The organism is Streptomyces sp. NPDC032472 (genome assembly GCF_040636955.1).
Classification (GTDB): domain Bacteria; phylum Actinomycetota; class Actinomycetes; order Streptomycetales; family Streptomycetaceae; genus Streptomyces.
In genome coordinates, this window is record NZ_JBEZVK010000026.1 from 1 (window position 1) to 53946 (window position 53946).

The following is a 53946-nucleotide window of genomic DNA, read 5'->3' on the forward strand; positions in this document are numbered from 1 at the left end:
TGCAGGGGGGACCCTGTGGGAGAGTAGGACGCCGCCGAACAATCATTGTGGGAAAGCCCCGCACCAGCTCTGGTGCGGGGCTTTTCTGCGTTTACGGCTCAACCGGCCCACCCGGCCCTACCAGTCGGCGGGGTAGCTCTTCAGGCTGTCGGTTTCGAGGGACCAGCGGCCGGCGGGGACGGTGTCACCGAAGGCGTAGGGCACCTCCTTGCGGTAGCGCACGCCGTCGGGCCCCTGCGAAGGATCGCTGTGCACCGTGACGGTCTTCTTGTCCCTGCGCGGGTCCACCACGACGTACACCGGGATTCCCATCCGTGGGTAGTCGTGCAGCTTGTCGCGGATGTCGGTGAGGGAGTTCGTGCGGGAGACGACCTCCACCACCATCAGGACATCGCGGGAGTTGACGACCTTGGCGGTGTCGTCGACGTCGTCCTCCGCGATGACCATGAGGTCGGGGACCTTCGTCAGGCCGGTCTCAGGGTCACCCATGTTCGTGTCATTGAGGGCGATCACCTCAGGGGTCTGCCCCTCGATCTGGCGCCGCAGGCGCACCACGTTGAGGCCGTGGGGGGCCGTCGGGCTCATCATCGTGAGGAAGATCTGACCGTCGGTGGTCTGCACCTTCCACTGGTCTTCCTGATGCTCGGCCAGCTCCGCGAGCTGTTCAGCGAAATCGTGCAGTCGGCGCATTTGCTCGGGGGTGAGGTCGGCCATGGTGTCCTCCTGGTAGGTGCGCTGACCAGCGTATCCAGAGGGTCTGGCGGAGGCTTAGGTTTGCGACATGGGATACGAGCTGGTCATCTTCGACAACGACGGCGTCCTCGTGGACAGTGAGCCGATATCCAACGCCATCCTGGCCGAGTACCTGACCGAGCTGGGGCACCCCACCACCTACGAGGAGTCCGTGCGGGACTACATGGGGGCCGCGCTGCACCGGGTGCACGACACCGTGTTGGAGCGGAGTGGGCGGCGGTTGCCCGCCGGCTTCGACCGGGCCTTCCAGGCACGGGTGTTCGCCGCCTTCGAGCGGGAGCTGCAGCCGGTCAGTGGGGCCCGGGAGGTGTTGGAGGGGCTGCAGGGCCGGGGTGTGCCGTACTGCGTGGCCTCGTCCGGGAGTCATGAGCGGATCCGTGTCGGGCATCGGGTGGCCGGCCTGGACGCCTTCTTCGGCGACACCACCATCTTCAGTGCCGAGGACGTCCAGAAGGGGAAGCCTGCCCCGGATCTGTTTCACCACGCGGGCCGGGTGATGGCGGCTCCGCCCGAGCGGTGTGTCGTCATCGAGGACAGCGGCCTCGGGGTGCAGGCCGCGCTCGCCGCCGGGATGACCGTGCTCGGGTACACCGGGATGACGCCGGCCGAGCGGCTGGCCGGGGCCACGGCGCTGTTCGACGACATGAAGGAACTTCCCGGGCTGCTCGCCGAATTGGGTCTGTGATCCATCTACCCACCGGTAGAGCCCGGGCCTACGCTGTGCCGCCATGACAGACGATCTGCGGCTGCGGCGCGGGCGGGGCGCCCTGGGGTTCAGCTTCTTCGTGCAGGGCGTGACCTTCGCGCTCCTCGTGACGCGGATCCCCGCCATCCAGGACCGGTACGGGATATCCGACGGGCTGCTGCCCGCCTTCCTCGCGGCCGTGCCGGTCCTGGCGGGGGCGGCCAGTGTCGCCACCGAGCACCTCGTCAAGCGGGTCTCGCCCGCGGTCGTCCTGCGGTGGGCGCAGCCGGTGGTGCTGCTCGCGCTGCTCGGCGTGGGCGCCGGGAGCCGGATGTGGCACGTGGCGGTGGCCCTGGGGGTGTTCGGGCTGGCCGTGGGGGCGCTGGACGCGTCCATGAACATGCTCGGCGTGAGCCTGCAGCGGGCGTACGGGCGGTCCATCATGCTGGGCTTCCACGCCGCGTACAGCCTCGGTGGGATCGTCGGGGCCTCCGCGGCCTGGGCCGGGGCCCACTGGCACCTGGACCTGTTCGTCTCCTATCTGCCCGCCGTGGTCCTCTTGCTGCCGTTGGCTTTCGTAGGGAGCCGGTTCTACGTCTCCTCGCAGGGGGAGGAGGGGGCCTCCGGCGACACCCCCGGGCTCGGCGCCGGCGGGTTCCGGATGTTGTTGCCGCTGTGCCTGGTGATGGCGTGTGCGTACATCGGGGACTCGACCGTCTCCAACTGGAGCGCCAAGTACCTCCAGGACGTCCTCGGCAGTTCCGAGCAGCTGGCGACCGTCCCCTACAACGTGTACATGGTGACGACCCTGGTCGGTCGGGCCGTGGGCGACCTCGGCGTGCGGCGCTTCGGGGCCGTGGCCGTCGTACGGGCCGGGACGGTCGTCGCGGCCGGCGGGTTCGGGGTCGTCGCCGCCGCGCCGGGGGCATGGGCGGGCATGGCCGGGTTCACCCTGCTCGGGCTCGGGCTGTGCGTGATCGTGCCGCAGACCTTCGCGGCCGCGGGCCGACTGTTCCCCGGATCCTCCGACACGGCCGTCGCCCGGCTCAACATCTTCAACTACGTCGGCTTCCTGGTCGGTTCGCCGCTCGTCGGCGCGCTCGGCGACGCCTGGAGCTACCGCGGGGCCATGCTCGTGCCGATGGCGCTGGTCCTGGTGACCTTGCTGCACGCCCGTTCGTTCGGGCCAGACGGGGCCCGCTACCGTGTGCGGCATGAGCCGCCGCGCGTTGTTGATGTGGGACGAGGCAGTAACGGGCTATGACTTCGGACCGAGTCACCCCATGGACCCGGTGCGCCTGGCGCTCACCATGGGCCTGGTGCGGGCCCTCGGGCTGGACCGGGAGGTCGAGCTGCGGGCGGCCCCGCCGGCCGGGGACTCCACGCTGCGGCTCGTCCACCGGGAGGACTACGTGGCCGCGGTCCGCGAGGTGTCCGCGGACCCCGGGACCGCCGACGGCTCGTACGGGCTCGGGACCATGGACGATCCGGCGTTCCACGGCATGCACGAGGCGTCCGCGCTGATCGCCGGGCAGTCGGTGGCGGCCGCCGAGGCGATCTGGCGCGGCGAGGCGGAGCACGCGGTGAACTTCGCGGGCGGCCTGCACCACGCGATGCCGGGCGGGGCCTCCGGGTTCTGCGTGTACAACGACGCCGCGCTCGCGGTGGCCCGGCTGCTGGAGCTGGGCGCCGAGCGGGTCGCGTACGTGGACGTGGACGTGCACCACGGCGACGGGGTGCAGGCGGCGTTCTGGGACGACCCGCGGGTGCTGACGGTCTCCCTGCACGAGCACCCCAGCACCCTGTTCCCGCAGACCGGCTGGCCGCAGGAGACCGGCGGCCCGTCCGCCGAGGGCTCGGCGGTGAACCTGGCGCTGCCCGCCGGGACCGGCGACGCGGGCTGGCTGCGCGCGTTCCACGCGACGGTGCCCGAACTGCTGGAGGAGTTCCGGCCGCAGGTCCTGGTGACCCAGCACGGGGCCGACACGCATTTCGAGGACCCGCTCGCGCACCTGGCGGTGTCGCTGGACGCGCAGCGGGCCGTACAGGAGTCCTGCCACCGCCTCGCCCACGAGTACGCGGACGGCAGGTGGCTGGCGCTGGGCGGCGGCGGGTACGCGGTCGTGGACGTGGTCCCGCGGTCCTGGAGCCACCTGGTCGGCATCGCCGCGCACCGGCCCGTCGACCCGGAGTCCGCGGTGCCGGCGTCGTGGCGGGACGAGGTGTACGCGCGGACGCGGCAGTTGGCGCCGGCCCGGATGACGGACGGCCGGGAGGTCTCCTGGCGGGAGTGGGAGGCGGGCTACGACCCGGCCGACCGGATCGACCAGGCCGTGCTCGCGACGCGGCGGGCGGTGTTCCCGCTGCGCGGCATGCTCACCTAGGCGGTACCCCGATACCCCGATACCCCGGTACGCCGGCCCGGAGCGGCCTTGCGGGCGCGGTGCAGCATCGTTACGCCAACGGTGGGGCCGTTCCCCGTAATCCGTGATCCGGCAGCAGCGGTGCGGCAGCATCGGGTGCGTGTTGAGCACCGGCGCGCTGCGTGCGCATCTGCTGGCCGCCCGCCTCGCCGGGCCGATCGCGACGACCCGGGAGGAGAGCCTGCGCAGCTACCGGCTGTTCGCGGCGCGCGACCCGCGGGTGCTGCTGGGGCTCGACCCGGAAAGGGACTGGGACGAGGGCGCCCTGCTGGGGCTGATGGCGGACAAGTGCGGTGTCTCGGCGGACCCGGCGCAGGTCAGTGGCCCGGACGTGATCGATCCGGAGCGGACGGTGGCCGCCCTGGAGGCGTTCGCGCAGCGGCTGCGGGCGGCGGCCGGGGCGCGCTCGCCCGTGTTGTTCGGCACGGGGCATCCCCACCGTCTCCTGCAGTTCTACGCCAGTTTGGCCCGGGCGCTGTCGGCGGCCGGCTGTGTTGTCCTCACCCCCGCGCAGGGGGCAAGAGTCGACATGGCGACCCGGTTCGGGGTACGCACGCACTGCCTCGATTACGTACGGGGGGTCGCGCTGGTGCGGGAACCCGGCGCGCGGCTCCCCGGGAGTGCCACCGGCGCGCACACCCATTCACCGCTGCCGGTTCGCATCGCGCTCGGGGCGCTCGCGGACGCCGGAGGCCCGTTGCCGGAATTGGTGGTGGGCGACCACGGTTGGGTCTGCGGCGCAGGTCAGCTCGGTGTGGAGGCGATCGGCCTCGCGGATACGGACGACCCTGCGCTGTTCGTCGGAGAGGCCGAAGGGAGAATCGCGGTCGCCGTTCCGCTTGATGATGCGGTGTCCGAGGACTACTACCGACCGCTCACGCGGTATGTACTCGACAGGGCGAGCCTGCCGGGCGCGCAGGAGTGGCCGTAGCTCCTCTTCCCCACTCGTATCACACGCCCCTACTCTGGGCAGTGAGCGTGCGACGACGAGGAGTAACCGGAGGGGAAGCCGGTGCCCGTCATGCACGGAAGGTCAAGGTGTGTCATGGCTGCTGGCGAGAGGCCTCTCAGTGAGGTTCAGTTCCTGACCGTGGCGGAGGTTGCCTCGGTGATGCGAGTGTCGAAGATGACCGTGTACCGCCTGGTGCACAACGGTCATCTGCCCGCAATCCGGGTGGGCCGGTCCTTCCGGGTCCCCGAGAACGCGGTACACGAGTACCTCCGAGAGTCGTATGTGGGGGTGGAGTCGGCCTGAGACTGAAGCCCGCGACACCTTTGGGTCACGTTCGATCCACTCGGATTACAAGCTCAGAGCTCGGGCGGGTAGGCTAGGCCGACGTAGGTCGTGTGGGCCCAGACGCCCCGCACCGATCCCCGCTGGCGCGGGGATGTTCCGAGAAGTGAGCGAGGGTAGTCGTGGGCTCTGTTATCAAGAAGCGGCGCAAGCGGATGGCTAAGAAGAAGCACCGCAAGCTGCTCAAGCGCACCCGCGTCCAGCGTCGTAACAAGAAGTAAACGGCAGCTGTACGTGTTCTCCGCAGCCCCTCCACCATCTTGGTGGAGGGGCTGCGGTGTAGCCGGACCAGGCGGGGGACGACGAGGAAGGCGCTGAGCTCGTGGGGAAGGTCGTGCTCGTGACCGGGGCAGCCCGGCAGCTGGGGGGCCGCTTCGTGCGGCGGGTGCAGCGGGACCCCGACGTCGAACGGGTGATTGCGGTGGACGCGGTGGAGCCCACGCGCCCCCTCGGCTCCGCCGAGTTCGTCCGTACGGACATCAGACAGGTCTCCATCGCCCGCGTGCTCGCCGAGCACGCCGTGGACACCGTCGTCCATCTCGCCGTCACCGGCGGCAGCGCCGGGACGGGAGGCATGGGCAGCGCGGTCAAGGAGACCAACGTCATCGGGACGATGCAGCTCCTCGGCGCCTGCCAGAAGTCGCCCACGGTGCAGCGTCTGGTGGTGAAGTCCAGCACCAGCGTCTACGGGGGCGCCCCGCGGGATCCGGCCGTCTTCTCGGAGACCACCCAGCCGAAGTCCCTGCCGCCGGGCGGCTTCGCCAAGGACGCCGCCGAGGTCGAGTCGTACGTACGGGGCTTCGCCCGCAGGCGGCCCGACGTGGCCGTGTGCGTGCTGCGCTTCGCCAACATCCTGGGCCCGTACGCGGACTCCGCGCTCGCCGAGTACTTCTCGATGCCCGTCCTGCCGACGGTGATCGGCTTCGACCCGCGGCTGCAGTTCGTCCACGAGGAGGACGTGCTGGACGTGCTGCGGCTGGCCGCGCAGGAGCCGCGCCGCGGCACCCTCAACAGCGGCACCTTCAACATCGCCGGGGACGGCGTGCTGCTGCTCTCGCAGTGCGCGCGCCGCCTGGGCCGGCCGACGGTGCCGCTGGTCCTGCCCGCGGTGACGTGGGTGGGGGCGGCGCTGCGGGCCGTGGGCGTCACCGAGTTCTCACCCGAGCAGATCAGACTTCTCACGCACGGGCGGGTCGTGGAGACCACGCAGATGCGGGAAGTGCTGGGATTCAAGCCCGTGTACACCACGGCGGAGACCTTCGCCGATTTCGCGCGCGGCCGGGGCGGCGGGCTGCTGCCGCCGGAGCGGGCGGCGCGGGCCGTGGACCGGGTCGCGGGCATGTTGAACGTCGGGGTTGCCGGAGCCGAAGAGGGAGCGCAGCGATAGTGGCGGACGCCAAGGTCATTCCGTTCGACGAGGACCGGCCGCGCCGGCGGGGCACCGGGGTGCGCAGGGTCCGGGCCGTGCCCGCACCCGCACCGGCCCCGGACGTCCTCGAGTCGACCCCCGGGGCGGACCCGGAAGCGGCCGGGGACGGCGCGGCGGGCGAGGCGCCCGCCCGGGCCGCGGGCGGTGACAGGCCGGTCTGGGACCGGCGGATCGCGGGCGGGCTGGCGTTCCTGCGGCGCCGTATCACCGGGGACTACGAGGTCGACGAGTTCGGGTACGACAAGGAGCTCACCGACCAGGTCCTGATGTCCTTGATGCGACCGCTGTTCGACAAGTACTTCCGGGTCGAGGTCAAGGGCATCGAGAACATCCCGGCCGAGGGCGGGGCGCTGATCGTGGCGAACCACTCCGGGACGCTGCCGCTGGACGGGCTGATGATGCAGGTGGCGGTGCACGACCACCACCCGGCGCAGCGGCACCTGCGGCTGCTGGCGGCGGATCTGGTGTTCATGCTGCCGGTGGTGAACGAGCTGGCCCGCAAGGCCGGCCACACCCTGGCCTGTTCGGAGGACGCGCAGCGGCTGCTGGAGGCGGGCGAGCTGGTCGGGGTCATGCCGGAGGGCTTCAAGGGGATAGGGAAGCCGTTCGGGGACCGGTACAAGCTCCAGCGGTTCGGGCGCGGCGGGTTCGTGTCGACGGCGCTGCGGGCGGGCACGCCGATCGTGCCGTGCTCGATCGTCGGCGCGGAGGAGATCTACCCGATGGTCGGCAACGCGAAGACGCTCGCGCGGCTGCTGGGCATCCCGTACTTCCCGCTGACGCCGACGTTCCCGTGGCTCGGGCCGCTGGGGGCCGTACCGCTGCCGACGAAGTGGACGATCCAGTTCGGGGAGCCGATCGCGACGGACGGGTATCCGCCGGAGGCCGCGGAGGACCCGATGCTGATGTTCAACCTCACGGACGAGGTCCGCGAGCAGATCCAGCACACCCTCTACAAGCTGCTGGTGCAGCGCAGATCAGTCTTCTTCTGAGCGGCTTGCGATGTGACGAGGTGCTCGGCCCCCGCGGGGACCGAGCACCTCGTCGTACGCCGTGCCCTTACTCGGCGTCCTCCGCCTTGAGGCCCAGCCCCGGGAGGAGGCCCGGGAGCAGGGGCGGCAGGGTGATCTCCGGCTGCGGCAGGGCCGGGGAGGACGACGGCGCCTGGCTGCTCTGGCCCGCGGGCGGGTGCAGGAGGTCGCCGGTGCCGCCGAGGAGGCCGCCCGGGGCCTGCGAGGGCTGGGCGCCGGATGCGGGCGGTGCCGCCGGAGCCGGGCTGCCCGCGGGCGCGGGTGCGCCCTGGCCCGGTGCGGACTGCTGCGTCGCGGCGGGTGCGCTCGGCTTGGCCGGCGTGCCCGATCCGCGGCTCTGCTCCGGGGCCTTGGGGAGCAGGGCCTGCAGGGGCGCCACGTCATCGTCTATGGCCTGGAACACCGACTCCACCTGTCCGCCCACGTCGGTGAGCTGGGCGGGAAGTTTCTGCCGGAGTTGTCCCCACGCGTCGCGGTGCGAGCGGGAGAACGTGGACAGCGTCTGGATCGGGCCGAGCGAGCCGTCCCTCTCGTACGCCGCCTGCAGCAGCCGGTGGCCTTCGGCGGCGTCGTGCCGCATACCGTCCAGGGCCCGGCGGATCGCGGTCAGCGATTCGTGGTCCAGGTGGCCGGTGCGGCCGCGCTCCATCAGCCGGCGCGCCTCGAACAGGCGGTTGGACGCCTGGTCGAGGTAGAGCTCGCCCCGGTCGGCGTCCTCGTCGGCCATGCCGAGCTTGAGGTCCTCCATGCCCCGCTTGACGGGGTAGAGGGTGTCACCGGGCAGGGCGTCCGTGCTGGCAGCGGCCACCCCGCTGAAGGCCCCCGCGGCCACACCCACGGTGAGGCCGCCTGCTGCGATGCCCTTGGACCAGCGGGAGCGGGGCCGCAATTTCCGGAGCGGGGTCGCCCGGTGGGCGCCGCGGCCGGCCCGCTGCTCGGGCACCGGAGGGTCCGAGGCGGCACCGCCTCCGGCCCTCTCCTCCATCACCAGGGCCTCCATGGCGGCCACGAGCTGGGCTCGTTGCACCACTTTGACCTCGGGGTCCAGCGCCGGGCGCGGCAGCTCGCCGAGCACGCTCGCCAGGGCCAACAACCGTTCGTGGTCGGCAGGTTCGGCAGGTGCCTCGGACTGCTCGGCCGCCGGGTCCGGTTCGGAAAGGTCGGATGGGTTCCGATCCTCCAGGGCCTGGGCGAAGGCGTTCGCCCGCCGGTGCGGAGTCACGTTCGCGATCACTGGCGGCACCTCCTCTCGTCATGACGATCGACTCCCCAAGGTGTCCGGAAGGTTGCCCTCCTTGAGCACATCCACCCTTTCGAGTGAGCGGCTTCGGGCAGGGCGTGTCCACAGGGAGCCTGCATTCCGCACAACGAGCGGCGCGGCAGTTGGGTTACGGACGAAGGATGATCGGACCACAGCGTCATCGAGGGGTCACCGGTTGTGTGGATGGTGAGCGGTCGGGAGGGGTGGGGGGAGAGGAGCACCGGGGAGGCGGGAGGAAGGCGGGGCGGGCAGGGGCGGAGGGGCCTGAGGAGTCGGAGGAGTCGGTAGGAGTCGGGAAGTCGGGCGGGGTCAGCGGGCGTCTTCCGGCAGGAGGCGGGCCAGCGTGCGGACCGCCCGGTACTGGAGGGTCTTGATGGCGCCCTCGTTCTTCCCCATCACCCGGGCCGTCTCGGCGACCGACAGTCCCTGAAGGAAGCGCAGGGTCACGCACTCCTGCTGCTGGGGGTTGAGCTTGCGTACGGCTTCCAGCAGGGCCGCGTTGGAGAGCGACTCCAGGACCGAGTCCTCGGGGGACCGTTCCACCTCGTTGGCGTCCAGCATCTCGCCCGTGGTCACCTCCAGGCGGAAGCGGCTGGACTTGAAGTGGTCGGCGACCAGGTTGCGGGCGATCGTCACGAGCCAGGCGCCGAAGTCGCGGCCCTGCCAGGTGAAGGTGGAGATGCGGCGCAGGGCGCGCAGGAAGGTCTCGCTGGTGAGGTCCTCCGCGGTCGCCTTGCCGCCGACGCGGTAGTAGATGTACCGGTAGACCGTGTCGCTGTACTGGTCGTAGAGCCGGCCGAAGGCCTCGGCCTCGCCGGCCTGGGCCCGCTCGACCAGGTCCATCATGCGGGCCTGGTCGCTGTCCGCGGTGGGGCGGCGCGCGGCCGGTGCGCTCGTGCCGGTGGCGGCTGCGCCGCCCGCGCGGGCGCGTCTGCCCACCGTCGCTCCGCCGTCGGTCAGGGCATAGCAAGGACCGGCCGGGCCGAGGCCGGCAGCGGCGAAGGCGGGGACGGCGTACGCGGTGGGGACGAAGCCGCGCAGGTGGTCGAGGACCGTTGCGCGCAGCGTAGCCAGGCCCGAGGCGTCAACCCCGACAGGTGGGTACACGGGACTCCCAGAGGCAGAGCTTCCATCACGTGCAGTGCGAGACCGTTCACCCGTCGTGGCGACAGATGGGCGGCGGCATGCGTCTGAGGAGAATAACGCTTCGTACAGGCGGCACTACACCCAGTTGCTCAAATCATCGATTCCGACACTTCTGTTGCGTCTCGAAGGCATATTCGGTCGCAATTGGTGATCGCTTACTGATCGGTTGGATACGCGGAATGGGCGCTTCCACGATGGCTCGCGACCGAGTCGGGCAGGCGTGCGTGCCCTCCCGCACCCGCGGGTAAGGCTGAGGGAATGTGCGCCCGGCGGCGGGCCGGGAGCGGCGCGCAGTGCGCGGAAGGGCCCCGGCCTGCTCCGATGCAGGCGGGGGCCCGACGGCCTTGCGGCGGTGGCTACTTGCGGCGGCGGTGCAGGGCGATGGCGGCGGCCGCGCCGCCCGCGATCGCGCCGACTCCGGCGGCCGCCGGAACGCCCACCTTCACGGCCTTGCGCCCGGTCCGATAGTCGCGCAGCCGCCAGTCGTGCGCCCGGGCATGCTTGCGCAGTTTTGTGTCGGGATTGATCGCGTACGGATGCCCCACCAGTGACAGCATCGGAATGTCGTTGTGCGAATCGGAGTACGCCGCACAGCGCTCCAGGTCGAGGTTCTCGGCCGCGGCCAGCGCGCGCACCGCCTCCGCCTTCGCGGGGCCGTGCAGCGGCTCGCCGACGAGGCGGCCGGTGTAGATGCCGTCGACGGACTCGGCGACCGTGCCCAGCGCCCCGGTCAGGCCGAGCCGGCGGGCGATGATCGTGGCCGTCTCCACGGGTGCGGCCGTGACGAGCCAGACCTTCTGGCCGGCGTCGAGGTGGGCCTGGGCCAGGGCGCGGGTGCCCGGCCAGATCCGCTCGGCCATGTACTCGTCGTAGATCTCCTCGCCGATGGCCATCAGCTCGCTGACCTTGTGGCCCTTGACGATGGACAGGGCGCTGTCGCGGGCGTCCTGCATGTGCTCGGGGTCCTCGACCCCGGCGAGCCGGAACCAGGCCTGCTGCCAGGCGAAGCGGGCGAGCTCGCGGCGGCGGAAGAACTCCCGCTTGTACAGGCCGCGGCCGAAGTGGAAGATCGCCGCGCCCTGCATGACGGTGTTGTCGAGGTCGAAGAAGGCGGCCGCGAGGTCGTCGCCGGCGACCGGGAACTCCGGCTCGGCGGGGGCGGAGGGCTCGACGGGCTCGGCGAGTTCCGCGGCGGCGGCCGGTGCGGCTGGCGCGGTCGGCGCATGCAGGGGTGCCGCCTCCGCTTCGAGGCCCTGCGCGGTCTTGCGGGCGGCCTCGGCCGAGGCCTCGCCTGCCAGCACGCTCCGCGCGGTCGCGGAGCGCCTACGGGGGGTGAGCCATCCCAGAGCGGCCATGACGCGAGCATAGCCACTGTGTTCGGGAGTTCCCGAACCGAAGGGATGCCGGGGGCGTGAACTCTTCGGTGCCGGGGTGTTACGGGGCGGCGCGCGAGAATGGGGGCATGAGCCCATTGCTGCGTCGTAAGGAAAAGAAGCTGCCCGGCGAGCGGATGGTCACGCTGGTCGGCAAGCCCGGGTGCCACCTGTGCGAGGACGCCGAGGCGGTGGTGGAGAAGGTCTGCGCCGAGGTCGGGGCGCAGTGGGAGAAGAAGGACATCACCCAGGACGAGGAGCTCCACCGGCGCCACTGGGAGCAGATCCCGGTGGTGCTGATCGACGGCGAGCAGCACACCTTCTGGAGGGTGAACCCGGACCGGCTGCGGCGCGCGTTGGAGGGCTGACCGCCGACCGGTTAGCATCATGGGCGTTTTGTGGGGTCTCGGGGGCGTATTGATGAGGAGTGTGTACCGTTTTGCGCCCCGCGGGATTTGAACGGGTTCGGCGTGTTGTGCGTTCCCGCCCCACGCGCCCGGGGTGCGTGACCCCCATCACTTTGCGCGGACAAAGCGGACACAATCTTTGTGCACGCGTTCACAAAGACATAGCCTGCTGTCGACGGGGCGGTCCAGGGACAAGTGGCCGCCCACAGCCCCGCTCATCCCGCAGGAGCATCGTGGCAACTGGCCGAACTCACCGACCGGCGACCCGCAGCCGAGGTATCCCCGAGGCCACCGTCGCCAGGCTTCCGCTGTACCTGCGCGCCCTGACCGCGCTCTCCGAGCGCTCGGTCCCCACGGTGTCCTCCGAAGAGCTCGCGGCGGCCGCCGGAGTCAACTCCGCCAAGCTCCGCAAGGACTTCTCCTACCTGGGCTCCTACGGCACCCGCGGCGTCGGCTACGACGTCGAGTACCTCGTCTACCAGATCTCCCGCGAGCTCGGCCTGACCCAGGACTGGCCCGTCGTCATCGTCGGCATCGGCAACCTCGGCGCGGCCCTCGCCAACTACGGCGGCTTCGCCTCCCGCGGCTTCCGCGTCGCGGCCCTCATCGACGCCGACCCGGCCATGGCCGGCAAGCCCGTCGCCGGCATGCCCGTCCAGCACACCGACGACCTCGAGAAGATCATCGAGGAGAACGGCGTCTCCATCGGCGTCATCGCCACCCCGGCCGGCGCCGCCCAGCAGGTCAGCGAGCGGCTGATCGCCGCGGGCGTCACCTCCATCCTGAACTTCGCGCCGACCGTGCTGTCCGTCCCGGACGGCGTCGACGTGCGCAAGGTCGACCTGTCGATCGAGCTGCAGATCCTGGCCTTCCACGAGCAGCGCAAGGCCGGCGAGGACACGGCGGCGCCCGCCGGTTCCGGCGAGACCGCCCCCGCCGAGGGCTCCTCGCCCGGTGCCGCCTCCGGCTCCGGTGCGGGCGCGGGCGCCGGTGCGGCTCCGGCCGCCGCCGTGCTGCCCCCGGCCGCCGGCCCCCGCAAGAACGGCCCCGAGGGCGACGTCCCGGCGGTGATGCCGGCATGAGCCTGCTCGTCGTAGGCCTGAGCCACCGCAGCGCGCCGGTGAGCGTGCTGGAGCGCGCCTCCCTGTCCGCGGACGCCAAGGTCAAGCTGCTGCACGACACCCTCGCCGCCGAGCCGGCGACGGAGGCGGCGGTGCTCGCCACGTGCAACCGCATCGAGCTGTACGCGGACGTGGACAAGTTCCACGCCGGTGTCGCCGAACTCTCCACGCTGCTGGCCCAGCACAGCGGAGTGGCTCTGGAGGAGCTCACTCCCTATCTGTACGTGCACTACGAGGACCGCGCCGTCCACCACCTCTTCTCGGTGGCCTGCGGCCTGGACTCGATGGTCGTCGGCGAGGGCCAGATCCTCGGCCAGATCAAGGACACCCTGGCCCTGGGCCAGGAGCTCCACACCGCCGGCCGGCTGCTCAACGACCTGTTCCAGCAGGCGCTTCGCGTCGGCAAGCGGGCGCACTCCGAGACCGGCATCGACCGGGCCGGGCAGTCGCTCGTCACCTTCGGCCTGGAGCAGCTGACCGCCGGGCGCGAGCCGGTGGAGTCCTGGGCCGCGGGCAAGCGGGCGCTGGTGATCGGAGCCGGCTCCATGTCCTCGCTGGCCGCCGCCACCCTGGCGCGCGTCGGCGTCGCCGAGGTCGTCGTGGCGAACCGGACCGCCGAGCGCGCGGACCGTTTGGTCGAGATTCTGGTTGCCTCAGGCACAGGGGTGGCCGCCCGCGCCGTGCCCATGGCCGGTGTCGCCGACGAGCTGACACGAGTCGACGTCGTCGTCTCCTGTACGGGCGCCACCGGACTGGTGCTGACCGGTGACGAGATCGCCGCGGCCGTGGACGGCGCGGTCGCCGAGGAATCGGCCGCCGCGGCCGCAGCATCCGACGCCGCTGCCGCCGGGCCCGCGCTCGACGGGCTCGACCCCGAGGTCGTCGCACGGCTCGCCGCGGTGGCCGCCGCCGGCGGGCGCCTCGCCGACCTGGGCGGCGCCCGCACCATCAGCGCCACCGTCGCCGCCGGTGACGGCTGCCCCGTGGACGTTCCGGCCCCCGCGACCACCGCCGCCGGCCGCGCCGCGCTCACCGGGGTCGACGCCACCTCCCTGGAACTGCACGGCACCTGGGCCGACCAGGGCGAGGCCGCCGCCCACCGCCAGCCCCGCAAGGACACCGCCGCCGGCACCCGCGGCCGGGCCGACGGCGCGCCCGTACGCCTGGCCCTGCTGGACCTGGCCATGCCGCGCGACATCGACGCCGCCGCGCACCGGATCCCCGGCGTGCGCCTCGTCGACATCGAGTCCCTCGCGGAGGCCTCCGCCGACGCGCCGATGGCCGCCGACGTGGACGCCGTACGCGGGATAGTCGCCGACGAGGTGGCCGCCTTCGGTGCCGCCCAGCGCGCCGCCCACATCACGCCGACCGTCGTCGCCCTGCGCGCGATGGCCGCCGAGGTCGTCGCCATGGAGGTCGCCCGCCTCGACGGCCGCCTGCCCGAACTCGACCAGCGGCAGCGCGCCGAGGTCACCCAGACCGTACGGCGCGTGGTGGACAAGCTGCTCCACGCGCCCACCGTGCGCGTCAAGCAGCTCGCCAGCGAGCCCGGCGGCGCCGGCTATGCCGAAGCGCTGCGCGAACTCTTCGACCTCGACCCGCAGACGGTGGCCTCCGTCAGCCGGGCCGACCAGGATCACGACTCAGGACGGGCCTCATGAATTCACGTTCCGACCAGCCCCTCCGGCTCGGCACGCGGCGCAGCAAGCTGGCGATGTCCCAGTCCGGGCACGTCGCCGACGCGGTCCGCGCCGTCACCGGCCGGCCCGTCGAGCTCGTGGAGATCACCACTTACGGCGACGTCTCCCGCGAGAACCTCGCACAGATCGGCGGCACCGGTGTGTTCGTCACCGCCCTGCGCGAGGCGCTGCTGCGCGGCGAGGTCGACTTCGCCGTGCACTCGCTGAAGGACCTGCCGACCGCGCAGCCCGAAGAGCTCGTGATCGCGGCCATGCCGCTGCGCGAGGACCCGCGCGACGCGCTCGTCGCCCGCGACGGCCTGACCTTCGAGCAGCTGCCCGACGGCGCCCGCATCGGCACCGGTTCGCCGCGCCGCACGGCGCAGCTGCACCACTACGCGCGCGCCCTCGGCAAGCGCATCGAGACCGTCGCCATCCGGGGGAACGTCGACACCCGGATCGGCTACGTGCGCGACGGTGAACTCGACGCCGTCGTGCTCGCCGCCGCCGGACTGAACCGGATCGGCCGCAGCGACGAGGTCACCGACTACCTGTCGGTCGACAACGTGCTGCCCGCTCCCGGTCAGGGCGCCCTGGCCGTCGAGTGCCTCGCCTCCGACGAAGACCTCGTCGCGGCGCTCGGGCAGCTCGACGACCCGCACACCCGGGCCGCCGTGACCGCCGAGCGCTCCCTGCTCGCCGCCCTGGAGGCAGGCTGCAGTGCGCCCGTGGGCGCGCTGGCCGATCTCCTGGCCGACGGCCAGATTGTCAATGAAATGCGCCTGCGCGGCGTCGTCGGAACCCTCGACGGCGCGACGCTCGTGCAGCTGTCCACCACCGGTCCCGTGCCCCAGTCGTACGACGAGGCCATGGCGCTCGGCCGCGAACTCGCGGACGAGATGCTGGCCAAGGGCGCGGCCGGTCTGATGGGGGAGCGATCGCTTTGAACCCCTCACGTCCGACCACCACCTCCGCTCTTCCGGTCGCCGCCACCGGGCACGGGCACGTCACCTTCCTCGGTGCCGGGCCCGGTGACCCGGGTCTGCTGACGCTGCGGGCCGTCGAGGCGCTCGCCGCCGCGGACGTACTGATCGCGGAGCCCGAGGTGCTCGAGGTCGTACGCACGCACACGCGTGCGGGAGTGGACACGCCGCAGCTGACGATCGCTGACGAGGTGTCAGCGGCCGCCGGTGTTCCGGTGATCCGGGATGCGAGCAATCTTGTCATGGAGGCCGCGCGGTCCGGCAGGCGGGTCGTGCGTGCCGTCACCGGCGACCCCGGGCTCGACGGGAACGCCGCGTCCGAGATGCTCGACTGCGCGAACGAGGGCATCCCCTTCGAGGTGGTGCCGGGTGTCGCGACCGCCGTCGGCGTGCCCGCGTACGCGGGTGTGCCGCTGCGCGGCGAGCAGGGCGCGGACGTCCGCTTCGTCGACGCGCGGACCGCTTCGGCGCGGTGCTGGAGCGAGGTCGGTGCGAGCACGGGCGTCGTGGTCGTCTCCGCGACGCTGGAGACCGTGCCGGGCGCGTGCGCGGAGCTGGTCGCCGCCGGGCGCGCCGCCGACACGCCGCTGACCGTGACGGTCGCCGGTACGACGACGCGGCAGCGGACGTGGAACGCCACGCTCGGCACCATCGCCCAGGTCTTCAAGCAGGGCAAGGTCCTGCCCTCGCCCGAGGGCGCCCGCCCCGTGATAGCCGTGGTCGGCGAGCAGGGGGCTGCGGCCGGACGGCGCGAGGAGCTGGCCTGGTTCGAGTCGAAGCCGCTGTTCGGGTGGCGGGTGCTCGTGCCGCGCACCAAGGAGCAGGCCGCCTCGCTCTCCGACCAGCTGCGTTCGTACGGCGCGGTCCCGCACGAGGTGCCGACCATCGCCGTGGAGCCGCCGCGTACGCCGCAGCAGATGGAGCGCGCGGTCAAGGGCCTGGTGACGGGCCGGTACGAGTGGATCGCCTTCACCTCGGTGAACGCGGTCAAGGCGGTCCGCGAGAAGTTCGAGGAGTACGGGCTCGACGCCCGGGCCTTCGCGGGCATCAAGGTGGCCGCGGTGGGCGAGCAGACCGCGGCGGCGCTGGTGGAGTTCGGCGTGAAGCCGGATCTCGTCCCGAGCGGTGAGCAGTCCGCGGCCGGGCTGCTGGAGGACTGGCCGCCGTACGACCCGGTCTTCGACCCGATCGACCGCGTCTTCCTGCCGCGGGCCGACATCGCGACCGAGACGCTGGTCGCGGGCCTGATAGAGCTGGGCTGGGAGGTCGACGACGTCACGGCCTACCGGACCGTACGGGCGTCGCCGCCGCCGGCGGACACGCGCGAGGCGATCAAGGGCGGCGGCTTCGACGCGGTGCTCTTCACGTCGAGCTCGACGGTCCGAAACCTCGTCGGCATCGCGGGCAAGCCGCACAACGTGACGGTGATCGCGTGCATCGGCCCGGCCACGGCGAAGACGGCGGAGGAACACGGCCTCCGCGTGGACGTCCTCTCGCCGGAGCCGAGCGTGAGCAAGCTGGCCGAGGCCCTGGCCGAGTACGGTGCGGCCCGCCGCGAGGCCGCGAAGGAGGCCGGCGAGTCGGTCTCCCGCCCGAGCGAACGCCGCCCGGGCGCCCGCCGCCGCCGCACCACGTAGTCCCGGGGCGCCCGGCGAAGGTGGGGCTCCCCCGGGGAAACCCGGCTCCGCCGGGCACCGGGCTCCGCCCGGACCCGCGCCTCAAGCGCCGGCGGGGCTGGTTTTGCCGGACCCCGGCTTCGAAGGCCCGCCTCTCGCTTTCGCCGCGGGGGGTGGGCATTTTCAGCCCCGCCGGCGTTTGAGGCGCGGGGTTTGGGGCGGCGCCCCAAGGAACTTTTGCCGGACCTCGGCTTCGAAGGCCCGCGGGGTTGGGAATGCCGGACCTCGGCTTCGGAGGGCTGGGTCGTGCGGGGCGTGCCCAGGCGGGAGTTGAGTACCTGGGCGGATGCCCGCGCGCCCACCGCCGCGGTTCAGTGGACCCATGACCGAGAACGCCGCCCCGGGTACGCCGGACAGCCACGACGAGTGGGCCTTCGTGGCGCCGCTGCTCTCCACCCTGCTGACCGTGCCGATGGGCCTCCTGGCGTTCTTCTACGCGGGGATGTCGCCGATGGGCTGCGACTCCTGTGACGAGCAGGAGGCCAGCGCCTTCGACGCGAGCTTCGAGATCGCCTGGCCGCTGTTCCTGGGCGGCCTCGTACTCGCCTTCGTCCTGCTCGCGGCCTGCTGGGTCCTGCCGTGGCGGCGGGGCAACGCCGTCCGCCGTGCCCTGCTCGCCCTTGCCGCTCCGGGGACGGTTGTGCTGAGCACGCTCTTCTTCTCGGCTCTGCTCGACCTGCCGTAGGCCGGCCGTCGGGCCGTGCCCGCCCCCGGTCGGCGCCCGGCCAGGGCCTAGGCTTGGGGGGACTGCTGTCGAAGCTCGAAGAGGCGACCAAAGATGAGCGCGTACGGATCCTTCCCCGGCTCGCGGCCCCGCCGCCTGCGTACCACCCCGGCCATGCGCCGCATGGTCGCGGAGACCCGGCTGCACCCCTCGGACCTGATCCTCCCGGCGTTCGTCCGGGAGGGGATCACCGAGCCGCTGGCGATCTCCGCCATGCCGGGCGTGGTCCAGCACACCCGGGACACGCTCCGCAAGGCCGCCGTCGAGGCCGTCGAGGCGGGCGTGGCGGGGATCATGCTGTTCGGTGTCCCGGCCGACGAGAACAAGGACGCGCTGGGTACGGCGGGCACCGAGCCCGACGGGATCCTCCAGGTCGCCATCCGCGACGTGAAGGCGGAGGTCGGCGACGACCTCGTCATCATGTCCGACCTGTGTCTGGACGAGTACACCGACCACGGCCACTGCGGCGTGCTTGATGCCCAGGGGCGGGTCGACAACGACGCCACCCTCGAGCGGTACGCCGAGATGGCTCAGGTGCAGGCCGATGCGGGGGTACACGTCGTCGGCCCCAGCGGCATGATGGACGGCCAGGTCGGCGTCATCCGCGACGCCCTCGACGAGACCGGGCACGAGGACGTGTCCATCCTCGCCTACACGGCGAAGTATTCGTCCGCGTTCTACGGCCCGTTCCGCGAGGCCGTCGCCTCCAGCCTCCAGGGCGACCGCAAGACGTACCAGCAGGACCCGGCGAACGCCCGCGAGTCGCTGCGCGAGCTCGCGCTCGACCTGGAGGAGGGCGCCGACATGGTGATGGTCAAGCCGGCCGGCCCCTACCTGGACATCCTCTACCGCGTCGCGCAGGCCGTGGACGTGCCGGTGGCGGCGTACCAGATCTCCGGCGAATACGCGATGATCGAGGCGGCCGCCGAGAAGGGCTGGGTGGAGCGGGACCGGGCCATCCTGGAGACCCTGACCGGCATCAAGCGGGCCGGCGCGGACACCATCCTCACGTACTGGGCGACCGAGGTCGCCGGCTGGCTCAACCGGGCCCGGTAGCAGTCCCGTTGGCCGGATCCGGCAGGGTCCGGGAGGGTCTGGCAGGGTTCGCCGCTTTCATGCTGCTCTAGGCTGACCGCATGGCGAAGCAGCAGCGTGGCGAGGCCACCGTGGAACTCCTTCTGGCCGCCGCCTTGCGCGTGTACGCCGAATCCGGCCAACAGGGCTTCACCGTCAATGCGGTTACGGCTTCCAGCGGCGTCAGCCTCGGGAGTCTGTACCACCACTTCGGCAGTTTCGACGGGCTCGCCGCCGCCCTGTACACGCGCTGTATGGGGCGGCTGTTCGCCGACCTGACGGCCGCCGTCACTCGGGCCCGCACCGCCCGTACCGGGGTGAAGGCGCTGGTGGGCGCCTACTTGAAGTTCACCCGGGAGCAGCGGGACGCCGCCCTCTTCCTGCACGCCTCGGCGTACTCCGGCTACCTCGCCGTCCACGCCGAGGAGATCCGCGCGGCGCGCGAGGAGCAACTCGCCGGGATACTCGGGTGGATGGGCTCGCGGATGGCGAAGGGGGAGATCGTCCCGCTGCCCGGGCCGCTGGTCGAGGTCATGGTCATGGGGCCGGTCGCGGAGGCGGCCCGGCGCTGGCTGTCCAGTACGTACGAGCTGGACCTGGACGAGGCGGCGCGGCTTCTGCCCGATGTGATCTGGCGCTCCCTCAGGCCCGAATGATTTTCTAGAAATTCGTTTCAGTTCTGCCCCTTGCGCGCCACAATGGCGGGAGCACATGGGGAAGCCTCCGCCTCCCCCGGGGGAGGGGGCGGAGGCTTCCTGTGTTGCGGCGCTGCCCATGGCTTCGCCGGACGGTGGCGTTGTGCGGCTCGTTCCCGGTGTCCCCGAGGCCGCGGTCGGTGCCGGCGCGGGCGGGGGTGTCGTCGGGCTTGGCTGCGGGGGCTCGGGCTCACCATGCGCCGCCGCCCCTCTGTCTGGCCCTGCTCATCCCTCTCCTTCCGGCGCCGACTGCGCTGCCTGCGCTGTTACGCGAGAGGACTGTGGCACCGGGGCGGGGGCGGCCCGGGGGCGCCGGGGCCGGACATGGGGAAGGGCCGCCCCCGGGTGGGGTGGCGGCCCTGGTCAGGCGGGGTCTGCGCTCAGACGCCGACCCAGCCGGTCAGCCGCGCCCAGCTCGCGGGCGCGAGGGTGAGGGTGGGGCCGTCGGGGACCTTGGAGTCCCGGACGTGGATCTTGTCGGCGTACGGGCAGGCTGCCACCTCTACGCAGTCGCCGCCTTCACTGCCGCTGTGCGACGACTTCCGCCAGGTGATGGCCACTTCCAGGCACTGGCCGCCCTCGCTGCCGCTGTAGCTGGACTTGAACCAATTCAGTGCGGTGCTCATAGCTCTCCTAGCAACCGGTCCAACAGGTCCTTCGTCTCGACGAAGTTGAGGGCCTGTGACCGCAGCATCGCATACTTCTGCGAGAGGATGCTGACCTCGTTCGGGTCACGTACGAGGATGCTGCCGCGCTGGGTCTCCGAGTACGCGAGGAGCTGATGCTCGGGTGTTTCCAGCAAGGTGAACGGGCCATCGAGGCCTGCGTGCGCGGTGATGCCCAGTGGCAGTACCTGGATGGAGATGGCCGGGCGGTCGGCGCAGGCCCGCAGGTGCCGAAGCTGCTCCCGGTACACCTCGTCCCCGCCGATCCGGTCGCGAAGGGCCCCCTCGCAGATCACGAAGCTGAGGGTGGGCGGGATCGGGCGGCGCAGGATCTCCTGGCGCTTCATGCGTCGGGCGGTCTGAAGCTCGATCTTCTCCTCACCGATGAACGGCACACGGCAGCTGAGCACTGCGCGGGCGTACTCCTCCGTCTGAAGCAGTCCGGGTACGGCCAAGGTGTCGAACCAGGAGAGGGCCAGCGCCTCGGCCTCCCGCTCCATGTACTCCTCGGCCCAGGCCGGGATCATGTCGACCTCCGGCAGCCGGTTGGCGGCGACGGTGAGGAGCCCCGGCAGGCCCAGGATCCGGTCCAGGCGCTCGGCGACATCGGGCATCAGGACCCGCCTGCCCTGCTCGATCGAGGCCAGCGTCTCGATGTCCACGATCGCCTTTTCGGCGAGTGCGCGCTGTGTCAGTCCTTTGGCGGTGCGGCCGGTGGCGACTTGGTCACCGACCATCTTCATTGCTGTCGCGTTGGGCCGAGGCCGCTTCCTTGGTGGCATGAATCCGAACTCCCCACCTGAGCACGAGAGATAGCCGTACCAACCCGTACTCAGCGGAGAGTACGAGTGGGTCGACTCCCTCACGTTAATCACGCACCGCGACGATCGTCCCGTGAACGTCGATATTCAACCCGCCCTGCTGCGGGAGCGTTTGTATCCCCGGACTGTCCAAACAGTGGCGGCAGCCAGGGAGTTCACGGCAGTGACACTGCACGCGTGGGGTGTCACATCACGCCTCGACGACATGTCGCTCTGCGTGAGCGAGCTGGCCACCAATGCCCTCCTGCACGGCGTGCCGCCCGGCCGGGGATACCTCCTGCGGCTGCTCCGCTTCGACGGGGCGGTCCGCATCGAGGTGCACGACAGCGGGGGCGGCCGCCCCCGCATCGGGGACCGGGACGCGGACGCGGCCGGCGGGCGGGGTCTGCTACTGGTCGCGGCGGTCGCCGACCGCTGGGGCGTCGGGCTGCGCGTACCGGGAAAGGTGGTGTGGTGCGAGTTCGCCGGATGACCGCCCGAGGGCGAGCACGATGAGCAGCCCGAAGGCAAGGGCGGCGGTGGCGGTGCGGGCGTCGTTGAAGAGTTCCCAGCGGCGCAGGACCTCCTCGTAGCCGGGCGGCGGTGCGGTGGCGGCCCACTGCTTGATGCGGCCGTTGATCGGGACGTTCCCGAACCGCGTGATCAGGAACGAGGTCACCGCGAGCAGCCCCGCCGCCCCGGCCAGGCGGCGCGCCCGGCCGCGTACCGAGGCGGCCAGGGCGAGGGTGCTCAGGGCCGAGGCCGCCATCGTGGCTTGCATGGTGATGCCGTTCATCTTCATCAGCTCGGCGTGGAAGTCGAGCCGCATCTCGATCGGCACGGCGTTGAAGGTCGGGACCAGGTTGGCGGCGCCGTAGCCGAAGGCGCCGGCCAGCAGGCCCGTGGAGAAGAGGGCGAGGCCAAGGAGGGTGCGGGGGCGGGAGCGCACGGCCGTCACCCCCGCTCGGCGGTGAAGCGGCCGGCCGCGTCGCCGCGGAGGCGGCCGGGCGGCAGGCGGCGGCCGAAGGCGAGCAGGAGGAGGTCTTGGGCGGCTCCGTACACGGGCGCCGCCCCGGACCCGTACGACCAGTCCGTGTCCTCGGCGCACAGGCGCACGCCGGTGAGGTCGACGCCGAAGAACTTCAGGCCGCGCGGCTTGATGTCGTCGAGCAGGATGCGCAGCCGGTCCTCGGGGACGCGCCGGTCGAGCCCGAGGGCGGTGGTGACGTCCAGGCCGTGGACGACGTCGTGGCCGAGGGCGGCCGGGAGCCCGCCGACCGGCGGGGTCCACGGGTGGTGGGCGTTGTCGCGGAGGTAGGCGCTGAGCTGGGCGGTGGTGTGGGCGGCGGCGTCACGGCGGGCGACGCGGTCGGTCATGCGGTGGAGGCTGCCGCGGGCCTTGAGCAGTTCGCCCAGGGTGGCGGGGAGGGAGAGCCGGAAGCCCATCGACATGTGGGCGACGACCTCGCGGACGGTCCAGCCCGCGCACAGGCTGGGGGCGTTCCAGTCGTCGGCCGGGAGGGCGTCGAAGAGGTCGGCCAGCTCACGGCGTTCGGCGGCGATGGCCGCCGTGACGCCGGGCCGTTGGTCCCTGGAATCCGTCACGCTTTGCATGTGATCAAGCCTGCGGGTGGCTGATTCATATGGCCAATAGATGGTTCTGCTGCCACCTAGCATCGGTGGTTATGGAACTCCGGCAGCTGCGCTACTTCGTCACCGTCGTCGAGGAGGGCGGCTTCACGCGTGCGGCCGCGCGGCTGCATCTGGCCCAACCCGGTCTGAGCGCTCAGATACGGCAGTTGGAGAAGGAGTTGGGGCAGCCGCTGCTCGACCGTTCGCACCGGTCGGTGACCCTGACCGAGACGGGCCGGGCCGTCCTGCCCTACGCCCGGGCGGCGCTGGCCGCCGCGGACGCGGTGCGGGAGACGGCGGACGCGTACACGGGGCTGCTGCGCGGCCGGGTCTCGCTGGGGCTGGTCTCCGGGGCCACGGGGCACGCCTTCGACATCGCCTCCTTCCTGGCGGACTTCCACGATGCGCATCCGGCGCTGGAGATCGCCCTCACCGAGGATGCGTCGGAGCGGATGCAGGCCGCGCTGCTGGCCGGTGAGCTCGACATCGCGCTCCTCGGGCCGACCGAGGAGGAGCCGCCGCCCGGGCTGACCTTCGAGACGGTGATCGACGTACCGCTGGCTGTGGTTGCGGCGGCCGGGGACCCGCTCTTCGACCGGGCCGACCCCGGTGCGGGGGTCCCGCTGGCCGAGCTGCGCGACCGGGCGCTGATCTGCCTGCCGCGCGGCACGGGGGTGCGGGCGGCGCTGGAGCGGGCCTGCGGGCGGGTGGGATTCCGGCCGCGGGTCGCCTTCGAGGCGGCTGCGCCGCACGTGTTGGCGCAGCTGGCGGCCCGGGGGCTGGGGGTGGCGGTGCTGCCGGGCGGGGAGGGCGGAGGCGGGGGCGGAGCCGGCTCGGCCTTCGACGGGCCTCTGCGGGCCCTGCCCATCGTCCGGCCCGGCATCCGCGCCCGCATCGCCCTCGCCTGGCGCTCCACCGGCCCGGCGAGCCCGGCGGCGCGGGTCCTGCTGGACAGCCTGCGCGGGAGGCTGCGGGCGATGTCGGAGGGGGCCGGGGGGCCGGCGCATTGAGCCTTGGCCTTGGGGCATCGCGCTGACCTGTGTGTTTGTCGGAGCGCCATGGCAGGGTGTGGCCATGACAGAGCTGGTGGAGCACCGTCGGCGTGAGCCTGCCACGTACGACTTGACCGCGGCAGAGGCTGTCGGGACCACCCTGCCCGCCGATTACAGGCGCCTCTGCGAGCTGTATCCCGCGTTCGAGCTCGACGACTTCATGGGCGTCTTCCTCCCCGGGCCGGAGGAGGAGACCGACTGGGCCCGAAGGTCGCGTGAGGAGCGGGAGCGGTGGGCTCCTATGCCGACGGCGGACTGGTCCCGGCGGAGGTGGCGCCGGGGAGTCTGCTCTCCTGGGGAGAGTCCATGGAGGGGGACGACTTCCTGTGGAGTACCGGCGCAGGCGGCCCGGAGGAGTGGCTGGTCACCGTCTGCTCGCGCAACGGGCCCTGGTGGCACTACGAGGGCGGGATGGTGCAGTTCCTGGCTGAGCTCTGTGACGGCACGCTCGAACCCTGGGCCCTCCCGCCGGTCAGGCCCGAGGTCACCGCTTGGTGGGATGGGCGCGGTGTCCGTCACGACGTGTCGTGATGCGCCTGAGCGCGGGCGGTCGCTGCCGCCCGCGGCCCTGATCGTCACACCAGGGCGGCGGGCGGACTGCACCACTCGAAGCCGGTACTGAGCCCGACCCGGACGGGCCTGGGCGGCTCAGGCGGCGTCGGCCGGGCGGCGCGGCTCGCGCCACATGCCCCACAGCACCGGACCGCCGCCCGGGAGCTGCACCTCCTTGCGCACGGCGAATCCGAAGTGCTCGTAGAAGGGCAGGTTCTCCGGCTTGGAGGACTCCAGGTAGGCGGGCAGGCCCGCCGCATCGGCCTTGGCCAGGCCCGAGCGCAGCAGGGCCGCGCCGTGGCCCTGGCCCTGGGCGGCCGGGTCGGCGCCGATCAGAGCCAGGTACCAGTGCGGCTCCTGGGGCGTGTGCTGGGCGGCCTCCCCGACGGCGTCCCGGAACAGCAGGGCGCGGTCGCCGAGGATGTCCATCAGCTGCTGGATGGTCTCCGCGTCGGGCACGGCCTTGGCCTGCGCCTCCGGCGGCACCCAGAACGCGGCCGAGGCGTCGGTGCGTTCGCAGACGCCGTGGAGGCCGTACTGGCGGGTGAAGAGGGTGCTGAAGTAGCGGGTGAGGGTGGCCTCGCGCGAGGCGTCGTCAGGGAAGAACCAGCGCATCATCGGGTCGTCGTCGAAGGCGCGGGCCAGGGTGCCGCTGATGAGCGGTGCGTCGTCGAGCGTTGCCGTTTTTGGGGTATTTGCTATCGACATACGGATCATTCTGCATGTCGGGTTTCGGGGGTTGGGGGGTGGGGTGCGGCTGGCGAGCGGCGGCAACGGGGCGGCCAGATGGCGGGAGTTGAGGGCGCCTGGCCAGCGGCAGTCGGAGACCTGCTGCAGCCCGCCGCGCCGGACGTCCTGGAGCCGACGACGCAGTCGACCTCGGACGCGGCGACGCCGTCGCCTGCTCCTGGAGCTGCCTCAAACTTGCCTGGGGCAGTCAGGGTGATCGGTGTAGGGCGAGGCGAGGTCGAGCAGGTCGTCGCAGGGCCAGGTATCGCCGTCGAACTGACAGTCATCGCGGTTGTCCCACGGGAGTTCCGGATCGCGCACGGCTGGACTGAGCACATGGCGGGCCAGAACGCGTCGCTTGGCCTCCACCTCCCGCAGCACCCGAGCCGGGTCGTGCACCGCCACGTGGAGGGCGATCGCAGGGTGGAACCCGGAGAGCTCCACTTGGCAGAAGTCCACGGTCTGCCCGTGAGCGGTCCACTTCCCGCATCCGTCGCCATCGCAGCGTCGGGCCAGCGCGGCCTCCTCGTCCAACCGTGCGTTGAGGAAAGTCACCAGGTCTTCATTCATAGAGGCATCGTGGGCGATGCACCGGGGCGCGGTCGCCGGCTTTCCGGTGGTCGCATCCAGAACTAACGCAGGGGCCAGACGCCGGCCGCGTCGGGCTCGGCGGCTTGGGTCGGAGCACGCCAGCAGCGTAGGCAGCGGAGGAGGGCCAGGCGGGCCAGGCGGGCCGGCGCGAGGAGTCGGGGCGGGCGGGAGCGGGCTCCGGGTCGGGGGCGGTCTCGCCGCATCGATGTGCCCATGCTGTGCACGGTAGGCGGGGGGCGGGTGCGGGCTCACGGGGCGGCGGACTACTCCGTCAGGTGGGTGACGGTCCGCTGAAAAAACTTTTCGGCGGGCTGTCACACACGTGCGGGGCGGCGGGTCAACCCAGTGAACGAGCACAACGGACCCCGCAGATGAGGAGCACATCCCATGACCACCACCGCCACCGTCGTCACTGTCGTCGCCGCTGTCATGGCCGGCTTCTCGGGGGCCTCGATCTTCGCCAAGGCCAAGTTCGTCGTCGAGCCGCTGGCCGAGTACGGGGTCCCCCGGAAGATCTGGAACCTGCTCGGCCTGGCCAAGGCCGCCGGCGCCGTGGGCCTGCTGGTCGGCCTGGCCGTGCCGATCATCGGACTGCTCGCCGCGATCGGGCTCATCGCGTACTTCGCCGGCGCCGTCATCACCGTCGTGCGGGCCCGCGCGTACGCCCACGCCCCCTTCCCGCTCGTGTACATGGCCCCGGTGGTTGCCGCCCTGGCCCTTGGCTTCCCGGGCTGAAGGGCGGGGGAGCGGGGGGAGCGGGGGGCGCAGGGTCAGCCCTGCTGGGCGGTGCCTTCGGCGAACCGGGTCACGGTGGACCGGCGCCGGAGGGTGTCCGGGGGCGTCCCGGCCGCCCATTGTCCTTACGGTGCGGGCCGGCCCGTCAAGGGCGCTCCCTGCGGTCGCGTCGCTACGCGATCGCCTACGGCGACCCTTGACGGACCGACCCACCCCGCAATGCCAAAGAGCTGCCGGGAAGCCCCCGAAGGATGGCCAGGGGTCAAGTCCAGCCCCTTCCCTCGTCAGAGACCTCACTCCCCCGTCCCATGGGCGGAAGCGGCCCCGAGGAGGTGCCATGCCCGCCCCGCACCGGGCATGCGGGAACAGCCCCTTGCACAGCCCTCGTGAGGGCCATCTCCGCGGCCAAAGGGCCCAACCTGCCCGGGACTTCAATGAGATGACCGCCAGGAGCGGGGAGCGCCTCAAATCGCTACGCGCTCCTCTTTTCTCGGCGTCCGGCCGCCGTATTGGGCTGGTAGCGCACCAGATCGCGACGCAGTCCCGCGCGTCTCAGCGTCGGACGGCCGTCTGTGGGTGAGACGCTGGGCCGCGCCCATCACCGCTGGAGTTTGAGGGCTTCCAGGCCGGGGCCGACCAGCAAGGGTTCGAACTCTACGACGCTGTGCGAGGCAACACCGTTGAGCAGGTACGGATCGGTGGCGAGGATCTGGTCGAGGTCCTCTGCAGGCATCGCGGCAGCGAGGTAGACGCCACCCACCAAAGGAACTTGGCGCCCGGCCGCCAGGAGAACTCCCCGTGAAATCAGGTCTCTTAGCCAGTCGCCGTGGGCCGTCCTCCACGGGTCTACTACCTCCAGCGGTGCCGTATAGGTCACTGTGACAACGAACATGCTCGGACCTTAGTCGAGCCGTGAGAGCTCCAGCGATCCAATTCCGTTGTCGTCCGGGGGCGTTGGGGTCCGGCTGGCCGATGTAATCGACGTGCTAGACATGGGCGGTGACGGTTTTCCGGATATCGAGCCGGCCCTTCGACGCGGTGCTGTGCGACCTCGACAACGTGATCCGCTTCTACGACACGGCTCCACTGGCCGAGCTGGAACGCGCCGCGGGACTGGCCGAGGGCGCCACGGCGACGGTGGCCTTCGCGCCCGAAGTCGACCTGCCGCTCCTGCGGGGCCAGATCTCCAAAGAGGAATGGGTGGGCGTCGTTGCTCGGCCGGGCGCTGGCCGATGCCCCGTTCCGGGCCGACGAGGCTGTCGTGGCCCTGCTCCGCAGGGCGCGCAGACACATGCCGCTGGTCCTGGTGACCAACGCGACCCTCGAGCTGGAGCGGGACCTCGAGTCGATGGGCCTGGCGGACCTGGCCGACCACGTCGTCAGCAGCGCCCGCGTGGGCGTGGCCAAACCCGACCGGGCGATCTACGAGATCGCCGCCGAGCGGGCGGGCGTCCCCGCCGCCCGGTGCCTGTTCATCGACGATCGTCTGGAGAACGTCGAGGCCGCCATCGCCCTGGGAATGTCCGGCCTCCACTACCACCAGCCCGCTGACCTCCAGAAGGCCCTGTCCTTCCTCCTCGACGACTGACCACCCTCCCCTCGGTGGTCGCACGCCGAGCGAGGGGAGGCGACATTCAGGCTGCCCAGGAGAACGGCGCTGAGAAGGCGTTCTTCCCTTCGTTTTCGAATGCAAGACCAAAGGCGTTCACCCGCGACCTGGTCGCGACCCCGGCCGCGAGGGTGTCCGCAGGGAAGCCGACCCCGCTGACTCTGACGCCCTTTCCGGTCGTGTCCAGATGGGAGACGAAGTCCTCGACCTCCATGTCGATCGCGTCGCCGATCCGCACCTGGTGGCGTCGGCCGTCATCGACGTATTCGATCCGGGCGGTCTCCAGCCCGAGCATCTCGCCGACCATCGGGGCGAGCGCCTCCATCGGGCCGCCTCGCTGACCGGAGAAGACCGCACCGAGCGCCTCGGCCTGCTCCGGCGAGGCCGTCTCGTCCATGAACATGCCCATGCGCCAGTTGCCCTCGCTCATGAGCGGCGGGGTGTCGGCCACCACGGCGACCGTCAGGCCGCTCACGTCGACGTCATCGACCTGACCGGAAGCGATGTGGAAGGCCAGGACCACCTGACAGCGGTCGTAGTCCGCAGGAGCCGAGAAGCCGGAGGTTGCGCAGGGGCACACCATGTTGCAACTGCAGTTCTCGAAATACGTCCCCTCGATTCGCCATGCCATCGGAAGCTCCTTCCTGAGGCATACCTCTGGTCTCCATTTTCCGCTCCCGACCATGGCCCGGCAATGCGCTCAGTCCATCAACCCCAGACGGCCGTCGGACGCTGAGACGCGCGGGACCGCGTAGCGATCTGGTGCGCTACCAGCCCAAGACGGCGGCCGGACGCCGAGAAAAGAGGAGCGCGTAGCGATTTGGGGCGCGCACCGCTCCTGGCAGCCATTTCGCTGATGCCTGGTGCAGGTTGGAGCCCCTCGGCTGCGGAGAGGGCCCTCTTTCGGGCCTTGGGGCTCGGCTTCCCGCATGCCCGGGGTCGGGGAGGGGTGGTGGTCCTGGGAGGAAGGATCCCGCACATCGGGACCCGGACCGGCCTCTCTGACGAGGGCTGTCCTTCAATCGTTCCCCCTGGCCATCCTTCGGGGGCTTCCCGGCAGCTCTTTGGCATTCCGGGGTGGGCCGGTCTGTCAAGGGTGGCCGAAGGCCATCGCGAAGCGACGCGACGCAGGAGCGCCCTTGATAGGCCGGCCCACCCCGGAAGGACAATGGGCGGCCGGGACGCCCCCGGACACTCCCCGACCCCGGTCGGCCGTGACCCCGCCCCTCCCGCCCTCCCCGCCCTCCCGCCCAGCCCTCCAGCCGGGCCGCCCGCTCGCGCTCCCCCCGCCCCGGGGGCACCCTGGAACCAGGGTGACGGACCCCTGGAGGTGATGCAGCATGTCCACACTGGTCGGGTGGCATGTGGAGCTCGAATTCACCGAGGACGGCCACCGCACCACCGCGGCGGCCATGGTCAGGCTCGGTGACGGCTCCGAGATGAGAGCGCGCGGCTACGCCCTGCGCCACCCCTCCGATCCCGAGCAGCTGAGGGTCGGAGAAGAGATCGCCGGCGCGCGGGCGCTGATGGATCTTGCGTCCCAGATGTTGCAGAAGGCCCACGGCGAGATCGACGAGGCAACCGGCCGGCACTCATACCCGCTGACCAGCTGACCGCTGACCAGCTGACTGCTGACCAGCTGACCCGGAAGTGGCCAAGAGAGGGCGAACACCGTGAGGGGCCTCCGGGCCCCTCACGAGCGCCCGCGCCCGGTCGCCGCCACCCGCTCCCGCAGCCGTTCCATCGCGGACGCCAGTTCGCGCGCCGTGCCCACCGGGACGACGGCTGCGCGCCCCGGGACGCGGACGCCGCCCGTCAGGGCCACGCGGGTGCCGCCGTCCGGGGTCGGGGACGCCGCCATGCCGATGATCAGGAAGCGGCTCTGCAGCCAGCACCACCCCGGCCGGACCACCCCGCGCAGGCGGGCGCGGAAGCCGTACTTGCTGCGGGCCAGGGCCTCCACCCGGTCGCCGGCCACCCGCAGAACGCGCAGGCTGCGCATGTCCGGCTGGAACCGCCCGAACTCACCCTCCAGGTCGGACATCACCGCCCAGACGGCCTCCACCGGAGCCGGAACGACCTGTTCGACCACCCGGGCCCCCCGGACCCCCGCCGCCATGATCCGAAGCCGGGCCACCGGGTCCGGGCCCGGGTCCACCGGGTTCGCGCGGCCCGCCGCGCCAGCGGTGTACGTCATGAGAACCACGCCTTCCGGAAGCTCGTACGGGCCCGGTGCAGCCGGGACTTGGCGGTGCCGGCCGGGACGCCCAGGAGGGCCGCCGCGGACTCCTCGTCCAGGCCCTCGATGTCCCGCAGCACCAGGACGGCCCGCTGCCCGGGCGTGAGCCGGGCCAGGACGTCGTCGATGTCGGAGGCGAGATGCGGGTCGCCGGGCCCGGGCAGGTCGGCCAGCTCGGCCGGGCGGGCGCGGGCGGCGCGCCGGGCGCTGCGCACCGCCTCCCGTACGGCGATCGCGCGCACCCACCCGTACAGGGTCTCCGGGTCGCGCAGGCCCCGCAGCGACGTGAACACCGCCAGCAGCGCCTCCTGCGTGGCGTCCGGGCCGTCCGCGAGGGCGATCGGCGTGCAGATGCGGGCGACGTACGGGCCGAGGTGGTCGAGCAGGTCGTGCAGCGCGAGGGTGTTCCCGGCGCGGGCGGCGCGGGCGAGGGCGACTCCGCGGTCGCGGTCGGCCGGGGTCAGGGCGCTCACCGGGCTCTCGCGAGGCGGCCGGCGGCCCAGCCGAAGCCGAGGCAGGCGGGGGTGTAGAGCAGCAGGTTCAGGGTGTGGAAGGGGCCGGGCGGGCTGTCGAGGAGCCGGGCCGCCCACCCCAGGCCGGCAAGGCCCCGTACGGCCAGGCCCGCGGCGACCGCGCCGGTCACCAGGCGGGTGAGCCGGCCGCCGCGGCCGTACCCGTGCGCGAGGACGGCGGCGGCCCCGGTGAGGGTGAGCGCGGCGAGGGGGAGCACCACGGGCGGGGCGAAGGACACGTCCATGCCGAGGACGGCCAGCGACAGGTCCCGCTCGTCGGCGGCGGGCCAGGTCGCGCCGGTCGCCCAGTAGAGGTGCACGAGCCCGTCCGCGGCGAGCAGCCCGGCCAGTGCGGCGGCGGCGCGGCGGCGGGCGGTGGTGCCGATGGGTGCGGTGATGGCGGTGATGCGGAACGCGGCCGGCCGAGCCGTAGGTGCCGCCGGTATGGCCGTCATGGGAGCCCCCTCGTGTCGTGTGCCGTGCGAACAACACCCAGAAGAGGCCCCGACCCACCGAATCGTTCGGTGTGTCCCGCGTCACATGGCTGCGGGGCGGCCGACGCACGACGCGCTTACTACTGCCAGAAGATCTCCTCGACCACGATCTGAGGCTCGGCCACCCGTGGAAGGAACACGAACCGGATCCATCCCCGGTTGCTGTCGAAGTACGCGATGTGCGGGCCCCGCGGGACCGTGGACCGAGCCGGTTCCACATGGGGCCCGCGGTACGGACGGCGCGCGGTCAGCAGCTCGAAGACGGCTTCCCGGAGGGCTTCGCGGGGTTCGTCGGGGAGGCTCAGCCGGTACTTCTCGGCGTCCTGGGTGTAGTCCACGGCCCACGGTGGCCCGGTGAACTCGTCGCTCACTCGCCGGGCTCCAGGCTGCGCAGTTCATGGTGGATGCGGGACGCCTCGCCGAGGAGCTTGCGGGCCGTATCGGCGTCCGTGGCTTCGGCGGCCCGCGCTTCGAGCTCGGCGACGTGCCGGTGGAGCCCGGGGTCCCGTGCGAGGGCGTACTCACCCCACCAGCGGGCCATGAACGCCGGGACGGGGCCAATGTCGTAGGCATCGGCGATCTGCCGCCGCCAGGCGGCGTCGAAGTCCGCGAGCAGTGCCGGCGTGTGGGCGGCTATGGCGGCGCGCAGGGCCTTCGGCGTGTACTCCGGCATGGGCGGCACGGGAGCGGACGCAGGCGTCGCGGTCGTCATTTCCGGTTCCTCCTCGGATCGGACGCTCTCACGATAGCCCTCCGGCCCGGCCCCCGGCCGGGAAACGCGACGGCCCCCGGAGCGGGTGCGCCGGGAGCCGTCGGGTGGAGCCGGTGGAGCGTCAGAGGCGCTCGGGGGTGCGGATGCCGAGCAGGGACATGCCCTTGGACAGGGTGCGGGCGGTCAGGTCGCACAGGAACAGGCGGTTCTCGCCGACGACGGGCTCCGGCTCCGGCCGGACGACCGGGCACTGGTCGTAGAACGTCGTGTACAGCGACGCCAGCTGGTACAGGTACGCGGCCAGCTTGTGCGGCGCGTACTCCGCGGCCGCCTCCGCGATCAGCTCGCCGAAGCCGTCGAGGTGCAGGCCCAGCGCGCGCTCGGCCGGGGCCAGCTCCAGCTCCGGGTGGGCGACCGGCTTGCGGTCCCCCGCGTTGCGCATGATGGAGCGGATACGGGCGTACGCGTACTGGAGGTACACGGACGTGTCGCCGTTGAGCGAGACCATCTGGTCCAGGTCGAACTTGTAGTCGCGGGCCGCGGAGGTCGACAGGTCCGCGTACTTCACGGCGCCGATGCCGACGTACTGCCCGTTCTCGACGATCTCCTCCTCGGTCAGACCCACCTTGTCGGCCTTGTCGCGCACGACCGCCGTCGCCCGCTCGACGGCCTCGTCCAGCAGATCCACCAGCCGCACCGTCTCGCCCTCGCGGGTCTTGAACGGCTTGCCGTCCTTGCCGAGGACCGTGCCGAAGGCCAGCTGTACGGCCTTGGTGTCCTCGTTCAGCCAGCCGGCGCGGCGGGCCGTCTCGAAGACCATCTTGAAGTGCAGCGACTGGCGGGCGTCCACCACGTAGATCAGCGTGTCGGCCTTCAGGTTGCCGACGCGGTCGCGGATCGCCGAGAGGTCGGTCGCGGCGTACCCGAAGCCGCCGTCGGACTTCTGGACGATCAGCGGGGTCGGGTTGCCGTCCGGGCCCTTGTACTCGTCGAAGAACACGCACAGCGCGCCGTTGGAGCGGACGGCCACGCCCGACTCCTCCAGCAGCCGGCACGTCTCGACCAGCATGTCGTTGTAGCCGGACTCGCCGACGACGTCCGGGTCCTGGATGTCCATGTCCAGCTTGTTGAAGACCGAGTAGAAGTAGATCTTCGACTCGTCGACGAACCGCTGCCACAGCGCCAGCGTCTCCTCGTCACCGGCCTGGAGGTCCACGACCCGGGCCCGGGCCCGCGTCTTGAACTCCTCGTCGGCGTCGAACAGCGCCCGCGAGGCCTTGTACAGGCGGTTGAGGTTGGACATCGCCTCCTCGCCCGAGGCCTGCACGTCCGCCGTGGCGTCCGTACCGGTCTTGTGGTCCAGCTCGTGCGGGTGCTCGATCAGGTACTGGATGAGCATGCCGAACTGGGTGCCCCAGTCGCCGATGTGGTGGCGGCGCACGACCGTCTCACCGGTGAACTCCAGGATCTCGACCATCGCCGCGCCGATGACCGCCGACCGCAGGTGGCCGACGTGCATCTCCTTCGCCACGTTCGGCTGCGCGTAGTCGATCACCGTCGTGCCGGCCGTCGGCGAGACCGGGACGCCCAGCCGGTCGTCGCCGGCCCGCGCCGCCAGGGTCTCGATGATCGCCCGGTCGGAGACGGTGATGTTGAGGAAGCCGGGGCCGGAGACCTCGATCTCCTCGATCACCCCGCCCTTGTCCAGGCCGCCGACGACGGTCGTGGCCAGCTCGCGCGGGTTGGCCTTGGCCTTCTTCGCGAGCGCCAGGATGCCGTTGGCCTGGAAGTCGGCCCGGTCGCTTCGTCGCAGCAGCGGGTCGGCGGCACCGGCCTCCGGCAGGGCGGAGGCGAGGGCGTCCGCGACGCGCTGATGGACCGAAGAAGCGAGGGAAGGGACCGAGGCCATGAGCTGCCGTTCCTGTGAGGTCGTGCTTGGTTGTTCCGACAAGTGCCGAGTATCCCACGGGCGTGCATCTCATTTCCCGGGATAACCACCGAGATCGCAGGGGTCCGCGGGCAACCCCGGAGCGCCCGCTTCCGTCTGGGAGAATGGCTGAAGGCAGCATTCGAGATAGAAGGACGTGTCGTGGCTCAGAGCGCCCAGAGCAGCATCGAGACCGACTGGGTCTCCCGTTTCGCGGACGAGGTCATCGCCGAGGCGGAGCGCCGAGCCCCGGGCAAAGCCGTCGTCGTCGCGTCCGGACTCTCCCCCTCCGGTCCCATCCACCTGGGCAACCTCCGCGAGGTCATGACCCCGCACCTGGTCGCGGACGAGATCCGCCGCCGCGGCCACGAGGTCCGGCACGTGATCTCCTGGGACGACTACGACCGCTACCGCAAGGTCCCCAAGGGCATCCCCGGCGTCACCGAGGAGTCCCACGCCCAGCACATCGGCCGCCCGCTGACCGCCGTGCCCGCCCCCGAGGGCTCCGAGTACCCGAACTGGGCCGAGCACTTCAAGGCCGCCATGGTCGAGGCCCTGGCCGAGCTGGGCGTCGAGTACGACCCCATCAGCCAGACCGAGCAGTACCTCGCCGGCGCCTACCGCGAGCAGGTCCTGCACGCGATGAAGCACCGCGGCGACATCGACGCCGTCCTGGCCCAGTACCGCACCAAGCAGAAGCCGGGCAAGAAGCCCCAGCAGAAGCCGGTCGACGAGGCCGAGCTGGAGGCCGCCGAGGGCTCCGGCGCGGCGAGCGAGGACGACGGCAGCGCCGAGGGCTCGGAGTACTTCCCGTACAAGCCGTACTGTGGGGAGTGCAACAAGGACTTCACCAAGGTCACCTCGTACGACGACGAGACGACCGAGATGACCTACGTCTGCACCGAGGACGAGTTCACCGAGACCGTCAAGCTGTCGGAGTTCAACCGCGGCAAGCTGGTCTGGAAGGTCGACTGGCCGATGCGCTGGGCCTACGAGGGCGTGATCTTCGAGCCCTCCGGCGTCGACCACTCCTCGCCGGGCTCCTCCTTCCAGGTCGGCGGGCAGATCGTGCACCTCTTCGGCGCCGAGCAGCCGATCGGCCCCATGTACGCCTTCGTCGGCATCAGCGGCATGGCCAAGATGTCCTCCAGCAAGGGCGGCGTCCCCACCCCGGGCGACGCGCTGAAGATCATGGAGCCGCAGCTCCTGCGCTGGCTGTACGCCCGCCGCAAGCCCAACCAGAGCTTCAAGATCGCCTTCGACCAGGAGATCCAGCGGCTCTACGACGAGTGGGACAAGCTGGAGGCCAAGGTCGCCGACGGCTCCGCGCTCCCCGCCGACGCCGCCGCGCACTCCCGCGCCGTCCGCGTCGCCTCGCACGAGCTGCCGCGCACCCCGCGCCCCCTGCCGTACCGCACCCTCGCCTCCGTCGTCGACATCACCGCCGGCCACGACGAGCAGACCCTGCGCATCCTGACCGAACTGGACCCGACCCAGCCGCTCACCTCCCTCGACGAGGTGCGCCCCCGCCTGGACCGCGCCGAGAACTGGATCACCACCCAGGTCCCGGCCGACCAGCGCACCCTGGTCCGCGAGGAGCCCGACACCGAGCTGCTCGCCTCCCTCGACGAGGAGGGCCGCCGCTCCCTGGAGCTGCTCCTGGAGGGCCTGGACTCGCACTGGTCGCTGGACGGGCTCACCACCCTCGTCTACGGCGTCCCGAAGGTGATGGCCGGCCTGGAGCCCGACGCCAAGCCGACGCCCGAGCTGAAGGTCGCCCAGCGTTCCTTCTTCGCGCTGCTCTACCGCCTGCTCGTCACCCGGGAGACCGGCCCGCGCCTGCCCACGCTGCTGCTGGCGGTCGGGGCGGACCGCGTGCGCAAGCTGCTCGCCGCCTGAGCCGCCTGAGCGGCCCCGGCCATGCGGAAGGGCCCGCACCCCTCGGGGTGCGGGCCCTTCCGCATGCTGTGCGCGCCGCGCCGCGCCGCGTGCCTGCGGCGTGCTGCGTTACGCGATGTGCTCGTTCTCCAGGTCGCGCTGGTAGCGCTGCTTCAGGTCCGGCATCAGCCGCCGCAGCGTCGACGCGCTGCGCGGGTGCACGATCCCGAGGCGGTCGGCGAGGTGTATGTCCAGCTGCTCCGGGTTGGGGAAGCCGCCGTACTCGTCGATGTAGGCACGGAAGACCTCGTACGCGGCCTCGGCGAACTTCACCTCGTCCACGACCTCCGGCTCCGCCCCGGCCCCAGCCTGGTCCTCCTGCGCGGCCTGGGCCTGCCGGTGCAGCTGCGGCGGTACGACGGCCTCGTCCTGCGGCAGCTCCGGACCCGACGGCGGCATCACCGGTGTCGGCTCCAGGCCCTCGACGTACTGCGGGTTGTAGCCGCCCTCGTACGCGGCCTGCGGGGCCAGCGGCGCGGCGAACCAGGCGCTGTCGTGCGCCGCCGGCATGGCGGTCGGCTCCACCGCGAACGCCGGCGCGGTGTGCTGGCCCGGCCCCGGGAGCGGCGCACCGGGCATCCCGGCCGCCGCGGCCAGGGCCTGCGCCTGCGCCGCGGCCTGCTCGGGGGTCAGGCCCAGCGCCTTGGCCTGCTCGGGGGTGAGCCCCAGCGCCAGTGCCTGCGCCTGGGCCTGAACCTGGGCCTGCGCCTGGGCCTGAACCTGGGCTTGTGCCTGGACCTGCGCCGCCGGGCCCGCCGCGCCCGCCTCCAGCACCGGAGCGGAAGCCGAGGCCGAGGCCCCGACCGAAGCCGCCGTCCCCGCTCCCCCCGGCGGCAGCAGCGCCGGCTCGATGCCCGCCGCCGCCAGCCCCTCCGGGGCCGTCTGCGACAGCGGTACGCCGATCCGGGCCAGCCGCAGCGGCATCAGCGCCTCCACAGGGGCCTTGCGCCGCCACGCCCGCCCGTACCGGGCCTGGAGCCGCGCCTGGTAGATCAGCCGGTCCTGCTCCATGCCGACGGCCTGCTCGTACGAGCGCAGCTCCCACAGCTTCATCCGGCGCCACAGCTTGAACGTGGGCACCGGCGACAGCAGCCAGCGCGTGATCCGCACGCCCTCCATGTGCCGGTCCGCGGTGATGTCCGCGATCCGGCCCACCGCGTGCCGCGCCGCCTCCACCGCGACCACGAACAGCACCGGGATCACGGCGTGCATGCCGACACCCAGCGGGTCCGGCCAGGCGGCCGCGCCGTTGAACGCGATCGTCGCCGCGGTCAGCAGCCACGCCGTCTGCCGCAGCAGCGGGAACGGGATCCGGATCCACGTCAGCAGCAGGTCCAGTGCCAGCAGCACACAGATGCCGGCGTCGATGCCGATCGGGAACACCAGCGAGAAGGTGCCGAAGCCCTTCTTCTCGGCCAGCGCGCGCACGGCGGCGTACGAGCCCGCGAAGCCGATGCCCGCGATGACCACGGCACCCGCGACCACGACGCCGATGAGTATCCGGTGCGTACGAGTCAGCTGCATCGCGGCCACCCGCGATCCCCTCCCCTTGTCGAGCTACGGCAGGCACAGCGTACGGGTGACTGTACGGGTGACTGAATGTCAGCCTCCAGTAAGGCCCCCGGTAGCGCCGTGTCCTACTGCTGCGAGGGGGACGCCGACGCCTCGGGCTGCTTCTGCTGCTGGTTGGCGGCGTCGACCGAGCCGACGACCTCCTTCGCCGCGGAGATCGCGGCCTCGAGCAGCTTGGCCTGGTCAGGAGCGCCCGCGCCCTCGTAGGCGGCGCCGTTGTAGTCAAGGGTGACGACCACGTTCTGGGTGCGCGCGACGATCGTCGTGTTGAAGAAGTCCACGTCCTTCTTCACGCTGTAGACGATCGAGGTGCCCGCGTCGCCGATCCCGCCGGCCGCCTCGGGCTTCACGTTCTGTGCACCCTCGGTGGCCTTCGCCTGCTCGATCTGCTTGTTGTACTGGTCCTCGGCGCGCTTGTTGGCGCTGCCGAGCGAGGTGTGCGAGTCGTAGCGGACCAGCGAGACCGACAGCCAGCGGTACTGCGAGCCCTTCAGGCCGTCCTCGTCCAGCCCGTTCCAGGAGCAGCTGGCCCGGCTGGTCAGGTCGTTCGACTTCGTCGCCGTGCCGTTCTTCTCCTTGGCCTCCGGGACGATCGTCTCGATGGTCTTCGCCTGGAGCGCCTTGCACGGGTCGGGGAGCGTCGCGTAGGCCGCCTTCTCCAGGGGGGCCGACGACTTCCCGTTCGGCTTGGCGGACGCCGACGCGCCGGCCTTCTTGCTGCCGTCGGAGCCCGAGCCCTTGCCCTTGTCCGAGTCGGACGAGCATCCGGCGGCGGCGAATATCACCGGTACGACGGCGGCGCAGGCGAGCACACGGGTGAGGCGCGAGGCTGATCGGTGCATGGTTCCTTCAGTCAGTACGTTGTGGGGCGCGTTCAGTGGACGGACGCGGTGCGGACGCTGTTCGGTTGCGGGACCCGTGCAACGGTAGCCCGACCCGGCGCGCGCCTGCTGTGCGCGCCGTCACGCCGGGGCCCGTGCGGGCCCCGGCGTCAGTCGTTGAACCGCTCGACGAGCGCCTGCGCCAACTGCCGCACCTTCTCCTGGTTTTCGGTGGCGGGCGGGACGGTGCCGGGCAGCGAGGGCTGCACGCTGTACTCGACGGTGACGATGACGTTCGACGTGCGGAACACCACCCTGACCGTCCGCGACTGCGCGGCGCTGGCGCCGGCCGGACTCAGCTTGTCCTCGAGGTACGCCTCGCTGCCGAGCCCTTCGAGGACGCGCGAGCCCAGCTCGGGCGTGGGCGCGGGGCTGCCGGTGCCGGGGGCTGGCGCGGTGGCGGCGCCGGCGGCGGGCGGGGTGGCCGCCTGGGCGCCGCCCCCGCTCGGCGCGGGCGGGGTCGCGGCCGGGGTGCCGCCGCCCGGGGCCGGGGTCGGGGTCGGGCTCGCGGTGGGGCCGGGGAACGGCAGGTGCGCATCGGTCAGCCGGCGGACGTAGACCTGGCGCGCCTTGTCGTCGTCGCTCATGGCCGTCCGGTCGTACGACACCACCCGCTCGAAGCCGACCGACAGCAGCCGCGTCTCCTCGGGGGTCTGCGCGGTCCAGCGGCAGCCCACGTGCCGGTCGGCGTCGTACGAGGTGTCCGCCGTGCCCGCGTACAACTGCGTGCGCTGCTCGTCGGTGAGGCCGGCCGCGGCCGGGAGCATGGCCTTCAGGCGCTTGGCGTCGGCGGCCTTGCAGGGCGCGGGCAGGCTGCGGTACTTCCCGGCCGGGGCGGGCGCGGGGGAGCTGTCGCCGGCCTTGGAGTCGGTGCTGCTCCGGCTGCCGTTCCCGCTGGTGCACCCGGTCAGGCCGGCCACGCCGGCCACGAGCGCGGTGAGCATCGCGATGCCCGGCAGGGCTCGCCGTACCGCCGCCTTGCGCTGCACGTCCACTGGCTCCCTTCGACCGGCCGGGGGTCGGCGGTCAGGAAAAATGCGTTGCCGCGCTTTGGACGCGGCTGGACACAATGTCTATCGCACACGTTGGTGCCGGCGCCGGTTCCCTGTCTGGTTTGGGGCTGTGAGCGAGGGTTTTTGCCTATTCTGATTTTTCTGTGGGTTTCGGGGGATTAAGACCGTATGTCGTACGTAGAGGTACCGGGGGCGCGGGTCCCGATCCGGATGTGGGCCGATCCGGCGTCGGTGGAGGAGCAGGCGATGCAGCAGCTCCGCAACACCGCGACCCTCCCGTGGATCAAGGGCCTGGCCGTGATGCCGGACGTCCACTACGGCAAGGGGGCCACCGTCGGCTCGGTGATCGCGATGAAGGACGCGATCTGCCCGGCGGCGGTCGGCGTCGACATCGGCTGCGGCATGTCGGCGGTGAAGACCTCCCTCACCGCCAACGACCTCCCCGGCGACCTGTCCAAGCTCCGCTCCCGCATCGAGCAGGCGATCCCGGTGGGCATGGGGATGCACCGGGAGGCGGTGGATCCGGGGCGGCTGTACGGGTTCGGGGCGACGGGGTACGGGGACCTGTGGCAGCGGTTCGACTACCTCGCCGATGCGGTCAAATTCCGACACGAACGTGCCACGAAGCAGCTCGGAACGCTCGGAAGTGGCAACCACTTCATCGAATTCTGTTTGGACGAGTCGGGTTCGGTCTGGCTGATGCTGCACTCCGGGTCCCGGGGCATCGGCAACGAGCTCGCCTCGCACCACATCGGGGTGGCCCGGGGGCTCTCCCACAACCAGGGCCTGGTCGACCGGGACCTCGCGGTCTTCCTCGCGGCGACGCCCGAGATGGAGGCGTACCGCAACGACCTCTTCTGGGCGCAAGAGTACGCCAAGTACAACCGCAAGGTGATGATGAGCCTGTTCAAGGAGGTCGTCCGGCGGGAGTTCCGCAAGGCGAAGGTCTCCTTCGCGCAGGAGATCAACTGCCACCACAACTACGTGGCCGAGGAGCGCTACGAGGGCATGGACCTGCTGGTCACCCGCAAGGGCGCGATCCGCGCCGGCGGCGGCGAGTACGGGATCATCCCGGGCTCGATGGGCACGGGTTCGTACATCGTGAAGGGGCTCGGCAACGAGAAGTCCTTCAACTCCGCCTCGCACGGAGCGGGCCGGAAGATGAGCCGCACGGCGGCGAAGAAGCGGTTCTCGGCGCGGGACCTGGCGGAGCAGACCAGGGGCGTGGAGTGCCGCAAGGACTCGGGTGTGGTCGACGAGATCCCGGGCGCGTACAAGTCCATCGAGCAGGTCATCGACCAGCAGACCGACCTGGTCGAGGTCGTGGCCAAGCTCAAGCAGGTCATCTGCGTCAAGGGCTGAGGCCCGGGGCGCGGATTTCGGGGGAGCGGAGGAGCTCCGGACCGGTCTCGGTCCGGAGCTCCTCCGTGTGGTGTCAGTTCTCCTCGCCGTCCAGGAGAAGGTCCACCGGCAGCTCCAGGGCGACCCCGAGGTGTTCGGGGACGGGGACGGAGGTGCCGCGCTTGTAGGTCTTGCGCAGGCTGTACGTGCCGTTGCGCGGGTCGGAGCAGTGGACGACCTCGTCGTGATGGCGGTCGGCGATGATGTACACGGGCACGCCGGCCTGGGCGTAGGCCCCGACCTTGATGTGGATGTCGTCCGACCAGTTCGACGAGGTGACCTCGACGATCAGCTGGAAGACGTCGGGCGAGTAGCAGTTCATCCGGCCCTTGTAGTCGCGGAAGTCCGCGTTCACGAGTGCGAAATCCGGGATGGCGTAGTCCGCGGGGCCGGTCGGCAGCCAGATGCCGATGCCCTGGAGGTAACGCAGTCCGGCCTTCCTGGCCCCGGCCTCGTAGAACCTCTCGGTGAGCCCGCTCAACGTGAGGGCGTGCGACCCGTCGGCGGGTGGTGTCGCAGTGAGCCTTCCCTGGAGGATCTCCACTCGGTGTCCGGGAAGCTCCTTGGAGAGGCGATCGGCGGCCTCCGCGATCGTCGTCTCGTGCTGTGTCACGGCCATGGCTTCCTCCTTTTCGCGGCTCATGCTCCTGGAGCGTAGTCCCGCCCGTGCGGAAACCGCTCGGCATCACCCGTACGGACGCGACCCGCGCGCCGCCGGGGGCCGGTGCCGTCCAACTGCCCTCCTCTTGGCGGCATTTCGCGCCGCACTGTCAGTCCGGGGTATTGGCGGCGAAGGATGGTCTAGACCAAGGTTGGCGGCATGTGGAGATCCCGCGTGCTTCTCGCCGCGCTCGCGTCGTTGTCGCTTGGCCTGGGGGCCGCCGGGTCGGCGCAGGCCGGGGTCGGGTTGCCCGTCGTCGTGTCGCACGTGCCGACGCAGGAGAAGGTCGTCTTCATCACCGTCGACGACGGGTGGGTGCACGATCCGGCGGTCGCGCAGACCCTCGTCGACCGGCGGGTTCCCGTGTCGATGTTCCTGCTGCCCGGCGCGGCCTCGTACGACACCGGGTACTTCACCCGGCTCGTCGACGAGGGGCGGGCCACCGTCGAGAACCACACGGTCAACCACCCCGACCTCACCACCCTCGACGCCGCCGGGAAGGACGCCGAGATCTGCGGGGCGGGGGAGCGGCTCGCCGCCGCGTTCGGGCGGGAGCCGAAGCTGCTGCGGCCGCCGTACGGGGCGGTGGACGACGACGTGCGGCTGGCGGCGAAGGCGTGCGGGGTGAAGGCGCTGGTGACGTGGACGCACGACTTCACCACCTGGGACCGGACCCCGCCGACCCCGCAGCTGAAGCCCGGCGACATCGTGCTGCTGCACTTCACGCCGACGCTGGGCGCGGACCTGCAACGGGCCCTGGACGCGGCGAAGGCCGCGGGCCTGAAGCCCGCGGCCCTCATGCCGCACCTGAAGGCGGCCGGGATCGTCCCGCAGTCGTGACAGGGGCGGGCGGCTTACAGCTCGCGGTGGACCTTCGTGTTCGAGGCCTGGGCCCGGGGGCGGACCACGAGGAGGTCGATGTTGACGTGGCTGGGCCGGGTGACGGCCCAGGTGATGGTGTCGGCCACGTCGTCGGCGGTCAGCGGCTCGGCCACGCCCGCGTACACCTTGGCGGCCTTGTCGGTGTCGCCGCGGAAGCGGGTGGTGGCGAACTCCTCGGTCTTGACCATGCCGGGGGCGATCTCGATGACGCGGACGGGCTGGCCGACGATCTCCAGGCGGAGGGTCTCGGCCAGGACGCGGGCGCCGTTCTTGGCGGCGACGTAGCCGGCGCCGCCCTCGTACGTGGCGTGTCCGGCGGTGGAGGAGAGGACCACGACGGTGCCGTCGCCGGAGGCGGTCAGGGCGGGCAGCAGGGCCTGGGTGACGTTGAGGGTGCCGATGACGTTGACCTCGTACATCGTGCGCCAGTCGGCGGGGTCGCCGGTGGCCACCGGCTCGGCGCCGATCGCGCCGCCCGCGTTGTTGACCAGGACGTCGCAGCGGTCGAGGGAGGCCGCGAGGGCGTCGACCGCGGCCCGGTCGGTGACGTCGAGGGCGTGTGCGGCGGCGGAGTGCCCGGCGGCGGTGAGCTCGGCGGCGAGGGCCTCGATGCGGTCCTTGCGGCGGGCGGTGAGGACGACGTGGTAGCCGGCCTCCGCGAGCTGCCGGGCGGTGGCGGCGCCGATGCCGCTGCTGGCGCCGGTGACTACGGCGGTGCGGGTGGCCGTGCTCATGTGGGGGCTCCTCGTGCGGTCGTGCCGCGCGCTGGCGGGCGTGGGTGCGGGGCGTGGGTACGTGTGTGCGTACCGGCGGGTACTCGCCAGCATAGGCGGGGTCAGCGGCCGCGCGGCGCGTACATGATCACGGCCATTCCGGCGAGGCAGACGAGAGCGCCGGCGACGTCCCAGCGGTCGGGGCGGTAGCCGTCGGCGACGACGCCCCAGAGCAGGGAGCCGGCGACGAAGACACCGCCGTAGGCGGCCAGGACGCGGGCGAAGTCGCCCTGGGGCTGGAGCGTGGCCACGAAGCCGTACAGGCCGAGGGCGATCACGCCGGCGCCGATCCAGGCCCAGCCGCGGTGTTCGCGCAGGCCCTGCCAGACGAGCCAGGCGCCGCCGATCTCCAGGACGGCGGCGAGGGCGAACAGGGCGGCGGAGCGGGCGATCAGCATGCGGCGAAGGGTACGCAGGGGCCGGTTGGGGGAGGGCTTGCCCTCGTTCGTGTGATGGTCCGACCGGTCGCGGGCCGGCGCGGTTAGCGTCCGCGCGTGAAGGAGGAGGTGGTGGCGGTGCGCCGTTGCGCCGTACGAAGTGTGGTGGTGGCGGGCCTGCTGGTGCTGGGCGGCACCGCCGGGGTCCAGGGCCGGCCGGCCCTTGCACAGGAGCCGCCCGCGCAGGGGTACAGGCACGAGCCCGCGCAGGAGCCGCCCGCGCAGGAGGTCGCGCCCGGCCCAGACGAGGCCGATGTGGCCTACCACGGGCGGGTGTCCCTGGAGCGCGGGCAGCTGCGCGTGTGGCTGGTGCCGCAGAACGACGGGCCGGCCGCGCTGCCCGACGCGACGGTACGGGTGCGGCTGTCGGCCGAGCTCGCGGACCGGCAGGAGCTCTCAACGGGCTGTGTGCGGGTGGGCTCCCGCGAGGTGGTGTGCGAGACCGGGCCGCTGCCGATGCACGGGTACGGCCGGCACATCGGGCTGCTGCTGGCGCTGAAGGAGCCGGTCCCGGAGGTGGTGGTCCGGATCGACACCTGGTGGAACGGCGGGGCGTCCGACCGGAACCTGTCAAACAACCAGCACGCGGTGCTGGCACTGGACACCGGGGACAGCTACGCCTTCTGACGCTCCGACAGGGATGTCCGCCAGGCCTAGTGCCTGCCCACCGCCCCGAACTCCTCGACCGCCTCGCTGACGATGCGCTGCAGGCGGGCGTGGTGGGCGCCGCGCCAGTAGACCCGCTCGCACGCCGTGCACTGCGCGAACACGTCGTACGAGCGGTGCGTCCCGCTCTCCAGGCGGTCGCCGACGCTTTCCTTGTCGGCGTCGCGCAGCGCCCCGTTGCAGGCGGTGCAGCGGGTCCACGGGGCGAGGGCGGGTGCGAAGCGGCCCAGGACGTCGCGCAGTTGCTCGTCGGGGTTGTCGCTGTAGATGTAGGCGCCGGCGAAGATCTCCCGGCGGCGCAGCAGTCCGCGGTCGCGGGAGAGCAGGACGCGCTGCTCGTCGGCGGAGCGGGTGGCGAGGGCGGGGTCGCCGATGTCCTCGTTCTCGTACGCGGCGTCCACGCCGAGCAGGCGCAGGCGGCGGGCGAGGGTGCCGAGGTGGACGTCGAGCAGGAAGCGCAGCGGTGCGCCGTCGACGCGCTGCGGGCGCTCGACGCCGTACACCTCGACGGACTGTCCGGCGCGCGGCACGTACGAGACGGGCACCTCGCGGCCGTCGACCAGGAGTCGGCCGACCTCGGTGAGCGGGACCCCGGCCGATTCGACGACGTGGCCGAGGCTGGAGGCGCCGTCGATCGCGGTCGGCACGCGCTCGGCCCGCCTGCTGGGCGGGGCGAACAGGCGCAGTGCGGGGGCGAGGGTGAGTTGAATGCCGGGTCCGTTCACGCTGCCAGCATGCCATTGCGGGGCGTGCCGGTGCGGGGGAATTACGCGGTCCCGGCGGCTTCGTCGTAGGCGGCGCGGTGGGCGCTGACCTCGTCGAAGTGGTCCTCGGCCCACAGCTTCACCGAGTACAGCAGGGCGCCGAGGCCGGCGCCGAGCTCGGTGAGGCGGTAGTCGACGCGGACGGGGACGGTCGCGGTGACGGTGCGGGTGACGAGGCCGTCGCGTTCGAGGGAGCGCAGGGTCTGGGTCAGCATCTTCTGGCTGACGCCTGGGATCTTGCGGCCGAGGTCGCTGTAGCGCATGGAGCCGCCCTCGGCCTTGCCCAGGGCGCTGACGATCAGGCCGACCCACTTGTCGCTGATGCGGGCCAGGAGCTGGCTGGTGGGGCATTCCTTGAGGAAGGCGTCGTAGGCGTAGCGCGCCTCTTCGCGGCGGGCGGCGGCGCTGAGCGTGGCCATGGGTACCCACTTCCGGGTCGGGTACGCACTCCGAAGTACGTACTTACGGAAAGAGAGTACCTCTCCCTAAGTTAGTGCTCACAAGGAACGAGCGAACGAACGAGCGAACGAAACGGGAGACGGACCATGAGCGAGAACACCACCCCCACCATGCAGGCGATCGTCGTCGACGAGTTCGGCGGCCCCGAGCAGGTGCGCATCGTCGAGGTGCCGGTGCCGCGCCCCGGGGCCGGCCAGGTCCGGGTCCGGGTCCGGGCCGCGGGGGTCAACCCGGTGGACGGCGCGGTCCGCGTGGGCGTCTTCGGCGGCGCCGGGCAGCGGCTCGGGCTCGGCTGGGACGTGGCCGGCGAGATCGACGAGCTCGGCGAAGGGGTCACCGGCTGGTCGGTGGGCCGGCAGGTGATCGGCCTGCACTACGGCCCGGTCAAGCCGCTCGGCACGCACGCCGAGTACGCGGTCCTCGACGCCTCGGCCCTGGCCCCCGCCCCGGCCACCGCGGACACCGCGGCCGCCGCGGCGCTGCCGCTGAGCGGGCTCACCGCCGGGCGGGCGGTGCGGCTGCTGGACCTGGCGCCGGGCTCCTCGGTGCTGGTCACCGGGGCCGCGGGCATCGTCGGCGGGCTCGCGGTGCAGCTCGCGGCGCGGGCCGGGCTGGCGGTGACGGCCCTGGCCGGCGAGGGGGACGAGGAGCTCGTACGGTCGCTGGGCGCGACCGCGTTCGTCCCGCGCGGCGGGGCCCCGGCCGAGCCGGTCGACGGGGTGATCGACGCGGCGGTCCTCGGCGAGGAGGCGCTCGGCTTCGTCCGCGACGGCGGTGTCTACGTGGGCCTGCGCCCGCACGCCGGCCCGGCCGCCGAGCGCGGGATCACGGTGGTCGAGCAGGAGGTCGCCGCCGACGGCGCGCACCTGGCGGAGCTGTCGGCCCTGGTCGACGAGGGCGCCCTCACCCTGCGGGTGGCCCGCACGTTCCCCCTGGCCGACGCCGCGAAGGCCCACGCCGAACTGGCCGAACCGGGCACCCGCGGCCGCCTGGTCCTGACGACCTCCTGACACCTGCCGAGCCCCCGCCCCGCGGCGGGGGCCAGGGGGTGGCGGCCCGGGCTCAGGGCCAGACCAGGCAGTACGGCTGGTGGCCCGCCTCGTGGAGGCGGTGGCTGAAGTCCTGCCACTCGTGCAGGAGCTGGTAGACGTTGAACGCGTCCCGCGGGCCGCTGCGGTCCGGGACCGTGGACCAGATGAACGCCGCCGCGCCGACCGACTCCTCGCCGATGTCGCGCAGCGGGTCGACCACCGTCATCGGGAGCTTGACCACCGCGTAGTCCGGGTGGAGGACGACCAGCTCCAGCGGGGGCACCTTGTGCAGGGGTATGCCCTGGATGCCGGTGAGGACCATCGCGGCCATCGTCTCCGGCTTGATCTTGGTGAACATGCCGCCCATGCCGAGCTCGTCGCCGCCGAGCTCCTCCGGCCGCATCGTGACCGGCACCCGGGCCGCCGTCGCCCCGTCGGGGGCGCCGAAGTACTTGTACGTCACGCCCATGCCGCGGCCCTTGGGCAGCAGGCTCCCGGGATCCTCGTCCGTCTCGGTCTCCGGCACCGGATCGGCCGCGTCCGCGGCCCGCCGGCGGTGCCTGCCCCGGCGGCGGGCTTCGCGGGCCTCGCGGGCGCGCTGCGGGTCGAGGCCGTCCGTACCCTCGCCCGGTCCACCACCGCGTTGCATATCTCCACCCGACTGGTCTTGCCTGCCCCGGCCCCGCGGCCCCCGCCACGCAGCCTGATCATCATGGCAGTGACCTCCCCGCGGGCGGCGCGGTGAAACGCCCGTCCGCAAGTCAGTCGCGGCCTGATGAGACCATGGCTCGTGTGAGCTACCCGTACCCGTATGAAGCCAAAGTCTCGCAGACTCTCTTTGACCGTGCGTCCCTCGTGACGCCCGGCGGCGTGAACTCTCCGGTGCGCGCGTTCCGCGCCGTGGGCGGTACGCCCAGGTTCATGGTGTCCGGTACCGGTCCGTACCTGACCGATGCCGACGGCCGCGAGTACGTCGACCTGGTCTGCTCGTGGGGGCCGATGATTCTCGGCCACGCCCACCCGGCCGTGGTGGAGGCCATCCAGGCCGCCGTCGCCCGCGGCACCTCCTTCGGCACGCCCGGCGAGGGCGAGGTCGCCCTCGCCGAGGAGATCGTCGCCCGTATCGAGCCCGTCGAGCAGGTCCGCCTGGTGTCCTCCGGTACGGAGGCCACCATGTCCGCGATCCGCCTGGCGCGCGGGTTCACGGGCCGCTCCAAGGTCGTGAAGTTCGCCGGCTGCTACCACGGCCACGTGGACGCGCTCCTGGCCGCCGCCGGTTCCGGTCTGGCGACCTTCGCACTGCCGGACACCCCCGGCGTCACCGGCGCGCAGGCCGGCGACACGATCGTGCTCCCGTACAACGACCTCGAAGCGGTCCGGGCGGCCTTCGCCGCGCACCCCGGCGAGATCGCCTGCGTGATCACCGAGGCCGCGCCCGGCAACATGGGCGTCGTCACGCCCGGCGAGGGCTTCAACCAGGGGCTCGCGGACCTGTGCCGGGAGAACGGCGCCCTGTACATCTCCGACGAGGTCATGACCGGTTTCCGCACCTCGCGGGCCGGCTGGTACGGGGTCGACGGCGTCAAGCCCGACCTGATGACCTTCGGCAAGGTCATGGGCGGCGGCTTCCCGGCCGCGGCGTTCGGCGGCCGCGCCGACGTGATGGGCCACCTGGCCCCGGCCGGCCCGGTCTACCAGGCGGGCACGCTCTCCGGGAACCCCGTCGCGACCGCCGCGGGCCTGGCGCAGCTGCGCCTGCTCGACGAGGCCGCGTACGAGAAGGTCGACGCCGTGTCGGCGCAGATCCAGGGCCTGCTCACGGACGCGCTGGCCAAGGAGGGCGTCGCCCACCGGCTGCAGACCGCCTCCAACATGTTCTCGGTCTTCTTCACCGACAAGCCGGTGCGGAACTACGACGACGCGAAGACCCAGGACGCCTTCCGCTTCAACGCGTTCTTCCACTCGATGCTGTCGCAGGGCGTCTACCTTCCGCCGTCGGCCTTCGAGTCGTGGTTCGTCTCCACCGCCCACGACGAGCGGGCCGTCGAGCGGATCGCGGCCGCGCTGCCCGCCGCCGCCCGCGCCGCCGCGCAGGCCGTCCCGGAAGGTGCCGCATGAGCGACATCACCGTCGTCCACCTGATGCGCCACGGCGAGGTGCACAACCCCGACGGGGTCCTGTACGGGCGCCGCGCCGGCTACCACCTCTCCGAGCTGGGCCGCCGCATGGCGGACCGGGTCGCCGAGCACCTGCAGGACCGCGACATCACGTACGTGGTCTCCTCGCCGCTGGAGCGGGCGCAGGAGACGGCGGCGCCGGTCGCCAAGACCCACGGCCTGGACGTGGCGACCGACGCCCGGCTGCTGGAGGCGGAGAACGTCTTCGAGGGCAAGACCTTCGGCGTCGGCGACGGCGCCCTGCGCAAGCCCGGCAACTGGAAGCACCTGACGAACCCGTTCAAGCCGTCGTGGGGCGAGCCGTACGTGGAGCAGGTCGTCCGGATGATGAGCGCGATCGAGGCGGCGCGGGACGCGGCCCGCGGCCACGAGGCCGTCGCGGTCAGCCACCAGCTGCCGATCTGGATCGTGCGCAGCTTCGCGGAGAAGCGCCGGCTGTGGCACGACCCCCGGCGCCGCCAGTGCACGCTGGCCTCGCTGACCTCATTCACGTTCCAGGGCGACAAGCTGGTGTCGGTCGGCTACAGCGAGCCGGCACGGGACCTGGTCCCGGCGCACCTGCTCGCCGGGGCGAAGCCGGTCAAGGGCAAGTCGAAGGCGTTCGGCGCCTGACCGTCCCGGCCGACTCGGCCGCCCGGCAGCCTGACCAGGGGCTCAGCACACCGGACGGGGGGCGCGGAAGATCCGCAAATCGCTCATGCGAAACTTTTCACATGAGAATTGGCCGCGCCCTCCGTCGCCGCTCGACCCGCGGCGGCCGTGCCCTCCTGCTGACGGCGGCGACCGTCGGATGCGCCCTGACCCTGTCGGCGTGCGACGACGGCGGCAAGCCGTCCGGCTCCGGCGGCGGCAACTACGTGACGGGCCCCAGCGGCATCTCCACCGTCGCCAAGGGCGAGCGCACCGAGGCCCCCAAGCTCGACGGCGAGACCGTCGACGGCAAGACCCTCGACACCACCGCCCTCAAGGGCAAGGTCGTCGTCCTCAACGTGTGGGGCTCCTGGTGCCCGCCGTGCCGCGCCGAGGCCCCGAACTTCGCGAAGGTCTCCAAGGAGCTCGCCGACGCGGGCAAGGACGTGGCGTTCGTCGGGATCAACACCCGCGACAACACCAAGCAGAACGCGGCCGCGTTCGAGGAGAACTTCCAGATCTCCTACCCGAGCCTGTACGACCCGGACGGCAAGCTGATGCTCCGCTTCCCCTCGGGCACGCTGAACCCGAACGCCATCCCCTCCACGATCGTCCTCGACAAGCAGGGGAAGATCGCGGCCCGCACGCTGGCCGCGCTCGACGAGGAACACCTGCGCTCGATGATCGACCCGCTGCTCGCGGAGCAGTGACCTCGTGGTCCCCCCGCTCCTGCCCCTGGCCGCCGAGTCGGCCGGCGTGAACACCACGGTCCTCAACGGCGCCCTGCTGCTGGCCCTGCCCATCGCGGTCCTCGCCGGCCTGGTCTCGTTCTTCTCGCCGTGCGTGCTGCCGCTGGTCCCCGGCTACCTCTCGTACGTCACCGGCGTCAGCGGCGCCGACCTCGCCGAGGCCCGCCGCGGCCGGATGGTGGCCGGCGCGAGCCTGTTCATCCTCGGCTTCACCGCCGTCTTCGTCTCCACCGGCGCCCTGTTCGGCCAGTTCGGCAACGCCCTGGTGGGCAACAAGGAGATCATCTCCCGGGTCATGGGCGGCCTGGTGATCGTCCTCGGCCTGTTCTTCATGGGGGCCATACCGGGCCTGACGATGCGGGAGTTCCGCTTCCACCGCAAGCCCACGGCCGGCCTGCTCGGCGCGCCCCTGCTGGGCGTGCTCTTCGGCCTCGGCTGGACCCCCTGCATGGGCCCGACGCTCGCCGCCGTCACCACGCTCTCCCTCGACCAGGCCAGCGCCGGCCGCGGCGCACTGCTGACGGTGGCCTACTGCCTGGGCCTGGGCCTGCCCTTCATCGCCGCCGCGGTCGCCTTCCGCAAGGCGCTCGGCGCATTCGGCTGGGTCAAGCAGCACTACGCCTGGGTGATGCGCATCGGCGGCGGCATGCTGATCCTGACCGGCCTGCTCCTCGTCACAGGAATGTGGAGCACCATCATCAGCGACACGCAGAGCTGGACCCAAGGCTTCACGGTGGGGATCTGAGGACGACACGGACATGAGTACGACCGACAAGGCGCCGACCGGCGCGCCGAACCCGACCGCCGAATCCGCCGAGGCCGAAGCCGAGGCCGCGGCCGGCGCGCAGCTGTCCACCGCCCCCGCCGAGGACGCCGGCGGGCCCGTCGGCATCGGCGTGCTCGGCTGGGTCCGCTGGTTCTGGCGGCAGCTCACCTCGATGCGCGTCGCGCTGATCCTGCTCTTCCTGCTGTCCCTGGGCTCCATCCCCGGCTCCCTCATCCCGCAGACCCAGGTCGACGCGATGAAGGTGGCCCAGTGGAAGAAGGACCACTCCTTCTGGGTCCCGGTCGCCGAGAAGCTCCAGCTCTTCGACGTCTACAGCTCGGTGTGGTTCTCCGCGATCTACCTGCTGCTGTTCATCTCGCTGATCGGCTGCATCGTCCCGCGCACCTGGCAGTTCGTCGGCCAGCTCACCGGCCGCCCGCCAGGCGCCCCCCGGCGCCTGGACCGGATGCCCGCGTACACCACCTGGCGCACCGCCGCCGCCCCCGACGAGGTGCTCGCACATGCGAAGACCCTGCTGGCCGGGCGGCGCTTTCGCACCGAGGCCGGGCGCGGCTCCGTCGCCGCCGAGAAGGGCTACCTGCGCGAGGCCGGCAACCTGGTCTTCCACATCTCGCTGATCGTGCTGCTGGTGGCGTTCGCCTGGGGCCAGCTGCTGAAGTCCGAGGGCGGCAAGCTCGTCCTGCGCGGCAAGGGCTTCGCGAACACCCTCACCCAGTACGACGACTTCAAGTCGGGCAGCTTCTTCAGCTCCGAGGACCTGCCGCCGTTCTCCTTCACCCTCGACAGGTTCGACGCGACCTTCGAGCGGACCGGCCCGCAGAAGGGCACCCCGCGCGACTTCAAGGCGTACGTCACCTTCCGCGAGGGCGCCGACGGCGCCCCGCAGAAGCGCGAGATCCAGGTCAACAAGCCCCTGGAGGTCGACGGCGCGAAGGTCTACCTCCTCGGCCACGGCTACGCGCCCGTCATCTCGGTGACCGACCCCACCGGCAAGGTCGTCTACAAGGACGCCGTGCCGATGCTGCCCTTCGACGGCAACCTCAGCTCCTCCGGCGCGATCAAGGTCACCGACGGCTACCGCGACAAGGACGGCAAGAAGGAGCAGCTCGGCTTCAACGCCATGTTCGTGCCGACCTTCGCCGGCGCCGGCCAGGGCACGATGCTCTCCCAGTTCCCGGACACCGACTTCCCCGTCCTGGCGCTCAGCGCCTACCACGGCAGCCTGGGCGTCGACTCGGGCCTGCCGCAGAACGTGTACCAGCTGAACACCTCCAAGATGAAGGAGTTCAAGGACGCCGACGGGCAGCTGTTCAAGAAGCGGCTGCTGCCGGGCGAGACCATGGAGCTCCCGGACGGCGCGGGCACCGTGAAGTTCGAGGGCATCGAGCGCTGGGCCACCTTCTCGATCACCCAGCAGCCCGGCAGCGGGCTCGCGCTCGCGGGCGCGATCGCCGCCATCGGCGGTCTGGCCGCGTCGCTGTTCGTCCAGCGGCGCCGCGTCTGGGTCCGGGCGGTCGCCGGCGAGGACGGCGTGACCGTCGTCGAGATGGCGGGCCTGGGCCGCAGCGAGTCGGCGAAGGTGCCCGAGGAGCTGTCGGTACTCGCCGCCACGCTGCACCAGCAGGCGCCCACCGCGCCTGATCCTGTCGAAGAATCCCCCGAAGGAGAGCGCGGATGACGCCGCTCGCAGCCGCGGCCAACGAGAACCTGGCCCAGATCAGCAACTACCTGGTCTATTCGTCGATGGCGGTCTACACGCTCGCCTTCTTCGCGCACATCGCCGAGTGGACCTTCGGCAGCCGCAGCAAGGTCGCCCGCACCGCCGCCGCGCTGACCGGCGCCGCCTCCGGGGCCGGCGCCGCGGCGGGTCCCGCCGTACAGGTGCGCACCAAGGGCGGCGGCACCGCCGTCCTCGACAAGCCGAAGGTCGTCACCCGCTCCGCGGCCGGCACCCGCGACGTCCCGGACGGTCCCGGCGCCGCCGGCGGCACCGTCCAGGGCGACCTGTACGGGCGGATCGCGGTCTCGCTGACCACGCTGGCCTTCCTCATCGAGGCGGGCTCGGTCGTCACCCGGGCGCTGTCCGTCGAGCGTGCCCCCTGGGGCAACATGTACGAGTTCTCGCTCACCTTCTCCACGGTGGCCGTCGGCGCGTACCTCGTGCTGCTGGCGCTGAAGAAGAACGTCCGCTGGCTCGGCCTGCTCCTGGTCACCACCGTCCTGCTGGACCTCGGCATCGCCGTCACCTGGCTCTACACCGACAGCGACCAGCTGGTCCCGGCGCTGCACTCGTACTGGCTGTGGATCCACGTCTCCACGGCCATCTTCTGCGGCGCCGTCTTCTACATCGGTGCCGCGGGCGCGGTCCTCTACCTCTTCCGGGACTCCTACGAGAGCCAGCTCGAGGCCGGCCGCACGCCGGGGAAGTTCCGCAGCTCGGTCCTGGAGCGGCTGCCCTCGGCGGCCTCCCTCGACAAGTTCTCGTACCGCATCAACGCGGCCGTCTTCCCGCTGTGGACCTTCACGATCATCGCGGGCGCGATCTGGGCGGGCGACGCCTGGGGCCGCTACTGGGGCTGGGACCCCAAGGAGGTCTGGTCCTTCGTGACGTGGGTGGCGTACGCCTGCTACCTGCACGCCCGCGCGACCGCCGGCTGGAAGGGCCGCAAGGCCGCCTACCTGGCCCTCTTTGCCTTCGCCTGCTGGATCTGGAACTACTACGGCGTGAACATCCTGCTCAGCGGCAAGCACTCGTACGCGGGCGTCTGAGCCGCAGGAGTGGCACGCTGGTGGCATGCCTCCTGTGAGTCATGCCACCAGCGAGAGCCGGGGCGAGGACCGCTGGATCCTGCGCTTCGAGGTGCACCTGCCCTGCGCGTACGAGGCCCTGTGGCCGGCCCTGACCACGGCCGAGGGGCTGCGTGGCTGGCTGGCCGCGGCGGACGTCCTCCAGCGGCGGCTCGGCGGGGCCGTCACCCTGCGCTGGCTCAACACCGGCACCACCGTCACCGGCCGGATCACCGCCTGGGACGTCGAACGCATCGCCGAGTACACGGTGACCGAGCACGGCCGCATCCGCTTCCACCTGGAGCCCGTCGGCACCGACTCCACCGTGATCCGCT

The 53946-nt window shown here is 71.9% G+C and carries 60 protein-coding genes and 1 pseudogene (1 of these 61 only partly in view); 34 read left to right on the top strand and 27 right to left on the bottom strand.

The window, feature by feature from the left end; translation table 11 throughout:
* Positions 1-117: 117 nt before the first annotated feature.
* Positions 118-714, bottom strand: a complete 597-nt coding sequence (locus tag AB0F11_RS19140) for a Uma2 family endonuclease (RefSeq protein WP_362174810.1) — start codon at positions 712-714, stop codon at positions 118-120.
* A gap of 67 nt (positions 715-781) precedes the next feature.
* Here AB0F11_RS19140 and AB0F11_RS19145 point away from each other — a divergent pair, with 67 nt between their 5' ends.
* The 8 genes from AB0F11_RS19145 (at position 782) to AB0F11_RS19180 (ending at position 7576) form a co-directional block, all read left to right on the top strand.
* Positions 782-1438, top strand: a complete 657-nt coding sequence (locus AB0F11_RS19145) for an HAD family hydrolase (RefSeq protein ID WP_362174813.1) — start codon at positions 782-784, stop codon at positions 1436-1438.
* 43 nt (positions 1439-1481) lie between these two features.
* Positions 1482-2702 (top strand): MFS transporter, encoded by a 1221-nt coding sequence (locus AB0F11_RS19150; protein ID WP_362174816.1) that lies wholly within the window; start codon positions 1482-1484, stop codon positions 2700-2702.
* Positions 2653-3822, top strand: a complete 1170-nt coding sequence (locus AB0F11_RS19155) for an acetoin utilization protein AcuC (protein ID WP_362174818.1) — start codon at positions 2653-2655, stop codon at positions 3820-3822. Before AB0F11_RS19150 ends, AB0F11_RS19155 begins: the two co-directional genes overlap by 50 nt.
* A gap of 139 nt (positions 3823-3961) precedes the next feature.
* On the top strand, positions 3962-4792 hold the full coding sequence (locus tag AB0F11_RS19160; RefSeq protein ID WP_362174821.1) for a phosphatase: 831 nt from the start codon (positions 3962-3964) through the stop codon (positions 4790-4792).
* A gap of 114 nt (positions 4793-4906) precedes the next feature.
* The gene (locus AB0F11_RS19165; protein WP_008738568.1) at positions 4907-5116 is read left to right on the top strand and encodes a helix-turn-helix domain-containing protein; all 210 of its coding nucleotides are present in this window, start codon (positions 4907-4909) and stop codon (positions 5114-5116) included.
* A gap of 161 nt (positions 5117-5277) precedes the next feature.
* Positions 5278-5376: an AURKAIP1/COX24 domain-containing protein gene (locus AB0F11_RS19170; RefSeq protein ID WP_003948845.1), complete on the top strand. Its 99-nt coding sequence runs from the start codon at positions 5278-5280 to the stop codon at positions 5374-5376.
* A 101-nt stretch (positions 5377-5477) separates the two neighbouring features.
* Entirely contained in the window at positions 5478-6542 is a 1065-nt protein-coding gene (locus tag AB0F11_RS19175) for an NAD-dependent epimerase/dehydratase family protein (RefSeq protein ID WP_362174824.1), read from the top strand.
* Positions 6542-7576, top strand: coding sequence for a lysophospholipid acyltransferase family protein (locus AB0F11_RS19180; protein WP_362174827.1), 1035 nt, complete (start codon positions 6542-6544; stop codon positions 7574-7576). Before AB0F11_RS19175 ends, AB0F11_RS19180 begins: the two co-directional genes overlap by 1 nt.
* Before the next feature lie 67 nt (positions 7577-7643).
* Here AB0F11_RS19180 and AB0F11_RS19185 read toward each other — a convergent pair whose 3' ends face one another.
* From AB0F11_RS19185 to AB0F11_RS19195, 3 genes are all read right to left on the bottom strand, one after another.
* The gene (locus AB0F11_RS19185; RefSeq protein WP_362174830.1) at positions 7644-8849 is read right to left on the bottom strand and encodes a DUF5667 domain-containing protein; all 1206 of its coding nucleotides are present in this window, start codon (positions 8847-8849) and stop codon (positions 7644-7646) included.
* Positions 8850-9185: 336 nt separating this feature from the next.
* Positions 9186-9983 carry an ECF subfamily RNA polymerase sigma factor, BldN family gene (locus AB0F11_RS19190; RefSeq protein ID WP_361919053.1) on the bottom strand — a complete coding sequence of 266 codons (798 nt, stop codon included), beginning with the start codon at positions 9981-9983 and terminating at the stop codon, positions 9186-9188.
* 395 nt (positions 9984-10378) lie between these two features.
* Positions 10379-11377, bottom strand: a complete 999-nt coding sequence (locus tag AB0F11_RS19195) for an HAD-IB family hydrolase (RefSeq protein ID WP_362174833.1) — start codon at positions 11375-11377, stop codon at positions 10379-10381.
* Positions 11378-11484: 107 nt separating this feature from the next.
* Between AB0F11_RS19195 and AB0F11_RS19200 the strand changes: the two genes are divergently transcribed.
* The 8 genes from AB0F11_RS19200 to AB0F11_RS19235 all read left to right on the top strand — a co-directional run bounded on the left by AB0F11_RS19200 (position 11485) and on the right by AB0F11_RS19235 (position 19715).
* Positions 11485-11763: a glutaredoxin family protein gene (locus AB0F11_RS19200; protein ID WP_362174836.1), complete on the top strand. Its 279-nt coding sequence runs from the start codon at positions 11485-11487 to the stop codon at positions 11761-11763.
* A 272-nt stretch (positions 11764-12035) separates the two neighbouring features.
* Positions 12036-12884 carry a redox-sensing transcriptional repressor Rex gene (locus AB0F11_RS19205; RefSeq protein WP_362174839.1) on the top strand — a complete coding sequence of 283 codons (849 nt, stop codon included), beginning with the start codon at positions 12036-12038 and terminating at the stop codon, positions 12882-12884.
* A complete protein-coding gene (locus tag AB0F11_RS19210; RefSeq protein WP_362174842.1) occupies positions 12881-14584 on the top strand; it encodes a glutamyl-tRNA reductase in 1704 nt (567 codons plus the stop codon). Before AB0F11_RS19205 ends, AB0F11_RS19210 begins: the two co-directional genes overlap by 4 nt.
* Complete coding sequence (gene hemC, locus AB0F11_RS19215) at positions 14581-15549, top strand: hydroxymethylbilane synthase (protein WP_362174845.1); 969 nt, start codon at positions 14581-14583, stop codon at positions 15547-15549. The genes AB0F11_RS19210 and hemC overlap by 4 nt, the downstream gene beginning before the upstream one ends.
* Positions 15546-17222 carry a bifunctional uroporphyrinogen-III C-methyltransferase/uroporphyrinogen-III synthase gene (locus AB0F11_RS19220; protein WP_362174848.1) on the top strand — a complete coding sequence of 559 codons (1677 nt, stop codon included), beginning with the start codon at positions 15546-15548 and terminating at the stop codon, positions 17220-17222. Before hemC ends, AB0F11_RS19220 begins: the two co-directional genes overlap by 4 nt.
* A 361-nt stretch (positions 17223-17583) precedes the next feature.
* Positions 17584-17946 (top strand): hypothetical protein, encoded by a 363-nt coding sequence (locus AB0F11_RS19225; RefSeq protein ID WP_362174851.1) that lies wholly within the window; start codon positions 17584-17586, stop codon positions 17944-17946.
* Positions 17947-18039: 93 nt separating this feature from the next.
* Positions 18040-19041, top strand: a complete 1002-nt coding sequence (gene hemB, locus AB0F11_RS19230) for a porphobilinogen synthase (RefSeq protein WP_361909830.1) — start codon at positions 18040-18042, stop codon at positions 19039-19041.
* Between the two features lie 80 nt (positions 19042-19121).
* The gene (locus AB0F11_RS19235; RefSeq protein ID WP_362174854.1) at positions 19122-19715 is read left to right on the top strand and encodes a TetR/AcrR family transcriptional regulator; all 594 of its coding nucleotides are present in this window, start codon (positions 19122-19124) and stop codon (positions 19713-19715) included.
* Positions 19716-20134: 419 nt separating this feature from the next.
* On the opposite strand, the gene AB0F11_RS19240 is transcribed toward AB0F11_RS19235, so the two are convergent.
* Positions 20135-20380, bottom strand: coding sequence for a DUF397 domain-containing protein (locus AB0F11_RS19240; protein WP_362174857.1), 246 nt, complete (start codon positions 20378-20380; stop codon positions 20135-20137).
* Positions 20377-21162, bottom strand: a complete 786-nt coding sequence (locus AB0F11_RS19245; RefSeq protein ID WP_362174860.1) for a helix-turn-helix transcriptional regulator — start codon at positions 21160-21162, stop codon at positions 20377-20379. The genes AB0F11_RS19240 and AB0F11_RS19245 overlap by 4 nt, the downstream gene beginning before the upstream one ends.
* Before the next feature lie 241 nt (positions 21163-21403).
* Here AB0F11_RS19245 and AB0F11_RS19250 point away from each other — a divergent pair, with 241 nt between their 5' ends.
* Entirely contained in the window at positions 21404-21712 is a 309-nt protein-coding gene (locus AB0F11_RS19250) for an ATP-binding protein (protein WP_362174863.1), read from the top strand.
* Here AB0F11_RS19250 and AB0F11_RS19255 read toward each other — a convergent pair.
* Entirely contained in the window at positions 21629-22168 is a 540-nt protein-coding gene (locus tag AB0F11_RS19255; RefSeq protein ID WP_362174865.1) for a DUF1772 domain-containing protein, read from the bottom strand. The two genes, AB0F11_RS19250 and AB0F11_RS19255, sit on opposite strands and share 84 nt — an antisense overlap.
* 5 nt (positions 22169-22173) lie before the next feature.
* The gene (locus AB0F11_RS19260) at positions 22174-22833 is read right to left on the bottom strand and encodes a maleylpyruvate isomerase family mycothiol-dependent enzyme (RefSeq protein WP_362174868.1); all 660 of its coding nucleotides are present in this window, start codon (positions 22831-22833) and stop codon (positions 22174-22176) included.
* Positions 22834-22904: 71 nt separating this feature from the next.
* Between AB0F11_RS19260 and AB0F11_RS19265 the strand changes: the two genes are divergently transcribed.
* Both AB0F11_RS19265 and AB0F11_RS19270 read left to right on the top strand, forming a co-directional pair.
* Positions 22905-23861 carry a LysR family transcriptional regulator gene (locus AB0F11_RS19265; protein ID WP_362174871.1) on the top strand — a complete coding sequence of 319 codons (957 nt, stop codon included), beginning with the start codon at positions 22905-22907 and terminating at the stop codon, positions 23859-23861.
* A 273-nt stretch (positions 23862-24134) separates the two neighbouring features.
* Positions 24135-24434: a hypothetical protein gene (locus tag AB0F11_RS19270; RefSeq protein WP_362174874.1), complete on the top strand. Its 300-nt coding sequence runs from the start codon at positions 24135-24137 to the stop codon at positions 24432-24434.
* A 117-nt stretch (positions 24435-24551) separates the two neighbouring features.
* Here AB0F11_RS19270 and AB0F11_RS19275 read toward each other — a convergent pair whose 3' ends face one another.
* Positions 24552-25172 carry a GNAT family N-acetyltransferase gene (locus tag AB0F11_RS19275; protein ID WP_362174877.1) on the bottom strand — a complete coding sequence of 207 codons (621 nt, stop codon included), beginning with the start codon at positions 25170-25172 and terminating at the stop codon, positions 24552-24554.
* Positions 25173-25373: 201 nt separating this feature from the next.
* Positions 25374-25754, bottom strand: a complete 381-nt coding sequence (locus tag AB0F11_RS19280; protein WP_362174880.1) for a DUF6221 family protein — start codon at positions 25752-25754, stop codon at positions 25374-25376.
* A gap of 408 nt (positions 25755-26162) precedes the next feature.
* Here AB0F11_RS19280 and AB0F11_RS19285 point away from each other — a divergent pair, with 408 nt between their 5' ends.
* Positions 26163-26510 carry a DoxX family protein gene (locus AB0F11_RS19285; RefSeq protein ID WP_362174882.1) on the top strand — a complete coding sequence of 116 codons (348 nt, stop codon included), beginning with the start codon at positions 26163-26165 and terminating at the stop codon, positions 26508-26510.
* Between the two features lie 598 nt (positions 26511-27108).
* Here AB0F11_RS19285 and AB0F11_RS19290 read toward each other — a convergent pair.
* Positions 27109-27402 carry a YciI family protein gene (locus AB0F11_RS19290; protein ID WP_362174885.1) on the bottom strand — a complete coding sequence of 98 codons (294 nt, stop codon included), beginning with the start codon at positions 27400-27402 and terminating at the stop codon, positions 27109-27111.
* Between the two features lie 107 nt (positions 27403-27509).
* On the opposite strand from AB0F11_RS19290, the pseudogene AB0F11_RS19295 reads away from it, so the two are divergent.
* Positions 27510-28098 (top strand): annotated as a pseudogene (locus AB0F11_RS19295) (HAD-IA family hydrolase).
* Positions 28099-28144: 46 nt separating this feature from the next.
* On the opposite strand, the gene AB0F11_RS19300 reads toward AB0F11_RS19295, so the two are convergent.
* Positions 28145-28750, bottom strand: coding sequence for a DUF1326 domain-containing protein (locus AB0F11_RS19300; protein ID WP_362174888.1), 606 nt, complete (start codon positions 28748-28750; stop codon positions 28145-28147).
* Positions 28751-29459: 709 nt separating this feature from the next.
* Here AB0F11_RS19300 and AB0F11_RS19305 point away from each other — a divergent pair.
* A complete protein-coding gene (locus AB0F11_RS19305) occupies positions 29460-29732 on the top strand; it encodes a DUF1876 domain-containing protein (RefSeq protein ID WP_362174890.1) in 273 nt (90 codons plus the stop codon).
* Between the two features lie 80 nt (positions 29733-29812).
* On the opposite strand, the gene AB0F11_RS19310 is transcribed toward AB0F11_RS19305, so the two are convergent.
* The 6 genes from AB0F11_RS19310 to argS all read right to left on the bottom strand — a co-directional run bounded on the left by AB0F11_RS19310 (position 29813) and on the right by argS (position 33985).
* A complete protein-coding gene (locus AB0F11_RS19310; RefSeq protein WP_362174893.1) occupies positions 29813-30316 on the bottom strand; it encodes a hypothetical protein in 504 nt (167 codons plus the stop codon).
* Positions 30313-30831, bottom strand: a complete 519-nt coding sequence (locus tag AB0F11_RS19315) for a sigma-70 family RNA polymerase sigma factor (RefSeq protein ID WP_362174895.1) — start codon at positions 30829-30831, stop codon at positions 30313-30315. Before AB0F11_RS19315 ends, AB0F11_RS19310 begins: the two co-directional genes overlap by 4 nt.
* Positions 30828-31325, bottom strand: coding sequence for a DUF3995 domain-containing protein (locus AB0F11_RS19320; protein ID WP_362174897.1), 498 nt, complete (start codon positions 31323-31325; stop codon positions 30828-30830). The genes AB0F11_RS19315 and AB0F11_RS19320 overlap by 4 nt, the downstream gene beginning before the upstream one ends.
* A gap of 119 nt (positions 31326-31444) precedes the next feature.
* Positions 31445-31735, bottom strand: a complete 291-nt coding sequence (locus AB0F11_RS19325) for a hypothetical protein (RefSeq protein WP_362174900.1) — start codon at positions 31733-31735, stop codon at positions 31445-31447.
* The gene (locus tag AB0F11_RS19330; protein WP_362174903.1) at positions 31732-32076 is read right to left on the bottom strand and encodes a DUF6247 family protein; all 345 of its coding nucleotides are present in this window, start codon (positions 32074-32076) and stop codon (positions 31732-31734) included. Before AB0F11_RS19330 ends, AB0F11_RS19325 begins: the two co-directional genes overlap by 4 nt.
* A gap of 121 nt (positions 32077-32197) precedes the next feature.
* Positions 32198-33985: an arginine--tRNA ligase gene (gene argS / locus AB0F11_RS19335; RefSeq protein WP_362174906.1), complete on the bottom strand. Its 1788-nt coding sequence runs from the start codon at positions 33983-33985 to the stop codon at positions 32198-32200.
* A gap of 180 nt (positions 33986-34165) precedes the next feature.
* On the opposite strand from argS, the gene lysS reads away from it, so the two are divergent.
* Positions 34166-35902: a lysine--tRNA ligase gene (lysS, locus tag AB0F11_RS19340; RefSeq protein ID WP_362174909.1), complete on the top strand. Its 1737-nt coding sequence runs from the start codon at positions 34166-34168 to the stop codon at positions 35900-35902.
* A 108-nt stretch (positions 35903-36010) separates the two neighbouring features.
* Here the strand turns inward: lysS and AB0F11_RS19345 are convergent, their stop codons facing one another.
* The 3 genes from AB0F11_RS19345 to AB0F11_RS19355 all read right to left on the bottom strand — a co-directional run bounded on the left by AB0F11_RS19345 (position 36011) and on the right by AB0F11_RS19355 (position 39383).
* Entirely contained in the window at positions 36011-37474 is a 1464-nt protein-coding gene (locus AB0F11_RS19345) for a DUF2637 domain-containing protein (protein WP_362174912.1), read from the bottom strand.
* Between the two features lie 104 nt (positions 37475-37578).
* A complete protein-coding gene (locus tag AB0F11_RS19350; RefSeq protein WP_362174915.1) occupies positions 37579-38355 on the bottom strand; it encodes a DUF3558 domain-containing protein in 777 nt (258 codons plus the stop codon).
* Positions 38356-38504: 149 nt separating this feature from the next.
* Complete coding sequence (locus AB0F11_RS19355; RefSeq protein WP_362174917.1) at positions 38505-39383, bottom strand: DUF3558 domain-containing protein; 879 nt, start codon at positions 39381-39383, stop codon at positions 38505-38507.
* 192 nt (positions 39384-39575) lie between these two features.
* Between AB0F11_RS19355 and AB0F11_RS19360 the strand changes: the two genes are divergently transcribed.
* Positions 39576-40769 (top strand): RtcB family protein, encoded by a 1194-nt coding sequence (locus AB0F11_RS19360; RefSeq protein ID WP_362174920.1) that lies wholly within the window; start codon positions 39576-39578, stop codon positions 40767-40769.
* 73 nt (positions 40770-40842) lie between these two features.
* Here the strand turns inward: AB0F11_RS19360 and AB0F11_RS19365 are convergent, their stop codons facing one another.
* The gene (locus AB0F11_RS19365; RefSeq protein WP_362174923.1) at positions 40843-41427 is read right to left on the bottom strand and encodes a Uma2 family endonuclease; all 585 of its coding nucleotides are present in this window, start codon (positions 41425-41427) and stop codon (positions 40843-40845) included.
* Between the two features lie 201 nt (positions 41428-41628).
* Here AB0F11_RS19365 and AB0F11_RS19370 point away from each other — a divergent pair, with 201 nt between their 5' ends.
* Positions 41629-42309, top strand: a complete 681-nt coding sequence (locus tag AB0F11_RS19370; RefSeq protein WP_362174926.1) for a polysaccharide deacetylase family protein — start codon at positions 41629-41631, stop codon at positions 42307-42309.
* A 14-nt stretch (positions 42310-42323) separates the two neighbouring features.
* Here AB0F11_RS19370 and AB0F11_RS19375 read toward each other — a convergent pair whose 3' ends face one another.
* On the bottom strand, positions 42324-43085 hold the full coding sequence (locus AB0F11_RS19375) for an SDR family NAD(P)-dependent oxidoreductase (RefSeq protein WP_361909748.1): 762 nt from the start codon (positions 43083-43085) through the stop codon (positions 42324-42326).
* A gap of 101 nt (positions 43086-43186) precedes the next feature.
* A complete protein-coding gene (locus AB0F11_RS19380) occupies positions 43187-43522 on the bottom strand; it encodes a YnfA family protein (RefSeq protein WP_362174929.1) in 336 nt (111 codons plus the stop codon).
* Between the two features lie 96 nt (positions 43523-43618).
* Between AB0F11_RS19380 and AB0F11_RS19385 the strand changes: the two genes are divergently transcribed.
* The gene (locus tag AB0F11_RS19385) at positions 43619-44188 is read left to right on the top strand and encodes a hypothetical protein (RefSeq protein WP_362174932.1); all 570 of its coding nucleotides are present in this window, start codon (positions 43619-43621) and stop codon (positions 44186-44188) included.
* Positions 44189-44214: 26 nt separating this feature from the next.
* Here AB0F11_RS19385 and AB0F11_RS19390 read toward each other — a convergent pair whose 3' ends face one another.
* The gene (locus AB0F11_RS19390; RefSeq protein WP_362174934.1) at positions 44215-44952 is read right to left on the bottom strand and encodes a Mut7-C RNAse domain-containing protein; all 738 of its coding nucleotides are present in this window, start codon (positions 44950-44952) and stop codon (positions 44215-44217) included.
* A gap of 41 nt (positions 44953-44993) precedes the next feature.
* The gene (locus tag AB0F11_RS19395; RefSeq protein ID WP_362174936.1) at positions 44994-45410 is read right to left on the bottom strand and encodes a helix-turn-helix domain-containing protein; all 417 of its coding nucleotides are present in this window, start codon (positions 45408-45410) and stop codon (positions 44994-44996) included.
* A gap of 150 nt (positions 45411-45560) precedes the next feature.
* On the opposite strand from AB0F11_RS19395, the gene AB0F11_RS19400 reads away from it, so the two are divergent.
* Positions 45561-46460, top strand: a complete 900-nt coding sequence (locus AB0F11_RS19400) for an NADP-dependent oxidoreductase (protein WP_362175094.1) — start codon at positions 45561-45563, stop codon at positions 46458-46460.
* A 52-nt stretch (positions 46461-46512) separates the two neighbouring features.
* On the opposite strand, the gene AB0F11_RS19405 is transcribed toward AB0F11_RS19400, so the two are convergent.
* Positions 46513-47130 (bottom strand): hypothetical protein, encoded by a 618-nt coding sequence (locus AB0F11_RS19405; protein WP_362174938.1) that lies wholly within the window; start codon positions 47128-47130, stop codon positions 46513-46515.
* A 134-nt stretch (positions 47131-47264) separates the two neighbouring features.
* On the opposite strand from AB0F11_RS19405, the gene hemL reads away from it, so the two are divergent.
* The 7 genes from hemL to AB0F11_RS19440 form a co-directional block, all read left to right on the top strand.
* On the top strand, positions 47265-48599 hold the full coding sequence (gene hemL / locus AB0F11_RS19410; RefSeq protein WP_362174940.1) for a glutamate-1-semialdehyde 2,1-aminomutase: 1335 nt from the start codon (positions 47265-47267) through the stop codon (positions 48597-48599).
* Positions 48596-49270, top strand: coding sequence for a histidine phosphatase family protein (locus tag AB0F11_RS19415; RefSeq protein ID WP_361909727.1), 675 nt, complete (start codon positions 48596-48598; stop codon positions 49268-49270). Before hemL ends, AB0F11_RS19415 begins: the two co-directional genes overlap by 4 nt.
* A gap of 101 nt (positions 49271-49371) precedes the next feature.
* Positions 49372-49998: a TlpA disulfide reductase family protein gene (locus tag AB0F11_RS19420; protein WP_362174943.1), complete on the top strand. Its 627-nt coding sequence runs from the start codon at positions 49372-49374 to the stop codon at positions 49996-49998.
* Positions 49999-50002: 4 nt separating this feature from the next.
* On the top strand, positions 50003-50782 hold the full coding sequence (locus tag AB0F11_RS19425; protein ID WP_362174946.1) for a cytochrome c biogenesis protein CcdA: 780 nt from the start codon (positions 50003-50005) through the stop codon (positions 50780-50782).
* 13 nt (positions 50783-50795) lie between these two features.
* Positions 50796-52502: a cytochrome c biogenesis protein ResB gene (locus AB0F11_RS19430; RefSeq protein ID WP_362174949.1), complete on the top strand. Its 1707-nt coding sequence runs from the start codon at positions 50796-50798 to the stop codon at positions 52500-52502.
* Complete coding sequence (ccsB, locus tag AB0F11_RS19435; protein ID WP_362174951.1) at positions 52499-53593, top strand: c-type cytochrome biogenesis protein CcsB; 1095 nt, start codon at positions 52499-52501, stop codon at positions 53591-53593. The genes AB0F11_RS19430 and ccsB overlap by 4 nt, the downstream gene beginning before the upstream one ends.
* Positions 53594-53618: 25 nt before the next feature.
* A protein-coding gene (locus AB0F11_RS19440; protein WP_362174953.1) for an SRPBCC domain-containing protein crosses the window boundary here: on the top strand, positions 53619-53946 show its 5' portion. Its footprint extends 176 nt past the window's final position; the window shows 328 of its 504 coding nt (coding positions 1-328); it begins with the start codon at positions 53619-53621; its stop codon lies beyond the right edge, outside the window.

Bases quoted from the DNA above. Each gene is read 5' to 3' on its own strand.
- AB0F11_RS19210 (WP_362174842.1), top strand. From the start codon at position 12,881: ATGAGCCTGCTCGTCGTAGGCCTGAGCCACCGCAGCGCGCCGGTGAGC.
- AB0F11_RS19195 (WP_362174833.1), bottom strand. From the start codon at position 11,377: ATGGCCGCTCTGGGATGGCTCACCCCCCGTAGGCGCTCCGCGACCGCG.
- AB0F11_RS19265 (WP_362174871.1), top strand. From the start codon at position 22,905: ATGGAACTCCGGCAGCTGCGCTACTTCGTCACCGTCGTCGAGGAGGGC.
- hemB (WP_361909830.1), top strand. From the start codon at position 18,040: ATGAGCGCGTACGGATCCTTCCCCGGCTCGCGGCCCCGCCGCCTGCGT.
- AB0F11_RS19400 (WP_362175094.1), top strand. From the start codon at position 45,561: ATGCAGGCGATCGTCGTCGACGAGTTCGGCGGCCCCGAGCAGGTGCGC.
- AB0F11_RS19405 (WP_362174938.1), bottom strand. From the start codon at position 47,130: ATGCAACGCGGTGGTGGACCGGGCGAGGGTACGGACGGCCTCGACCCG.
- AB0F11_RS19225 (WP_362174851.1), top strand. From the start codon at position 17,584: ATGACCGAGAACGCCGCCCCGGGTACGCCGGACAGCCACGACGAGTGG.
- AB0F11_RS19285 (WP_362174882.1), top strand. From the start codon at position 26,163: ATGACCACCACCGCCACCGTCGTCACTGTCGTCGCCGCTGTCATGGCC.
- hemL (WP_362174940.1), top strand. From the start codon at position 47,265: ATGGCTCGTGTGAGCTACCCGTACCCGTATGAAGCCAAAGTCTCGCAG.
- AB0F11_RS19430 (WP_362174949.1), top strand. From the start codon at position 50,796: ATGAGTACGACCGACAAGGCGCCGACCGGCGCGCCGAACCCGACCGCC.
- AB0F11_RS19235 (WP_362174854.1), top strand. From the start codon at position 19,122: ATGGCGAAGCAGCAGCGTGGCGAGGCCACCGTGGAACTCCTTCTGGCC.
- hemC (WP_362174845.1), top strand. From the start codon at position 14,581: ATGAATTCACGTTCCGACCAGCCCCTCCGGCTCGGCACGCGGCGCAGC.
- AB0F11_RS19260 (WP_362174868.1), bottom strand. From the start codon at position 22,833: ATGCAAAGCGTGACGGATTCCAGGGACCAACGGCCCGGCGTCACGGCG.
- AB0F11_RS19155 (WP_362174818.1), top strand. From the start codon at position 2,653: ATGAGCCGCCGCGCGTTGTTGATGTGGGACGAGGCAGTAACGGGCTAT.
- AB0F11_RS19330 (WP_362174903.1), bottom strand. From the start codon at position 32,076: ATGACGACCGCGACGCCTGCGTCCGCTCCCGTGCCGCCCATGCCGGAG.
- AB0F11_RS19350 (WP_362174915.1), bottom strand. From the start codon at position 38,355: ATGCACCGATCAGCCTCGCGCCTCACCCGTGTGCTCGCCTGCGCCGCC.
- AB0F11_RS19200 (WP_362174836.1), top strand. From the start codon at position 11,485: ATGAGCCCATTGCTGCGTCGTAAGGAAAAGAAGCTGCCCGGCGAGCGG.
- AB0F11_RS19240 (WP_362174857.1), bottom strand. From the start codon at position 20,380: ATGAGCACCGCACTGAATTGGTTCAAGTCCAGCTACAGCGGCAGCGAG.
- AB0F11_RS19415 (WP_361909727.1), top strand. From the start codon at position 48,596: ATGAGCGACATCACCGTCGTCCACCTGATGCGCCACGGCGAGGTGCAC.
- AB0F11_RS19305 (WP_362174890.1), top strand. From the start codon at position 29,460: ATGTCCACACTGGTCGGGTGGCATGTGGAGCTCGAATTCACCGAGGAC.
- AB0F11_RS19165 (WP_008738568.1), top strand. From the start codon at position 4,907: ATGGCTGCTGGCGAGAGGCCTCTCAGTGAGGTTCAGTTCCTGACCGTG.
- ccsB (WP_362174951.1), top strand. From the start codon at position 52,499: ATGACGCCGCTCGCAGCCGCGGCCAACGAGAACCTGGCCCAGATCAGC.
- AB0F11_RS19245 (WP_362174860.1), bottom strand. From the start codon at position 21,162: ATGAAGATGGTCGGTGACCAAGTCGCCACCGGCCGCACCGCCAAAGGA.
- argS (WP_362174906.1), bottom strand. From the start codon at position 33,985: ATGGCCTCGGTCCCTTCCCTCGCTTCTTCGGTCCATCAGCGCGTCGCG.
- AB0F11_RS19300 (WP_362174888.1), bottom strand. From the start codon at position 28,750: ATGGCATGGCGAATCGAGGGGACGTATTTCGAGAACTGCAGTTGCAAC.
- AB0F11_RS19280 (WP_362174880.1), bottom strand. From the start codon at position 25,754: ATGAATGAAGACCTGGTGACTTTCCTCAACGCACGGTTGGACGAGGAG.
- AB0F11_RS19420 (WP_362174943.1), top strand. From the start codon at position 49,372: ATGAGAATTGGCCGCGCCCTCCGTCGCCGCTCGACCCGCGGCGGCCGT.
- AB0F11_RS19370 (WP_362174926.1), top strand. From the start codon at position 41,629: ATGTGGAGATCCCGCGTGCTTCTCGCCGCGCTCGCGTCGTTGTCGCTT.
- AB0F11_RS19365 (WP_362174923.1), bottom strand. From the start codon at position 41,427: ATGGCCGTGACACAGCACGAGACGACGATCGCGGAGGCCGCCGATCGC.
- AB0F11_RS19380 (WP_362174929.1), bottom strand. From the start codon at position 43,522: ATGCTGATCGCCCGCTCCGCCGCCCTGTTCGCCCTCGCCGCCGTCCTG.
- AB0F11_RS19395 (WP_362174936.1), bottom strand. From the start codon at position 45,410: ATGGCCACGCTCAGCGCCGCCGCCCGCCGCGAAGAGGCGCGCTACGCC.
- AB0F11_RS19310 (WP_362174893.1), bottom strand. From the start codon at position 30,316: ATGACGTACACCGCTGGCGCGGCGGGCCGCGCGAACCCGGTGGACCCG.
- AB0F11_RS19375 (WP_361909748.1), bottom strand. From the start codon at position 43,085: ATGAGCACGGCCACCCGCACCGCCGTAGTCACCGGCGCCAGCAGCGGC.
- AB0F11_RS19145 (WP_362174813.1), top strand. From the start codon at position 782: ATGGGATACGAGCTGGTCATCTTCGACAACGACGGCGTCCTCGTGGAC.
- AB0F11_RS19275 (WP_362174877.1), bottom strand. From the start codon at position 25,172: ATGATCCGTATGTCGATAGCAAATACCCCAAAAACGGCAACGCTCGAC.
- AB0F11_RS19320 (WP_362174897.1), bottom strand. From the start codon at position 31,325: ATGACGGCCATACCGGCGGCACCTACGGCTCGGCCGGCCGCGTTCCGC.
- AB0F11_RS19290 (WP_362174885.1), bottom strand. From the start codon at position 27,402: ATGTTCGTTGTCACAGTGACCTATACGGCACCGCTGGAGGTAGTAGAC.
- AB0F11_RS19360 (WP_362174920.1), top strand. From the start codon at position 39,576: ATGTCGTACGTAGAGGTACCGGGGGCGCGGGTCCCGATCCGGATGTGG.
- AB0F11_RS19150 (WP_362174816.1), top strand. From the start codon at position 1,482: ATGACAGACGATCTGCGGCTGCGGCGCGGGCGGGGCGCCCTGGGGTTC.
- AB0F11_RS19140 (WP_362174810.1), bottom strand. From the start codon at position 714: ATGGCCGACCTCACCCCCGAGCAAATGCGCCGACTGCACGATTTCGCT.